The sequence below is a fragment of the Tengunoibacter tsumagoiensis genome (assembly GCF_003967535.1).
Lineage (GTDB): Bacteria > Chloroflexota > Ktedonobacteria > Ktedonobacterales > Ktedonobacteraceae > Tengunoibacter > Tengunoibacter tsumagoiensis.
Genome location: NZ_BIFR01000001.1, coordinates 1540344 through 1598014, shown reverse-complemented (window position 1 = coordinate 1598014; position 57671 = coordinate 1540344). Strand labels below are relative to the sequence as shown.

At 50.3% G+C, this 57671-nt stretch carries 38 protein-coding genes (1 of these 38 only partly in view); 21 read left to right on the top strand and 17 right to left on the bottom strand.

All coding sequences use genetic code 11. The features are described from left to right. Nucleotides 1–83: 83 nt before the first annotated feature. Nucleotides 84–1127 carry a lipid II:glycine glycyltransferase FemX gene (locus EL628_RS06260; protein ID WP_126579116.1) on the bottom strand — a complete coding sequence of 348 codons (1044 nt, stop codon included), beginning with the start codon at nt 1125–1127 and terminating at the stop codon, nt 84–86. Nucleotides 1128–1281: 154 nt separating this feature from the next. On the opposite strand from EL628_RS06260, the gene EL628_RS06255 reads away from it, so the two are divergent. Both EL628_RS06255 and EL628_RS06250 read left to right on the top strand, forming a co-directional pair. After that, nucleotides 1282–1713 (top strand): potassium channel family protein, encoded by a 432-nt coding sequence (locus EL628_RS06255; RefSeq protein WP_126579115.1) that lies wholly within the window; start codon nt 1282–1284, stop codon nt 1711–1713. A gap of 90 nt (nt 1714–1803) precedes the next feature. Next, nucleotides 1804–2463 (top strand): potassium channel family protein, encoded by a 660-nt coding sequence (locus EL628_RS06250; RefSeq protein WP_126579114.1) that lies wholly within the window; start codon nt 1804–1806, stop codon nt 2461–2463. 295 nt (nt 2464–2758) lie between these two features. Here EL628_RS06250 and EL628_RS06245 read toward each other — a convergent pair whose 3' ends face one another. Continuing rightward, nucleotides 2759–4027, bottom strand: coding sequence for an AI-2E family transporter (locus EL628_RS06245; protein WP_126579113.1), 1269 nt, complete (start codon nt 4025–4027; stop codon nt 2759–2761). 474 nt (nt 4028–4501) lie between these two features. On the opposite strand from EL628_RS06245, the gene EL628_RS06240 reads away from it, so the two are divergent. Beyond that, the gene (locus tag EL628_RS06240) at nt 4502–4756 is read left to right on the top strand and encodes a hypothetical protein (protein ID WP_126579112.1); all 255 of its coding nucleotides are present in this window, start codon (nt 4502–4504) and stop codon (nt 4754–4756) included. Nucleotides 4757–4853: 97 nt separating this feature from the next. On the opposite strand, the gene EL628_RS06235 is transcribed toward EL628_RS06240, so the two are convergent. Both EL628_RS06235 and EL628_RS06230 read right to left on the bottom strand, forming a co-directional pair. After that, nucleotides 4854–5663: a hypothetical protein gene (locus tag EL628_RS06235; RefSeq protein WP_126579111.1), complete on the bottom strand. Its 810-nt coding sequence runs from the start codon at nt 5661–5663 to the stop codon at nt 4854–4856. A 994-nt stretch (nt 5664–6657) separates the two neighbouring features. Continuing rightward, the gene (locus EL628_RS06230) at nt 6658–8685 is read right to left on the bottom strand and encodes a DUF790 family protein (RefSeq protein ID WP_126579110.1); all 2028 of its coding nucleotides are present in this window, start codon (nt 8683–8685) and stop codon (nt 6658–6660) included. 309 nt (nt 8686–8994) lie between these two features. Here EL628_RS06230 and EL628_RS06225 point away from each other — a divergent pair, with 309 nt between their 5' ends. Beyond that, nucleotides 8995–11667, top strand: coding sequence for a serine/threonine-protein kinase (locus EL628_RS06225; RefSeq protein WP_161975305.1), 2673 nt, complete (start codon nt 8995–8997; stop codon nt 11665–11667). 132 nt (nt 11668–11799) lie between these two features. On the opposite strand, the gene EL628_RS06220 is transcribed toward EL628_RS06225, so the two are convergent. The 4 genes from EL628_RS06220 to EL628_RS06205 form a co-directional block, all read right to left on the bottom strand. Then, nucleotides 11800–12753 (bottom strand): universal stress protein, encoded by a 954-nt coding sequence (locus EL628_RS06220; protein WP_126579108.1) that lies wholly within the window; start codon nt 12751–12753, stop codon nt 11800–11802. 112 nt (nt 12754–12865) lie between these two features. Then, nucleotides 12866–13876 carry an endonuclease/exonuclease/phosphatase family protein gene (locus tag EL628_RS06215; RefSeq protein ID WP_126579107.1) on the bottom strand — a complete coding sequence of 337 codons (1011 nt, stop codon included), beginning with the start codon at nt 13874–13876 and terminating at the stop codon, nt 12866–12868. Between the two features lie 245 nt (nt 13877–14121). Further along, complete coding sequence (locus EL628_RS06210) at nt 14122–15489, bottom strand: glycine--tRNA ligase (protein ID WP_126579106.1); 1368 nt, start codon at nt 15487–15489, stop codon at nt 14122–14124. A 538-nt stretch (nt 15490–16027) separates the two neighbouring features. After that, on the bottom strand, nt 16028–16465 hold the full coding sequence (locus tag EL628_RS06205; RefSeq protein ID WP_126579105.1) for a hypothetical protein: 438 nt from the start codon (nt 16463–16465) through the stop codon (nt 16028–16030). A gap of 350 nt (nt 16466–16815) precedes the next feature. On the opposite strand from EL628_RS06205, the gene EL628_RS06200 reads away from it, so the two are divergent. The 10 genes from EL628_RS06200 to EL628_RS06155 all read left to right on the top strand — a co-directional run bounded on the left by EL628_RS06200 (nt 16816) and on the right by EL628_RS06155 (nt 34103). After that, complete coding sequence (locus EL628_RS06200) at nt 16816–17340, top strand: RNA polymerase sigma factor (protein ID WP_126579104.1); 525 nt, start codon at nt 16816–16818, stop codon at nt 17338–17340. Further along, nucleotides 17337–18956 (top strand): TolB-like translocation protein, encoded by a 1620-nt coding sequence (locus tag EL628_RS06195; RefSeq protein WP_126579103.1) that lies wholly within the window; start codon nt 17337–17339, stop codon nt 18954–18956. Before EL628_RS06200 ends, EL628_RS06195 begins: the two co-directional genes overlap by 4 nt. 192 nt (nt 18957–19148) lie before the next feature. After that, complete coding sequence (locus EL628_RS06190) at nt 19149–20135, top strand: threonine ammonia-lyase (protein WP_218028877.1); 987 nt, start codon at nt 19149–19151, stop codon at nt 20133–20135. A gap of 385 nt (nt 20136–20520) precedes the next feature. Further along, nucleotides 20521–23217 (top strand): DEAD/DEAH box helicase, encoded by a 2697-nt coding sequence (locus EL628_RS06185; RefSeq protein ID WP_126579102.1) that lies wholly within the window; start codon nt 20521–20523, stop codon nt 23215–23217. A gap of 353 nt (nt 23218–23570) precedes the next feature. Continuing rightward, nucleotides 23571–25892 (top strand): serine/threonine protein kinase, encoded by a 2322-nt coding sequence (locus tag EL628_RS06180; protein WP_126579101.1) that lies wholly within the window; start codon nt 23571–23573, stop codon nt 25890–25892. Nucleotides 25893–25914: 22 nt separating this feature from the next. Continuing rightward, entirely contained in the window at nt 25915–28869 is a 2955-nt protein-coding gene (locus EL628_RS06175; protein WP_126579100.1) for a serine/threonine protein kinase, read from the top strand. 149 nt (nt 28870–29018) lie between these two features. Beyond that, nucleotides 29019–30662, top strand: a complete 1644-nt coding sequence (locus EL628_RS06170; protein ID WP_126579099.1) for a hypothetical protein — start codon at nt 29019–29021, stop codon at nt 30660–30662. Nucleotides 30663–30738: 76 nt separating this feature from the next. After that, the gene (locus tag EL628_RS06165) at nt 30739–31197 is read left to right on the top strand and encodes a hypothetical protein (RefSeq protein ID WP_126579098.1); all 459 of its coding nucleotides are present in this window, start codon (nt 30739–30741) and stop codon (nt 31195–31197) included. 344 nt (nt 31198–31541) lie between these two features. Next, complete coding sequence (locus tag EL628_RS06160; protein WP_126579097.1) at nt 31542–32390, top strand: ABC transporter ATP-binding protein; 849 nt, start codon at nt 31542–31544, stop codon at nt 32388–32390. 12 nt (nt 32391–32402) lie between these two features. Beyond that, a complete protein-coding gene (locus EL628_RS06155) occupies nt 32403–34103 on the top strand; it encodes a hypothetical protein (RefSeq protein ID WP_126579096.1) in 1701 nt (566 codons plus the stop codon). 66 nt (nt 34104–34169) lie between these two features. On the opposite strand, the gene EL628_RS06150 is transcribed toward EL628_RS06155, so the two are convergent. From EL628_RS06150 to EL628_RS06140, 3 genes are all read right to left on the bottom strand, one after another. Then, on the bottom strand, nt 34170–35354 hold the full coding sequence (locus EL628_RS06150; protein WP_126579095.1) for a YncE family protein: 1185 nt from the start codon (nt 35352–35354) through the stop codon (nt 34170–34172). Between the two features lie 11 nt (nt 35355–35365). Further along, the gene (locus EL628_RS06145; RefSeq protein WP_126579094.1) at nt 35366–36436 is read right to left on the bottom strand and encodes a WD40/YVTN/BNR-like repeat-containing protein; all 1071 of its coding nucleotides are present in this window, start codon (nt 36434–36436) and stop codon (nt 35366–35368) included. Nucleotides 36437–36561: 125 nt separating this feature from the next. After that, nucleotides 36562–38481 carry a copper resistance protein CopC gene (locus tag EL628_RS06140; RefSeq protein ID WP_126579093.1) on the bottom strand — a complete coding sequence of 640 codons (1920 nt, stop codon included), beginning with the start codon at nt 38479–38481 and terminating at the stop codon, nt 36562–36564. Nucleotides 38482–38667: 186 nt separating this feature from the next. On the opposite strand from EL628_RS06140, the gene rnc reads away from it, so the two are divergent. The 7 genes from rnc (at nt 38668) to EL628_RS06105 (ending at nt 47476) form a co-directional block, all read left to right on the top strand. Next, nucleotides 38668–39435 carry a ribonuclease III gene (gene rnc / locus EL628_RS06135; protein WP_126579092.1) on the top strand — a complete coding sequence of 256 codons (768 nt, stop codon included), beginning with the start codon at nt 38668–38670 and terminating at the stop codon, nt 39433–39435. 7 nt (nt 39436–39442) lie between these two features. Next, on the top strand, nt 39443–41188 hold the full coding sequence (locus EL628_RS06130; RefSeq protein WP_126579091.1) for an Eco57I restriction-modification methylase domain-containing protein: 1746 nt from the start codon (nt 39443–39445) through the stop codon (nt 41186–41188). Further along, the gene (locus EL628_RS06125) at nt 41181–41627 is read left to right on the top strand and encodes a cobalamin B12-binding domain-containing protein (RefSeq protein WP_126579090.1); all 447 of its coding nucleotides are present in this window, start codon (nt 41181–41183) and stop codon (nt 41625–41627) included. Before EL628_RS06130 ends, EL628_RS06125 begins: the two co-directional genes overlap by 8 nt. 56 nt (nt 41628–41683) lie before the next feature. Next, nucleotides 41684–42658: a methylmalonyl Co-A mutase-associated GTPase MeaB gene (gene meaB, locus EL628_RS06120; RefSeq protein ID WP_126579089.1), complete on the top strand. Its 975-nt coding sequence runs from the start codon at nt 41684–41686 to the stop codon at nt 42656–42658. A gap of 331 nt (nt 42659–42989) precedes the next feature. Next, nucleotides 42990–45041 carry a RecQ family ATP-dependent DNA helicase gene (locus EL628_RS06115; protein WP_161975304.1) on the top strand — a complete coding sequence of 684 codons (2052 nt, stop codon included), beginning with the start codon at nt 42990–42992 and terminating at the stop codon, nt 45039–45041. A 13-nt stretch (nt 45042–45054) separates the two neighbouring features. Next, nucleotides 45055–46044, top strand: coding sequence for a DNA-processing protein DprA (locus EL628_RS06110; RefSeq protein WP_126579087.1), 990 nt, complete (start codon nt 45055–45057; stop codon nt 46042–46044). 7 nt (nt 46045–46051) lie between these two features. After that, nucleotides 46052–47476, top strand: coding sequence for a DEAD/DEAH box helicase (locus tag EL628_RS06105; protein ID WP_245994001.1), 1425 nt, complete (start codon nt 46052–46054; stop codon nt 47474–47476). Between the two features lie 40 nt (nt 47477–47516). Here the strand turns inward: EL628_RS06105 and EL628_RS06100 are convergent, their stop codons facing one another. The 6 genes from EL628_RS06100 to hrcA form a co-directional block, all read right to left on the bottom strand. Further along, nucleotides 47517–49211 (bottom strand): serine/threonine protein kinase, encoded by a 1695-nt coding sequence (locus tag EL628_RS06100; protein WP_126579086.1) that lies wholly within the window; start codon nt 49209–49211, stop codon nt 47517–47519. Between the two features lie 20 nt (nt 49212–49231). Next, on the bottom strand, nt 49232–51562 hold the full coding sequence (locus tag EL628_RS06095) for a serine/threonine-protein kinase (RefSeq protein WP_126579085.1): 2331 nt from the start codon (nt 51560–51562) through the stop codon (nt 49232–49234). Nucleotides 51563–51648: 86 nt separating this feature from the next. Next, nucleotides 51649–52878, bottom strand: a complete 1230-nt coding sequence (locus EL628_RS06090) for a hypothetical protein (protein WP_126579084.1) — start codon at nt 52876–52878, stop codon at nt 51649–51651. 318 nt (nt 52879–53196) lie between these two features. Beyond that, the gene (gene dnaJ, locus EL628_RS06085; RefSeq protein ID WP_126579083.1) at nt 53197–54342 is read right to left on the bottom strand and encodes a molecular chaperone DnaJ; all 1146 of its coding nucleotides are present in this window, start codon (nt 54340–54342) and stop codon (nt 53197–53199) included. Nucleotides 54343–54672: 330 nt separating this feature from the next. After that, nucleotides 54673–56574 carry a molecular chaperone DnaK gene (gene dnaK / locus EL628_RS06080; protein ID WP_126579082.1) on the bottom strand — a complete coding sequence of 634 codons (1902 nt, stop codon included), beginning with the start codon at nt 56572–56574 and terminating at the stop codon, nt 54673–54675. Nucleotides 56575–56953: 379 nt separating this feature from the next. Then, a protein-coding gene (gene hrcA / locus EL628_RS06075; protein WP_126579081.1) for a heat-inducible transcriptional repressor HrcA crosses the window boundary here: on the bottom strand, nt 56954–57671 show its 3' portion. The gene runs 383 nt beyond the window's last position; only the last 718 of its 1101 coding nucleotides appear in the window; the start codon falls outside the window, past its right edge; it ends in the stop codon at nt 56954–56956.

The window sequence follows — 57671 nt, the reverse complement described above, 5'->3', positions numbered from 1 at the left end:
AGCGAGCAGATATGCAACATTTTTTATTGTTCTATATATATTACGGTCGAGACTAAAAAGAGTTGCACAGTGTTGTTCTTCTCTTACAAGTAACGGTGCGCAAATTTCATCAGGAAAGGGTTGTACACATATTCATAGCCGCCAACAAACTGGACGACACGCCCACCCCAACCACGCTTAAAACGATAGACGCCTGCCATTGCCTCTTCTTCTCCCTCAGTCTCGGGAATGCCCCAGAAGTCATATTCGTGCGCGCCTTGCTCTCGAGCCCAGCGAATGGCCTCCCACTGCAAGAGGTAGTTGGGCATCAGTTGACGTTGCTCATTGCTCGATGCTCCATACATATAGATCGCTTGCCGGGCAAACAGGCTCACAAAGATCCCTGCCAGCAACTGACCCTCTCGCTCAGCCAGTAGCAGACGGAGCGCGCCCTGAGGAGCGAACAGTTGCCACGCACGCTGATAATATTCCAGTGTGTGAATGCCAAATTGATCTCGCTCGCCTGTGGTCTGCATCAAGGTATACCAGGACTGAATATCTTCTAACGACGTTGCTACGCGGATCGTCACTCCTTTTCGGCCAGCCAGACGCACATTATAGCGCCATTTCTCTTTCATCTGTGCCAGAAGCGTCTCTTCAGACGGCGTGATATTCAGGAGAATCGTTCGCAATGGCTGAACCGAACGGGTAGGGTGAAAAGAGAGCTCGGTAAGGCGTCTGATAACCAGTTCTCCCTGCTCGCTCTCGTGGTCAATTTCTGGCTCCATCCGCAGGGCAAGGGCACCTTGCTTGCGTAGATAGCGATGCATCTGCGCAAAAAAGATGGAACAGAGCTCTGGCTGCTCCCAGGCAAGTACTGGCCCCTTCGGTAGATACGCCAGATGCCCTAACCGCAGAGGAACCCGTGGGGCAGATTTGCGTAAGATCTGTGCACCAGCAATGAGACGGTGACCATCCCACAGACCTAAGCGCAGGGGAAACCAGCCAGCCGTAGCTTTTAGCTCGCCCCAATACCAACTTTGTAAGAGATGCCCACCTGGCTGGCTGGCAACAAATTGATCCCACTGCCCCTGCTCCCTCACCTCTTGTAAGCGATAGCCCGTTGTTTTCGCCGTCATTATCGACATAAAGTGCCATTTCTTTCCATACTAACAAACACATTGTTGGGCTCTACCCATTGACAGCTATGATACTCTCATGTCCGGTGAGAGATCTCACTACATGCTATAATGTCTTGGTTACATTTACAATCCTATCTCTTTGACCAACAGGAGGCTATCAGTGAAAGTTATCATTATTGGCTGTGGACGCGTCGGGGCAACACTAGCCACGCAATTAGACCGCGCCGGACATACCGTCTCCGTGGTCGATAACAACAGCGATGCATTTCAACGCCTTGACCCAAAGTTTCGAGGGGACAAGATCATAGGTAGCGGTGTTGATGAGGAGATTCTGCGACGCGCTGGTGCAGAGGGTGCCGATGCTTTTGCAGCGGTAACCAATGGCGATAATCGGAATATTATGGCCAGCCAGATCGCAAAAGAGATCTTCCATATCCAGAAGGTCGTCTGCCGCATTTATGATCCTCTACGTGAGAGCACGTTTAATGAGCTTGGGTTGGAGACAATCTGCCCGACTACTATTGTCTCTGATATGCTGCTGGATGTCCTCAATGGACGTGGTACAAAAGCTTTGCCTCGCAGCGGCTCCTAAATCCTTCTCCACTCCATGATGCCTGGAAAAGTATCCCCTCAACTATGACCATTCGTTTCTATTCAACTGGAAGAGAGTAGAGGAACCTATATGTATATTATTGTTGGTGGCGGCGGAGACGTTGGCTACTACCTGACGCGCAACCTGCTCAATCAAGGCCATGAAGTACTATTGCTCGAGAAACATACCTCTCGCTATCAATCTCTTAGCGAAGAGCTTGGGCAGTCGGTTCTTAAGGGTGATGCATGTGAAGCTCGAACAATGGAAGAGGCAGGCGCTCGACGAGCTGACGCAGTGATTGCTGTTACTGGCGAGGATGAGGATAATCTAGTCATCTGCCAGGTTGCCAAAAAACGCTTTAATGTTGCACGCACTATCGCTCGGTTAAATAACCCAAAACATGAGGAGCTCTTTAAGAAGTTAGGCATTGATGTCAGTGTGAGCCCAACGAAGGCTATCCTTTCATTGATTGAGTCGGAGCTCCCTGGTCAGCGCTTTGTACTGTTGATGACGCTTAAACGAGCCGGGCTGGAGATTCTGGAGATCACGATTCCACCGCTTTCTCCTGTTATTGGCAAACAGCTCAGTCAGATTAACCTTCCCCGCCGCTGTAACCTCACTCTGATTATTCGTGGCAGCGAACCCATCTTTCCTTCTGGTGAAACGGTTCTAGAGGCCAATGACGAGGTCTATGCCGTGGTCAACCATGATGCAGAAGAGGAGATTCGCAAGACCTTTGGTGCTGTCTAATTCCCCACTGACTCCCGTTTCTATTCTATAAGGCCATTGTTACTGGTGGTCTTTCTTGTGTGATAAGGAGTCCATGGAAGGAGGATTTCGGTGCTTCGGGTGAACCTTCCACCCGATTCCCCGAGGAATTCTCATAGCTATTCTTGCATATTTTCAGGTAAGAGCTCCCCATTGTGGCCATATGGGCACAATGGGCTCTCAGCTATCATAACAGCGGACCCTCCACCATTTGCGCTATAGCATAAATAGTGAAGGGCCCGCTGTTATGACGATCGCTCTATGCCGGGCATCATCTCTATGACATCTCATGCGAATAATCTGTTTTAGAAGCGTTCGAGGCGTCTTCTGTGGAGGGTTCGGATTCAGACGGCTCGGAGCTCGGATCAATGTTACTGCTTTCGCCTTCCTCATCTGATAGCTGCCCACGCCCACGCCCAAAGCGCTCGACGGGCCTGCGGATCTGCCAGGGAGCTCGTTTGCGTGCTAACATCTGATCGGCTGACTCTCCACGAGCCGAACGATAGATACTGGCAACGACGACCCAGGCCGCAGCAACAATTGGAGTTGCCAGCAGGGCTCCAAAGACGCCAAAGAGCTGTGCGCCCACCAGCAACGACAGAATGGCTGCAACTGGATGTAACCCAACGGCATGACCAACAATACGCGGACCCAAAACATTGCTTTCAACCATCTGTAACGCGACAAATAGACCGATCAGGATTAATGTTCGCGGATAAGGGTCTTTGAGCAGAAGTGAGAGTAAGATTGGCGTAATCGATGCCAGGCCAGGACCGACCATCGGAATAGTCTCAAACATAAAAGCTAACGCACCACAAATCAGTGCATAGTTCCCTAAACCGGTAAAGACACAGAAAAGGCCTGTACAGACTCCCACGATGACGGCTAAAGTAAGTTGACCGCGAATATAATTGCCCACAACCCGATTCAATGCATCCTCAAAAAGTAAGACATTGGGCAATGATCGCTTCGGCGCAATACTCACAAGGCTATCGCGAATACGCTTTCCATCCAGCGTAAAGTAGAAGCTCAACACCGCAACCAGCAGGATCTGAACAAACACATTGGTTATCAACAAAATGATGTTCGGAGCATTTGTAGCCATACTCGTCGCAAAATCAAGGAGTGGACTCTGAACGCGCTGAATCGTTGTATCCACTGTCGTAGCTGGAATATGGGCATTGTTCTCTAAAAAGTCGATAAAACTCTTTAAACGATCTGGGACGCTTCCCGCGAAACTGGTAATGGTTGATGAAAAGGCCCCAACCTGCTGTACCAGCGAAGCGATCAATGCATATGCCACCCAGCCCAACAAGCTAAAAACTGCTAGATAGACCAGCAACGCTGCCAATAGGCGCGGAGCCCCAAATCTCACCAGGAAGTTGACGGCAGGAGTGATGAGAAAAGCAACTGCCATTGATAATAATAAGATTACAATTGCTTCAACAAATTGACCTAAAATGGACCAGGAGGCCCAGAAGATAATTCCAACACAGATGACACAGATCAGAATATCACGCGTGCGCGGCCAGTTAATACGATCCATGTTCTCCTCATCCTTTGATGTGTATAGATTAGATATCTAGTACACGCTTTTTTGCCTATTGTGACAGGTTTCAATAAAAAGAACAAGCCTTCCTTGTTCTCTATCTGGAAAGGACAAACACTATCTAGCAGTTATCAAGTACTCTCTTCTTATTTTTCTGGCTTTTACTGGCACTTTTTTCGCCTTGCTGATACCCTGCATATAGTATACGTTTGGTATACGTTTTGCTTGACCTTTCGGATTAGCTCTACTTTTAACGCATACATCCGAGTATTTATACGTTCTAAGCACAGCTTACGAAGCTATACATGCTGAAACGTTATTGGTCTCTATGACGTCTACTCTGTAGGGTCTCCGTACGGTAAGACCCGACAGTTAGTACTACAAGTTCTGTTAATTTACGATATTTTCTCCGTCTGTTACAATACAGTAATGTAATGCTGCTGCTAAAGTGGCCTGAGAGAGGACGTACCTGTGGAAATACCAACTGCGCTCTCACAAGCGATTGTTGTTAGCACTCTTAGTGTTTTTCTTCTTGCCTGGATGATTACATTTACATGGTTAGCTGTTCGCAAAGAACCAGAGTCCCGCCGACAAAGAGACGATGCATTTGCAGCTCCGTTAGCGCTGGCACCAATTACAGCTAAACGACCAGCAGTGGTGATCGTTCAGTCTCATCGCACCAAATCGCCTGCACCAGAAATGGTTCTGGAACAGTCTATAAGATAGAAAGCTGATGCTCTTAAAAAGAAAAGAAGACCAGACCATTCTCTCTACGGGAAGGTCTGGTCTTCTTTGTGATAAGGCGGTAGGGCTGGACTGGAAGCTAGAGTTGGAGATGTTCATCCACTCTGGGAGCGCGAAACTGTCCATTATCATTCAGAAATGGGAAACGGCTATCCTGAATACAGACAACCATATCGAGTTTTCCATCCCCATTGAGATCTTTGAATAGCAATGTGGCGGGCGCAAGATCCTGACCCTGACCCGTTAGTACTGGTAGGGTGTAAAGTTTTACTTTGCTCGAGTCGCCACCGGGAAACTCAATTACCTGTACATGCCGGTTTAAGTTGACGACAATGAAATGACTGGGATTATTGGCTGAATCGTTATGTCCTACGATCTGATCTGTCTGATAAGTGCGTGGTCGCCCATAATGCCAATCATCTACCGTTATCTGCCACCAGTTAGCAACTGTGCTCAGTAACCCCCAACCAACAATCATGAGCAGGAGAAACAATCCCAGATAGGTTAGCCAGTGCAGGTTTCTCCCCTGGACCGGACGAGATGAAGCCTGGATCAGGGCTTTATCAGGCCGCCAGACAATCTCATCGGTATCAATCGGACCCGTCAATTGTAAGATTGGCTGTTCAACTGGACGATGTGGCCGGGAGGTTGACGGCGCAGCTGTGCGTCGAGCCGGGATTTTGTTGGCGCGGCTATAGACGCTCTGGGTCTCTGGTTGTACATCAGCTATTGCTCGCCCCACTTCCATCTTTACATCGCTCTGGTAACGCCGCACACTACTTGGCATTCGCGCTGGCCACACCTCATCCGCAATATCATCCCTCTGCGCTTTCCTGATAACCTGTCGCTCTGCTGTCTTACGAGCGCGTTGCAAAGAAGTTTGTTCCACTATTCCTACCGTCCTCTCTACTGTTTTTAGCTATATCAGAACCTTTGTTCTAATACACAGCAATAGTACACGAAGTACCATTGGCATGTCAACAGTTCCTGGAACATATTTACTAGATTTTAAGGCGATTCTATAAATTCATGCATACTTATAAGCTGTTTCAGCAATGTATGGATACCAGACTTACACTAGAACATACTTTCATCATACACTCAGGCCGATAGCATTCAATTTCACGTTGCACTATGCCAGCCCCTCCATGATCCAACCCTCAATTGAGCAATGGAGGGGCTCACACAGCTGAGGGGAACCGAGGAAAGAGACAAGCGACTTTCCCTACTTGACATTCATAATGTGTTTTTACGTTCACAAAATAACAAAAGCAGTAGGGAAGGTCGCTTGTCTCCTTCCAAATCGTGAAGCTCCGCTCTGCCAGCCCCTCCATAACATCCTTTCCCATTAGCTATGGAGGGGCTCACACAGCGAAGGGGGAACCGAGGAAAGAGACAAGCTACTTTCCCTACTTAACATTCATAATGTGTTTTTACATTCATAGCACAACAAAAGTAGTAGGGAAGGTCGCTTGTCTCCTTCCAAATCGTGAAGCTCCGCTCTGCCAGCCCCTCCATAACATCCTTTCCCATTGAGCAATGGAGGGGCTCACACAGCGGAGGGGGACGAGAGGAAAGAGACAAGCTACTTTCCCTACTTAACATTCATAATGTGTTTTTACGTTCACAACATAACAAAAGCAGTAGGGAAGGTCGCTTGTCTCCTTCCAAAATGTGAAGCTCCGCTCTGCCAGCCCCTCCATAACATCCTTTCCCATTGAGCTATGGAGGGGCTCACACAGCGAAGGGGGACGAGAGGAAAGAGACAAGCGACTTTCCCTACTTGACATGGTATTATATATTTTTCGATATTTATATAACAAAATTTTATTTTAAGGTATTTTATGATTTAAAACAGGTAGATCAGACGGCGCTCATGTTGGCTACCAGAGATTCTCCTGGATGGTCTCAGGCTCTGCTCTGGGCCGCTTTTTACTGGGAGCGCGTTTCTGACGGGTACTTTTTTTCATATCGCCAGCAATCGGAGCCTCTTCTGTTGTGAGAGCATCCTGCTCAGCTGTCTCCTGGAGAGGTTTAGCGAGATGAACCAGTTCAACGCGGGCTTCAAAGATAGAGTCACGTTGGATGCGTATCTCCGACCAGAGTCCAATCAGGGTCTCAATACTTGTCTCTTCACTGCTCTGTAAGCCGGGTTGTTGGATCTGTAGCTCGCGGATGGCGTCGGCTAAGCTACAGGATTGTATCTGCTGCATCCAGTCCGTAAAGCTCTGGAGGGCCTGATGCATCCAGGTCTGGGTAAAGAGCCCTAGACCGCTGACAAACAGGATCTCGCCACCAGTATTATCACAGACGCGCTCAACCGCTTTCAATAGCTCTGACCGCCGATAACACTGCAATAGCTCCATACTGGTCCGCTCTGAACAGAGACCCATCTCCCAGACCTGAGCCTGCACAGCCTCAAGATCAACTTGCGCAAGCCTCTCAGCAAAATCATCATAATGGCTACGAAGCACCTGCAATACCTCTGCTAGGGAGAGCTGATTGGTGTAATAAACAATGGGAAAATCGTTCGCGATGGGCGTAAAGACCTCTTTTGCCTCCTCAGGAATTGCCAGCAACAGATCCTGACGGCCTCGCAACTGTTGCAGCTTCTGAATCTTGCGCTCACGATAGGCTGGCGTCCAGAAGCCTAGAATCTCTCCATAAATACGCCTTGTGCCACGGCTAAAGGCAAAATCAGGGATAAAGATACTTCGATCCAACAGCAAGGGCTCAGGTTCTCGCTCCAGATGCCAGCCATCAACACCCTGGCTGGCAGATGCGCCCAGAAAAGCTTCAGCAAAAGCCTGCTCAATGCTGCTATCAAAGAGGACATTGCTCTCTTCGCCTTCACGTTCGGTGCCTGGAGGAACAGATGGAAGAAGCTGCAAGAGATTGGCGTCCATGGCAAACATATACGTTCGCTGAAGAAAATGCACACGCGCACTGGCGGCCACAACTGCCTTGCCCAAAGAGGCTCGCCCCTGTCCTCCATGAGTTCGATATCCCAACAGGAAGCGGCAGAGACGCGCCAGCCGCAGACCATATTGTTGTGGAAGCCCCGTGACTTCCTGGGGACCATAAAGAGTCAGATTGAGCAGAAGAGGCTTGTTCTGCTGTAAAGGTCTATCAAGTGCAAGATCCGTTTCATTGCCTTCATAGGCCAGATCATAATAGACCCCCATCCGGCGTGCCAGATAGCAAAGCCGCTTAATAGCAGCCCCGGCACCCAGTCCAACGCTCCCCTGACCTTTCAACCAGGAGCTCTCAGCACCTGAAGTTGCAACACTGGCATCTGAGAGGACAAAGGCGTTACAGTCAATTACGAGCCTCACCTCAGAAGCAGTGAAAAGGGCAGCCTCAAAAGCCCATTGATTGTAGAGGATAGCGACTTCAGAGGCGGTAGGAGCTCGCTCGCCCGTACGGATCAGCCGCGCCTCCTCCTCGCTATCGTTATGCAGCAATACCTCAAGCGAAGCGCTACTTATTCCCAGCTCCTGGGCAAACGTTTGCAGTGCCTGCGGACGCTGCTGCTCACTTAGAAAGCCATTGTAATGGGCATTTACATACATATACAGTGCAAGGCGCAACTGAATGGGTGAGCTAAGAGCTGGCTGCTGAGCATCTGCACCAAGCTCCTTCACAACGGAGACCCAATCCCGCGTCTGCCAGCTATACCAGGCGCTAAGCGTCGCTATCAAGCAATGGGCCAGACGATAATCACCTATATAGGCCCGAGCCTCATCAACAGAGAACTGGCTCTGTGGCTGACCAAGCAGGCCCTCAAAATAAGCGATCAGACGCTCAATCTCTACCTGTAAGATTCCAGGGCGCAGAAAATATAAGGAAACTGCAAGCACTCCACCCCGTCTTTGAATCGATTTCCGAACATCTTGTAAACTGAAACGCACATGATACCTCTTTCTCTTTTTTCTGCTCCAGCCCTGATTGCCTTGCCTCTTAAGTATAGCAAATATCTATTCCAGATAGGGTTGAGATTTCCGACATGGGCGCATCCAGAGAGAATAAGAGAATAGCAGGCAACTAGGATATCTGTCCTAAATATTTGATCGTTTGCCATACCTCTGCTATGGTAACAAGGGATACTGTGACAGGTTAAACAGCTCGCTTTATTTCTTGACTCAATTTTTTTCATTTTCCACAATTTATGGCAATCCGGACTGGACCATTTGAGGTCTATCGGCATGCAGGAGGATGCAATGAGCACAGCTCCACGCCGCCTGGGTAAATACGAGTTACAGCAATCATTGGGACGAGGCCAAGTAGGTGAGGTATGGAAAGCTCGTGATGTCTCCATTCACCAAGAGGTCGCTCTCAAAATAATTCATAGCGATTTACAATCTGATCCACACTTTATGAAGCGCTTTACTGATGAGGGTCAGGTCATTTCGCTTATACGGCATACGAATCTTGTTCCAGTGCGGGAATATTTGATTACACGCACCCCTCAGACAAACGAGACGATCGCTTGTATTGTGATGGAGTATGTTGAGGGTCAGACGCTTGCCCACTATCTTCAAGGAACCTCACACCGCGGCTATATTCCTGCCCCAGCAGCGATTGTCTACCTTACTTCGGCTCTCGCGTCTGGGATAGATATGCTCCACGGTCGCGGAATTATTCATGGCAATATTAAACCCGCGAATGTTCTGCTCAATCTGCTTCAGGTCGCCCATTTTGACGCTGGCGAACCCCAGCTCACCGATGCTGGTATCTCACAGATTGTCAATAATACCAGCATGACCACCACGCCTGCCTATGTTTCGCCTGAACAGGCCGCCGGTGATCCGGTCAACCAGCGCAGCGATATCTATGCACTGGGCGTAATGCTGTATGAGATCTGTACAGGCATGGTTCCCTTCCGTGGGGATAGCTCTGTTGCCATTATGATGCAGCACATCAACGCGTTACCAACTCCGCCTATTCTCATTAATTCAAGCATTCCTGCCGCCCTCTCCGAGGTGATCTTACGAGCACTGGCAAAAAATCCTGCAACGCGCTTTTCATCGGCTGCTCACCTCGCCGCAGCAGTGGCTGAGGCTTGCTCTCTACAGACGACGTTCCATATCAATCGACCACAAACCTTTGAGAATGAGCCGCATACACAGAACTCTACGGTTCCAAACTCGATTCTTGGTGTCTCACAGCCATTGCCTCCTCTCTATCCAATGAGACCAATAGTCCCTCAGAATCCATTGTCGCAGATCTCTCGACCACTGCCTGCAGTCTCTAAACAGCTCTCACAGCCCCTGCCCGCGGTCAATTACCAGGCATCTCAACCTGTATCTGATCCTCAAGCACCCGCATCAATACCAGCACCAGCACTACCAGCGCCAGCGCCGCAAACGCCTCCTGTTGAAAAGGCTGAAGCAAAACCAGTCAACGAACGAGAAAAAGAACAGTCTGCCAACAAGGATCAGTGGCTGACCGGCCAGCTAGGTACTTCAGGCTTTTCATCTTCAACAAAGCCATCATCCAATCGCTTCAATCTGCCATCCCAGCATGGCCTCACTGGTGGTCGCTCACAGCAACCTTCCATTCCACCTGTGCCGCCACAACGGCAGGCGCCCGAGCAACAGCCGCAGCAATCTTCCAGCCCTTATTATCCCGCTGTACCACCAATGCAGCCTGCACCACAAAATGCTCAGCAGTATCCTCCAAATCCTGCTGGTCCATCCTATGGGAGTATGCCGTCGCTGGCCCCTATTCCAACGCTCCCACCAGCTCAACCAGCGCAAGGCATGCCGCATCGGCCTGCTCCTCCGCGGAAGAAGAGTGGCTTTTTGCGGTTTGCTGATTCACCAATCTATCTTGTGATTGGTGTACTTGTCATTGTGCTGCTTGTACTCTTCAGTGCCCTGGGCGCTAATCTCTTACTCGACAAACAGACGGCCAACCAACAACCAACGCCAGTGCCACCACTACGCCAGGTCTTTTTTCAGGATAGCGCCTTAGGTCACAGTGATCAACTACACATCAGTATAAATACTGTGGCCGCACCACCAGATGGCAAGACGTATTTTGCCTGGCTACAAGAATCAAGCGATCAGGTAATACCACTGGGGGCGATGGATGTGCAGAAGGGTAGCATCGACTATACGTATGCAGGCGATGATAAACACACAAATCTCCTGGCAATTACGAAAGGGATCTTTATTACGCTGGAAGAGGGCCAGGGCACGCCCACAAAGCCTGCCAATCAAAAAGTCTTTCAGGCGCTCCTCAATCCAGCATCTCTGCCTATTCTGAAAAAACTGCTCTATGCAGATGGCGATCTGCCCACAAATCCTGCTGTTATCAATGGCCTGTTTGATTCTATTAAAAATATGAATGATAAAGCAGTGAGTATTGTGGATTCGCTACAGAACTCTCACGATACGGGTCTGGCACGTCGACAGGCCACCCGCATTATTGAAGCAGTCGATGGCTCTGCCTATGCTCGCAGTAGTGGAGATCTACCTGCTAGCTTTCCCAGTCAGATTTCAGTACCTATCGGCTTGCTCTCTTCAACAACTCAGGCTGGCTATATTGATACACTGGATAAAGAGCTGGATAATCTTAAACAGGTTCCCGGCAATAGCGCTGCCACGCTCCAACATATTCAGAATATCAAAAATGCTATCACGGATCTACGGACCTGGATACAAAAAATTCGAGATTATGATGTTAAAATTTTGAAAGCTACCGATCTGACTGATCCAGACATTATTCAAACAGCTCTCCAGCAGAAGCAGACAGTAGCTGACTCTTATACAGGCCATACGATTCCACCCAATGAGGGACCACTCCCCATTCTGGGTTCTGCTGGCGCCAATCAAGCCTATACTGAAGGACATTATCTGGCGACAATCGACCTGCAAGCGGTATCCTGATGATAGCCTTTAGTCTCTGGTGAGGAAAGTACTATCATCTGGTTGCTACACATCAGGGCGTGCCCCCTGCGGAACTGACCGCAGGGGGCACGCCCTTTATCTATGGTATGGCGCTATCGCTGTCAGTAGCTTTTAGCTCTGTACAGGTGGTGGCACAACAAAGAGAGGAACTGTGGCATCGTGCAGAATACGCTCCGCCACGCTTCCTAAAATATGCCGATCCAGCCCCTGACGCCCTACTGTTGTCAAAGCAATCAGATCATAGGCTTCAGCATAAACGCCTGGCTCGCTGGTCTCTTCACCCAACATTGCCAATTTTATGAGGTCTTTCGCTACGCTAATGCTCTCTTGCACTGCCCAGGTTACCTGCAACTCTGGATGGTTTTCCGCTACACGTTTGCTGACCGCTCTAAGATACTCCTCTGCTTCCGACCAGGCTTGCCGACGCACGCTAATTCCTATCTGTAAATTGGCGGCCTCTTCACGCTCAGTGGGCTTGAGTACCATGCGGATGAGATGAAACTCTTTTTGTGTAGAAAGTGCGAGATTACGTAATAGATAGGCTGCTGGCTCAAGGACCGTCTCAGCCAGTTCAGAACCATCCAGACAGACCAATGCGCGTGGCGGCTTTGCATCGGGCTCAAGCTCTTTCCCTTTTTCACGCAAAATCAGCATGGGAATAGTACTATTACGCACCAGTTCCTGAGCCACACTGCCAAAAATCCAGCGCTTCAGCTCTGGTTCCTCAAAAGCGATCAGGACGACAAGAGCACTCTGCTGCTCATTGATGTATTTCAACAGGGTACTACCTGGCTGCCCAAACAGAACCTTATGCTCAACCTCAACAGCGGTCAAAGGATGACGCTCAATAACTCCGGTTAGATAGTCATTGGCTTTCTGTAACTCTTCTTCGTGCCGCTGCTGTTGTTTTTTTGCCCCCAACAGCAGTTTCTGTTCGGGGGATACGGTGACTACATGCACAAGTTTAAGCCGCCCCAATGAGGCCAGAGCGATCCTTGCAGCCAGCGGAACTGCCTGCTCAGCCGCTAATGAACCATCCAACGGAACAATGATCTGCTTGAACATTCTAGCCCCCTTTATCTGTCTGCCTCTAACCCGACCACATACTGGACAGTACCCTGTTCAGATAACGTCGTGGAAGCTGGCTAAGTAGACAAGGGGTATGCCACTAGACTGGCTAGATTTTGATGGTGTCATCTTCTTCAGCAACTGGCTCAGGAATGACCTTCACCCCATATTCAGCGGTCAATGGAAAATGATCGCTAGCGAGGAAGCCTGGCAGGTCGCCATCACCTCTGGTGAGCACGTCACAGGAGCTCAAACGGTCGATAAGTGTAGGGCTGGAGAAGATGTAGTCGATTCTGCCTGCTGGTGCTGCGGCGGGACAGGTAAATCCCCGCTCATGTGGATGGGTTCTGCGGTAGCTATCGATATAACCGGCCTCCAGTAAGAGTTTGATACAGCCACGAGGTACATAAAAGGTTGCTACCAGGTCAAACAGGGCTCCTAACGTTGGATGAACTGCAATGAGCTGAAGTACGGGATTCAGGAAACGCAGGCGAGGTGGCACAACGGCATTGAGATTCGGATTGCCATCGCTCAGGTCTGCCTGCTGCTTTGTTGTATCGATGCCAACAACATAGCGTATCAGGTTGCTTCCTTTGAATGGCTCTCGGGGCGCTAATGAGTTAAAATCTCCCATTAATAGATGTGGTTGACCAGAGGCACGTGCCTCTGCCATGATATCAAGTACTTCGCGGACCTCGCGCATCCGTACTCCACCACCACCACGTCCTCGATTAAAGGCCGCTGCAAGATGCGTGACAAAGACTGTCAGAGGTTGACCATTCTCATCTTCAACGCAGACTTCAATCACCGGGCGCAAAATTCTCCCCGGGCGCTCATGGATCTTTGTCGACAGGATCGGAAGACGCGTCAGGAGTGCTAAACGATAATCTCTTACCCTTGGAGCTGGCCCACCTTCAACCAGTTGCATCCCTAATCCCTCGGCAAGCTCATCTATAACCCGTGGACCATCCTTCATTGCTGGATGAATCGCTTCCAAAAGGCCCACAATATCTGGTTGGACAGGACGAATCATCTGGAGAAGCTGTTCTGTCCGCTTGATGTTATTATTTAAAAGGTCGTATCCGCCAGCTAAAATGTTATATGAAACAATACGTGTCATTCTGCTATCCTTTTTTCTACCACCCCGCCAGATCCACTTCACCTGACGGCACTCTCAGCAATGATCATTCCCAACAAAAAGGACTCTCTTTATCTCATGAACGAAGTTCCCGTCCATGTTCAGAGAGCCCTCTTTGGCTTCCTTCTTCTATGTTTATCGTCATGAGATAGTTGTGCTTTTAGTTCTACTATATCAGACGAAAAAGGAAGAAGAAAAGGTACAGCCTGTGACTTGCTGGTATATGCCTACTTCCAGGTGACGCGCTCCAGCAGGTACATTGTTAGTTCGCTGATAGCGATGCGCTGCTGGGTCATGCCATCGCGCTCACGAATGGTGACGGTCTGATCTTCTAAGGTCTGGAAGTCAACGGTGACGCAGAAAGGAGTTCCAATCTCGTCCTGACGACGATAGCGACGACCGATCGCGGCTACGTCATCATACTGTGAGACCATATACCGTTGCAGATCCTTGTGAATCGCTTTGGCGGTCGAGACCAGTTCCTCTTTGTTTTTCTGCAATGGGAAGACGGCTACTTTGACAGGAGCCAGCCAGGGATGCAGGCGCAAAACTGTTCGAGGATCTTTTCCGGTTGGATCTGGCTCTTCCTCGTAGGCATCCAGCAGCAGATTTAAGAAGGTGCGATCGACGCCTCCCGAGGTCTCAACAATCCAGGGAATATATTTCTCTTTGGTAAGTGGATCCACATAACTGAGATCCTGACCGCTATACTGTGAGTGGCGAGAGAGATCCCAGTCCTGCCGCCAGTGGATGCCTTCCCACTCCTGCCAGCCGAGAATGGTGCGATATTCAATATCAAATGCCTGTTTAGCGTAGTGAGCCAGTTCATCCTTTCCATGTGCATGGAAACGCAGGCGATCCTTATGGTTGAGAATGGTCTGATACCACTTGAAGCGATACTCTTTCCAGTACTCAAACCACTTCTCCATCTCGGTGGGATGAACAAAGAATTGGAGATCCCACTGCTCAAATTCTCGCTGTCGGAACAGGAAGTTGCCGGGGGTGACTTCGTTTCGATAGGCTTTCCCAATCTGACAGATGCCAAAGGGGATCTGCATGCGCGAAGATTTCAGCACGTTATCGTAGTCAAGGTAGATGTTCTGGCAGGCCTCACCACGCAGGTAGGTCTTCATGCGATCGCCCTCAACGACGCCCAGATAGGTCTCCATCAGCAGGTTGAAGACGCGGGGCTCGCTGGTCAGTTCACCACCACAGACGGGACATTTGTGCTGCTCTAAATTCACGGGATCTAGATGGTCAGTGCGGAAGCGACGTTTGCACTTCTTACAATCTACCAGCTTATCAACAAAGTTCTCGACGTGACCGCTGGCCTCCCAGACGCGTGGATGAGTGATGGTCGCCCCTTCGATCCCAACGACATTATCGTGGGTCTGGACCATTGACCACCACCAGAAACGACGGATATTGTTGCGCAGTTCCACACCCAATGGCCCGAAATCATAGATACCAGCGACACCGCCATAGATCTCAGAGTTGGGATAGACAAAACCACGGCGTTTACACAGGGATACAATCTTCTCGATCGGCACCAGAGGCGTGCCTGTAATCTCTTCTTTTTCTTCGGTCTGAGTCATGAGTGGTCTTCTCCTTGGCAAAAAAATCCCCCAGGCGCACGAATACGCCCAGGGACGAATGCTCCTGCGTAGGCCTGGGGCAGCTACGTCTTACGGCTTATGCATCCGCGGTCCCACCCTGTTTCTCCACTTTCAGCAGTGAAGCCACTCATTCTTGTCTCGTCCAGCTCCGAAGCGCCCTTCACCTATCTTTAATAACTGATCTCGCACCATCTATCAGCTCGCTGCTATCATCAACAGGCTACTCTTCTTCATCACTGCTGGCATAGCATATCTGCTTGTCCAACGCTTTTCAGTATAACGAAGAACCCCTCAACTTGCAAGAGGGAACATCCGTTATTCACAAGGTCGCATCTATAGTTTTATGGCTATATGTTATGGAAAACCTCAGCTCAGCGTCACCACCATGACCATCGCGCGAAATCCTCCACGGCAACGGTCTCGGCGGCCTTCACTCCCTGTATTCTTCCCGCATGCAACACATGATAGGCTTTTCACCCGGAGGAAGAGAGGCCGCTTATTTCTAGCCGGTTACTGTTTAATTGCGGCTAAATTTCTGTTCTTGCTGCTGCTGTTGCTCGTTAATAACGCTGGCAGCACAATGAGCCAGATAGGCTCCAGCCACGGCAGCCATTTTGACGGCGGGATCAGGGATAGATTGGGCCGCCACAATAGCTGCATCTCGTGCTCGTAGCAGGGCCAGAGCAGAGGGCGATGACTGTGGTATAAGTGAACTCAACTGGCTTTGATCCAATGTCTGTCCATTCTGTAACCTCGGCTGATTCAACTTCTCTCCATCTCTAGCATGTATGCCAGAATGCTGACCTTCATGGGAGTGCAAAACATAGCCATGCTGACCCATCGCTACTTCGACCGCGTGCAGAATCTCCTGTCGTTGCGCCGACGGAAACTGTATTCTCAGCCGCTCTTCCAGATGTTCTCGAACCTCAAGCTGCGATTGCATATGCGTTGACATATTTCCTCTTCCTCTCTCCTTCACTTCACTTCACAAACCACGAATAGACAATAATTGATGAAGTGCCACCACACTATTCATGGTAACCTCTCTACATCTCTGTATCGACCGCTTGAGGTGAGGCAAGAGAGAAATACTTCTCAAAAGAGACAGAAAGAAAACAGGATTGGTCGTTGAGCTCCTTTCTCTCTGTAAATAACGGGCTGTTCCCATGCAACGTTTTCGCTCATGAGAACGATTACTGTACAGAACATAATCAACTTCTAAGACTAATCACTGAATTACCTGCCAATCATTGATTGAATTTATTCTATACGTCCGCTTTTTATTGAGGAAGTAGTTTGCTAGCAATGAGTGATGCTTTTCTTGAGGACCCGGCTCATCTATATGCTCGCTATGCGAGCATAACCTTCGCCTATCTTCGTCAGCATACTGCCAGCCCAGAAGATGCCGAAGATATTCTGTATGACATTTTTCTTAATGTTCTCGAACGAGGAGGACTCCCAGAGCTCGATGAACATCGCCAACGAGCCTGGTTCCTCCGCGTCGCCCACAATAAGGTTGTGGATCGCTATCGCCGAGCTCAACGTCGCCAGCTTATTGCGCTCGATCTTATGACTGAACGGCTCTTTGCCGATGAAGGGCTGGCACCAGAGCAACAGGCGCTTCAACGAGAAGAATACCTTCAGTTGCAAACAGCAATCCGGCTCTTACCAGAAGTTCAACAGGAGGTGCTGACACTCCATTTCTCACATGGGCTACGCTGTACCGAGATCGCCGCCTTACTGGGAAAACGAGCCGGTACGATCCGCTCACAACTGGCCCGAGCCTTAAATACCTTACGAGCTTATTATCAGGAGGAAGCACACGTATGAAGGACGCCGAATTTCAGCCTGAGAGCGTTGAAGATGCTCTGGACCAGCAACTCTCAGAGCAGTCTACGTCGGCCTCTCCAGCCCCTACACAACGGATGGTCCAGCAGCTCAGTCATCTCTATTCCGCAAGCGCAGCCAGAGAACAGGCCTCGCTCGACCGCGTCCGCCAGCGGCTGCAACAATCTGGCCACTTTCAGCCTATCCAATCACCCAATCAACCATTTCAAGCCAACACATCTAGCACTAAAATAACACACATGATGGATTATCCAGGTAGGAGGCCTCAATCTATGACATCTCTATCCAGAAGACGGCTCTTGGAGACCCTCGTTGCACTGCTTATGGTCGGTATCCTGGTTGGAAGCTTTATCACCGTTTTCACTGTGCTGCACAACTCATCTCTAGCAGGTAAGCCTACGCCTACTACGCATGCAACACCTGGACAAACAGCAACTCAGACGACACCAGGGGCCACCCAGACAACAACCAATCAGACCTTCGAGACGACCTGCCCGGCGGCTTCGACCTCTCGTGCAGCAATCATGCCAGCCATCACTGCCAGCGCACAGAATAAGTTGATCTATCTGACGGTTGGGAGCGCCCAATCGACGACTGTCTCTCTCAATGCCTACAATACAGCAACCAGACAATCAACAACACTGTTTAGTGATCCCCGGAACTCGGTGATCAATGCTCATCTCTCGCCCGATGGAAAATGGATTCTGATGGTTGTGCATGCCGTCTCTGCAACGGATACGCAAGACGCTATTGAGCTCATTAGCTCCAATGGACAGGATCGGCAGACGCTCTATTGTAACACTGATACCATCCTTGATGCCTGGATGTCACCAGACCAGCAAACGGTCGTATTCTCTTTACCACCCTCTAATGACGGCGGACTACAAGCATTCTCGCTGAACGCGGCTGGACAAGTCCATAGAATTACGGCGATGGGACGTGTGACCTTTAATGCCTGGCTGGACAATACACACTTTGTGGTGAGCGCACATCCCCAGACCATTTCAGGCAGCTCGCCAACCTTTCTGATAGATGCGACAAAGCAATATACGGCTGCTTCTGACATGACGATCATCCATCAGACGCAAAATTCATGCACTAAGATGACAGGTTCAGCCAATCCAAACGTTCTCTATATCAGCGAATGTTCGATCTCACCTACCTTGACCTTTCAGGGTCCAACTGTGATTCGCAGTATCCCTGTGACAGGAGATCTTCCCGCTAACTGGCCTGCATCTCTCTGGGTTGATCAATCGGGAGGCTGGGTGACCTCGCTCCAGCAGGTTGATGACAAGACGCTCATCTTCACGATGGATGGCAATCACGGGGGCATCTGGTCTGTCTCAACGGATGGTAAACGTACGGCAAAGCAGTTGTATACGATTGCTGCGGGCTCAAAGGAGCTGGCACTACTAGGTGATACTCCCTATTCCTCTGGCAACGTCTCATACGATGGGAGCCTCTATAGTGTTCTGCTGAATAATGGAGATGCGCAAAGCTTGAATATTGGCTCTCTCCAGGGAGGGGATCTTACGCAGATCATCCAGAGCGATAATAGCCAGCACATTTCATTTGCCATTGTGGGCTGGAGCAGATAAAGGATTGCTTATAACAGCGATCAATCATCAGGTGGACATTCAAGCGAAGCCAGAGATCCCATACCTCACCAATTGGTATGGGATCTTTGCGTAGCATTGGCTGTTGACATGCCTGCTCTATAACAGGTAAGACTATAGGTATAAACAGGTATTTGAAGATCGCTCTAGGACCGAGAGAAGGAGACGCAGACCATGTCACAATCTATGCATGTCCCCACATTGTTCGATATCTTACAGGCCCAGCGCCGTATCAGACCGTACCTTGCCCCAACCCCTCTTTATAGCTATCCAGCACTCAACAATCTCCTGGGAACGAGTATCTATCTCAAACACGAGAATCATCTCCCCGTTGGGGCCTTCAAAGTCCGTGGAGGCGTTAATCTCATTGCACAGCTCTCCCCCGAAGAGCGCACACTGGGCGTTATTGCAGCTTCAACGGGAAATCATGGGCAATCAGTCTCTTATGCCGCTCGCCTCTTTGGGGTAAGCTCGCGGATTGTGGTTCCACTTCAGGCCAATCCAGGAAAAGTCGCAGCCATGCAGGGAATGGGGTCTGAGGTGATCTTTCATGGCGAAAAATTTGATGATGCAAAACACTATTGTGAAGAGTTAGCACAGGAGCATGGCTATCGCTATATCCATTCAGGCAATGAACCTGATCTGATTGCTGGCGTGGCTACAGCATATCTAGAGATGCTGGCGGACGAGCCTGAGCTCAAGACGATAATTGTACCAATTGGCGGAGGGAGTGGAGCTGCTGCCGCCTGCATCGCTGCCAAAGCTCTCAATCCGACTATCAAGGTTATCGGTGTGCAATCGGAGGCCTCGCCAGCCGCTTATGAGAGCTGGCGACAACATCGTCTGATACATGCCCCCAATCAGACTATCGCCGAAGGATTGGCAACTGGAACAGCATTCGAGCTGCCTCAACGTATTCTCTGGGAGACGTTAGACGACTTTCTGCTCGTCTCCGATCAAGAGATCCTGCAAGCGATGGTCTGGCTACTGGAGCATGCCCATACTCTGGCTGAGGCCGCAGGTGCCTCCGCACTGGCCGCTGCCTATCGTCTACGTACAGAACTGGCTGGTCAGAAGGTAGGCGTGATCTGCTCTGGCGGCAATACCTCTCTCGTACAGTTAAAGCAGGCGCTTGCACTCACGAATGAAAGCAAACAATAAGTCCGCTTCAGTCGGATGAGGCAGGAAAAAAAGAAGAGTTTCCCTGGTGGAGGTACTCTCACTCCACCAACGTTACTTGTGATCTTTACCAGCCCAGAATTTACGGATGAGAAGAGACACCAACATGTAAAAGGCGATAATTGGAAAGGCAATAAGGATAAAAACCACTAAAAGTATCATAAGTTCGGGAGTATGTGGGATCATTTTTCACCTTCTCTTTCGTATCTGCTTCTATTTAATAGAAGCATGAAATTGATAATTATAGGGTTCATTACTGTATATACGGTATAATCTCACATTTTTAGGAGGCCAGTACGATGACACTCCTGGCCTCCTGAAACACCTTGCTCGTCCATGGAATAGGTGCTACAATATTCCGGAAACATTGAGTGATATTAAAGTAGAGAAAACGGACGAACACGTGGTAACTGGTCCCAATATGAATGCTCAACAGCACCAACCAGAGATAGCGGATTTTGCTGCCCGCTACTCTTTCCCTCTTGATGGCTTTCAGGTCGAAGCCATGCAACATCTGGCCGCCGGGCAATCTGTAATGGTGGCCGCGCCAACAGGCACCGGGAAAACAATGGTGGCCGAATACGCCGTCTGGCTGGCCCAACAGCGCAATCAACGCGTCATTTATACTACACCCTTAAAGGCTCTCTCTAACCAGAAATACCGCGATATGCGTGCCCTATACGGTAACGAAGCAGTTGGATTGGTTACTGGCGATATCGTTGAACATAGCCGCGCCTCGATCGTGATTATGACCACTGAGGTCTATCGCAATATGCTGCTGGAAGATGGCGGCGAGTATATTACCCCCGAAGAGAACTTAACGCCTTCCTCGCTTCAGGATGTCGGCTTTGTCGTTTTTGATGAGCTCCATTATCTCAGCGATATTGGACGTGGCCCAGTCTGGGAAGAAGCGATTATCTGCTCTCCTCCTCATGTGCAGTTGGTGGGCCTCTCGGCTACAGTCAGCAATGCTGAGGATCTGGCAAGCTGGATTACCCGCGTCCATCGTCCGATCGAGCTGGTCTTTCACGAAGAACGAGCCGTCCCACTGGAGCACTATTACTTCCTGGATGGAAAGCTTCATCTGGTGCAGGATGCCAATGGCAATCGCGTGGAGCGCTTTCCAGGCATCGGTGGCGAGGCAAAACTGGCTCGAGCCGGTGGACGTGGTCGCTCATTTCGCTTTGAGGATGAGCTAACTGAGGAGGAGGAGGAAGAGGAGGTACAGGCAATCGAACCTCCTAGAGGAAAGCTCCCTCGTCCTCGCGATTTCAGGCTACCGAAAAATCAGCGCCATGCTCAGTCTCGTCGCCCGCAAAAGGCATCCGAGATTATTACCGAAACGGCAACCAGTTCTGCACCTGAGGCTCGCCCGGATGCACCAGCCCAGGAGAACACGAAGCCCCGACGAGCCCCTTTGCGCAAAGCTCCTGAGCCCGGCGAGATGCTGACCGCTCTGCGCGAGGCTGATAAACTGCCCTGCCTCTATTTCTTACCTGGTCGTCGCGCCGTTGAAGAGGCCGCTATGAGCGCCTCGCTTCACAACTTCACCAGTCCAGAAGAGGAAGAGCTGATTCGCCAGGAGGTGACGATCTGGCTGGAGAATCTGCCGAAAGAAGATCGTAATCTCCAGCAGGTGCATTCACTCCTAAAACTGTTGCCACGAGGCCTGGCCTTCCACCATGCGGGCCTGTTGCCTGGACTCAAAGTGCTGGTAGAGACGCTCTTTGCTCGTGGACACCTGCGGGCCGTCTTTGCCACTGATACGCTTGCCCTTGGCGTCAATATGCCCGCTCGTAGCGTGGTTGTCGGCAGCCTGAGCAAGTTTGATGGTCAGGAGATGCGCCTCCAGACACCCAATGAGTATCGCCAGTTAACTGGACGAGCTGGACGCCGTGGCATGGATACACGGGGAGCTGCGATCATCCCTTATTCCCCCTGGGAGCCCTTTGAGCCCTCATTCCAACGCATCACGGGCGAACTGCTGCCAGTCACCAGTTCGTTTGTTATTCGCTATAATTCTGTGCTCAATCTCTGGCGCCCCGGCGATATCCAGCATCTGCGCCGCATCTGTGCCTCCAGCCTGCGCGAATTCCAGCGCTATCTGCTCTGGGAGATTAGCGAGCTCCAACGTCTGGAGAAGCGCTATGAGAAGGCCAAAAAGTCTGGCAAAAAGAAGAAAGGGGCAGCCTCTGTAGAGGCGGAAAAGGCACTGGAGAAGCGCCGCGAACGCATTGGGGCCTTTCCGCTCAGTCGTGCCGGGGCCGCAGAGCTCGATGGGACCATCTTTTCTCTCCGCGCCCTGGGCTATATTGGTCAGGACGATCAATTAACGCTCAAAGGACGGCTGTTGAGAAACATCTTCCATCCCGCAGGCGTCATGATTATCGAACTGATGACGCAGGGGATGCTCGATGAGATCTCCCCCAACGAACTGGCCGAGATCTGTAGCTGGTTTACCTATGATAATGATCGACGGCTCAATAATCGCCACGTCTTACCACAGAAGCTGCTTGAGGTCCGCCGCGATCTCTGGCGTATCACCCAACACGTTCGAGGCATTGAAGAACGTGCAGGCGTCAATTTTACTCCGGGTATCATCCCCGAGTTCCATGGCCTGGCCCTCTCATGGTCTCGCAATACCTCACTGAGCGGACTGCTCCGGCGGATCGATCTGGCTGAGGGCGATATCTTAATGCATCTAAACCAGACTATCGATCTCATTCAACAGGTGCAGGCTGCGGTGGGACAACTGCTGGATACTCCAGCTGCCTGGGTAGATGATGCCCCCACAATGTTTGAGGCCACAAACAATGAGCGCAACATCTCAGTAAATCAACAGCAACGCTCACAACGTCTCCAGACTCAGCGCGATCGCCTGGAACGCCTTCGTCCCCTGCTCTCACAGGCGGCAGCCTCCCTCTTACATGGCATTATCATTCAAAGCCGAACCGTTCCATCGATGGTTGCCCGGGTCAAAGAAGAAGACGTCCCTCTCGATGCTGAAGAAGATCGCGACGCACTGGAGCCATCCGATCAAGAGACCTTTATCGGCGACGTATAATAATCTAAGACCAGCATCCAATCGACAGAAAGACCTTTGCCAGAAGTGTATAAGGAAGAGATCCAGACCAGTACAGAGATCGAATGCTGGTCTGAATCTCTAACAACTCCACTAGCGCTCCTGCGCCTTCTTCAGTCAGAACTACCGATTTTCAGCCAGAGTGGCAGGAAAATATACCCTGAAACATTACTTTGGTCATACCAAAGGGTCTATTTTATTGTCAGAAGCGTGCAAATTGACTACTATGTACAAAGTACAAGTATGTCTCCACGAGACGGGCGCGTTGTATTGTTCTGTGATTGTAGTGCCTGGCGAAGCAAACCGTCAGCAGTAAAAGAGGGGTAGAGTTTTTGATGAATGCAGAAGCTTTGATCGGCACCGTATTGGGAAGCTGTACACTGCAAAAGTTGGTGGGTCAGGGCGGCATGGGTGCAGTGTATCTCGCCCAACAGTCCCGGCCTCGACGCCAGGTCGCAGTCAAAGTGCTCTTGCCCATGACGCCGCTTAGCCCTCATCAATTGGCTGCGTTTCTGGAGCGCTTCCGCCGCGAGACTGATGCGGCTGCATCGCTTGAGCATCCCCATATTATGCCAGTCTATGAATACGGCGAGAACGATGGTCTGGCTTATCTGGTGATGCCCTATATTAGCGGCGGGACGCTGCGTGATGAGCTTGAACGCGAGGGGCAGTTGCCCCTTCAGAAAACGGTCAATTACCTTGAACAGATTGCAGCAGCCCTCGATTTCGCCCATGAGCATGGGGTTATCCACCGCGATATTAAGCCCGCCAATATTATGGTCACACCTGATGGCCGCCTGCTCTTAACTGACTTCGGCCTGGTTAAAATCGTGGCTGAAGGACAGGTTCCACAAGCACGCTTAACCGGCGCGGGGGCTCCCGTAGGCACTCCCGATTATATGTCACCAGAACAGGTAATTGGTGAAGAGGTTGATACACGCGCCGATCTCTATTCCCTGGGTGTTATCCTCTATCAGATGGTAACAGGGACGACGCCTTTCCAGGGCGAGACGCCGATGCAGATTGCAGCGCAACACCTACAGATTCCACCTCCATCTCCTCAGATGATGCGCCGGGACCTTCCAATTGCGGCGGAACAGGTGATCTTACGCGCTCTCGCCAAACGGCCCACTGACCGCTATATGCGTGCAGATGATCTGGCTCATGCCTTTCGACAGGCTCTGGTACATGCAGGTATACGCCTGGAAGATAATTATACGCGGACCGGGATGCTGATGACCGCCTCTCGTATACCAGTTCCAACACCACCCCGGCCTCAATTTGGCTTACTCAGGCCGACAGGGGCCATGCCCAAAGTCCCAACAACTGAACAGCCAGGCAACCTCGGGCTCTTACAGCAGGATGGGATGCCAACGGCCACACGGCCCTATCCGGCAGCCTCGGCCAATATGCCTGCTACAGGTGAGATACCCCGCACCGGGGGGCTCCTCTCGCGCACAGGTAAATTCCCGATGACCGGGACAGGTGCCACAGGGACACTCTCGCCCCTGCAATCTTCTGCACCATCACCCGCCGAGATGGAGATACCTCGCACCGGGGGGCTCCTCTCGCGCACAGGTAAATTCCCGATGATGGGCACTGGTGCAACTGGAACTCTACCTATCACCAATACAACTGCCATGCCATCCGCTGAATCAAATACAGCCACGATCCCATCACCCTGGACATCACGCCAGGCGACGGGGACATTAGGCTTTGATGGCACTCAGAATAGTAATCAAAACACCAATAATCTGGTGAAACTGACAGGACCGGTCAAAGTCTTGAAGGTACCAGTGGCAGGCCAACCAGGACAATTTGTGACAGGCCTGTTACCAGTTTCACAAGAGGCTTCTTCGTCCGCTCCAGCCACAAAAACGCTATTGAGCAGACCTTTTATGAAGCTGCTTCTTGTCGCAGCCACAATTTTAATCCTGCTTGGAGGTGTCGGAGGGCTCTTCTTTACCTTAAACCATAAGAACACTCCGCCAGCACCACAACCCAGGAAGACGCTGACAAAACAACAGGCTACTCAGGCTACAGCCACAGCCGTCGTTCAGGCCAACACACTGCTAGCAGATGCGCTGGATCAAAATAGGAATAATTGGCCCGTAGCCCCCGGCGATATCTACAGCTTTAAAGCTGGAGCCTATCATATTGCCAATAATCAGGATAAAGCACAGGCTGCTCTCTTAGGTACAAAGTCGTTTCCCAATCAGATGAGCTATCAAATGACTATGCAGGAGGTAAATGGTGATGATGCATCACCAGAAAATGCCTTTGGGATGATCTTTCGCTGCAATCAGCGGAAGGTAGGGAATAAGACTATTACCACTTTTTATACGTTTGAGGTGCTCAATACCAGGCAGGGTGGGGAATACGAGTTCTGGAAATTTGATGAGGCCAATACGGATACCCCCTGGTCCATGATCAACGATGGCAAATTAGCCTTTGGCAATGAGTTTCATCAGGGCAAGGATCAAGGGAATACGATCAAAATAGCGATGAATGGCGATAAATTCACTATTATAGTCAATGGTACCACTCTCTCGAAAACATTCCAGGACGGCTCGTATACTGGAGGAACAATTGGGATGATCGTTCATCACAAAGGAACTGAAGTGGCCTTTAAGGATTTACTTTTAAGTAAAAGTTAATTGCGGTATAAGGGAGAGGTTTATGCAAGCAGAACAGCTGGTTGGAAAAACTCTAGGCACCTGTACCCTCCAGTCATTGATTGGCCGTGGAGGGATGGGAGCTGTCTTTCTTGCCCAGCAATCGCGCCCACGTCGTCAAGTAGCCGTAAAAGTACTGCTACCAATGACCACACTTCTCCCACACCAGAAGGCTGCCTTTCTGGAGCGCTTCCGACGTGAAAGTGATGCCGCAGCGTCGCTTGAACATCCCCATATTGTTCATGTACATGAATACGGCGAACAAAATGGTCTGGCCTACCTGGTGATGCCTTATATTAGCGGTGGGACACTACGCGATGAATTAGAAACGTTAGGGCAGCTCCCTTTTGAAAACTGCTGCGATTATCTAGAGCAGATGGCTTCAGCCCTCGATTGTGCTCATGAGCGCGGCGTAGTCCATCGCGATATTAAACCCGCCAATATCTTAATGACTCCTGATAAACGGTTACTGTTAACAGACTTCGGTCTGGTTAAGGTGCTTATTGAGGGGCAATCACAACAACAACTGTCAGAGGCTGGCATGCCAATGGGAACGCCAGATTATATGGCTCCTGAACAGGTGATTGGCGGCGAGATCACTCATCGCGCCGATATCTATGCCCTGGGGGTTATTCTCTATCACATGCTGACGGGGACGGTCCCTTTTAAGGGCGAGATGCCGATGCGCGTGGCTATGGATCATGTACACACACCACCACCATCTCCACGCAGCTATCGCTCAGATCTCCCCGCTGCTGCTGAACAGGTGCTACTACGCGCACTCTCAAAACAAGCTGCCGATCGTTATCCCACTGCTGGTGACTTCTCCCGAGCCTTTCGCTCTGCTTTAACGGCTACTTCCATATCACGAAAGGCTGCTGTAGATGTTCCAACAACCCCTGCACCTGCTCGACGGGGTATCTTCGATCCAGCCTGGCTCAAAAAGCCAGAGGTGGCACAGCCCGCTGCACCCAGGAAGGATATTATTGGCAAAAATAGTATCACTTTGCCATCATTCTCAGGTATTCTGACCCAGGCACATCTGCCCGCGGTCGTGAAACCTGCTCATAATCATAAAGAACCAGATCTTATTATCACCAGGGCATCAACGCCTGATAAGTTTACGCCACTGCCACCAACGCCTGCTTTGAGCAATGAACCTCTGATGGCTACTCAGTCTAAGAATACTCCATTGCCTCCTACAAGCTTACGTTTGGGACACCGAACCAGCCTACGCGGCCTTCAACAGGGACCAGCTCTCTCTGCTCAACCTGTCGCAAATAATAAACAAGCAACAGATGAAGCAGAATCTGACTCGTCAGTGGCATCATCACCTAATGAACAATCTGGAGGAACCATGAACCAGCGTGACCCATCCTCACAGTCCCCACAGGCACAGGAGACAACCACTCAGGGGCCTCGGCCACTGTTTGGTCCAAAACCAGCCTTTCAGAAGATGCCACAATCAGCTCCCTTGCCTTCGGCACCATTACCTGCTGAAGGTCCCGCAACACGCCCCTTTGCTCCACCCCTGCCTTTTGCAGCAAATACACGAAAATTAGAACCTTTTTCCCAGGAAGCAACTGGTACGTTTCCCAATCAGAACTTCCAGCCCAACTCTACTGGTACGTTTCCCAATCAGAACTTCCAGCCCAACTCTACTGGTACATTCCCTAATCAGAACTTTCAGCCCAGTTCTACTGGTACATTCCCTAATCAGAACTTTCAGCCCAATTCTACTGGTACATTCCCTAATCAGAACTTCCAGCCCAATTCTACTGGTACGCTTCCTAATCAGAATTTTCAGCCCGGCTCTACTGGTACGTTCCAGCAGGCTGGATTTCAAAGGACACCTACGGGCGCGCTACCCTATCCTGGTACAGGTGTAACTGGTAGCTTACCAGGACCTGGCTCAACGGGACTCTTACCAGCTCCGGCACCTGGAACAACTGGTGCTTTACGCATGGCACAGGGCGATTACAATGGTGAGACAGGCATGTTGAAACTGGCTCAACCGGTACGGGTAGTGAAAGTTCCAGTAGCTGGACAACCAGGGCAATATATGACAGGCATCTTACCAATGTTGCCCCCTGAGCCTGAACCAGCTTCTCTCCCTTTGAAGGAGCGCGTGGCTGCTCTACCTGGCACTGTCAAACGAAATCCTAAAAAATCCTTGCTGCTTATAGCTGCCCTGATAATTCTGGTAGGTTCATTTGGTTTCTTGTTGACTCGCATTCCTTCAGGAAGTTCCCAGGCCAGCACTTCCGGCAGCAGCAAGAGTAACAACAAAATGAATGCGGCGTCCACTGCTACTATTGGAGCTCAAGCTACAGCAGATGCCAGCCTGATTATGGCTGATGCCATGTCCTCAAATATTCATAGCTGGAATATAACATCGAAAAATAACCATACCTATGAATTTAAGGATGGGACATATCATATTGGTGACTTTGATAAAGAAAATATCGCCTTCTCCACGCTACCAGATGATGATATTCCTGCCAATCTGACATACAAAATCTCTATGTATGAGGTCAAAGGCGATGATACCAACACATTTAATTCCTTTGGCTTGATGATTCGCTTCAATGAGCAGCAGCAAGATGGCAAGAGTCATGTGACCTTTTACGCATTTAAGGTCTTCAACACCACCAGCAAAACAAAGGGGACCAAAGTCTATAAGTTCCTGAAATTTGATAGCAATGGCAAAACTGTCGATGATCAATGGAACGAGCTCTGGAAGGGCGATATCGGCGACGAATATCATATGGGCCAGGGAACAGATAATACGAATACACTCAAAATCGTGGCCAATGCCGATAAGTTCACGTTCTTTGTGAACGATAAAAATGTAGGCTCTGCCCAGGATGGCGCTTATCCCAATGGTCGTATTGGGATGGAGGTCGATAATAATGGTACTGAGGTGGCCTTTAAGGATCTACTTCTAACCAGGAACTAAGATGAGAGCCAGATGAGCTGGGAGATCTCTCAGCTCATCTGGCTCATTTCGCATCAGGAACTAGTTGTTGAGTTACCTCTCAGTGTGTCGCTACATGATCTGAGATGTGGTAGTACTATCAACCCTGGAGCATGCTTTTGGAGGGAATCATGAAACCGCGAGACTCATCTTCGCAATTTCAGCAAGATGAACCAGTTCAAGAGCCACAATCCATTTTTTGGCCCTTTGGACCTGCTGCTCAACAACCAGCCCGAACGCCTGCCGGGCCCGCCACACACCCCTTTGCTCCCCCTCTCCCTTTCACCCAGGGAGGGCGCTCGCCACAACAAAATCATGTTCAGACTACAACCCCTCCATTCTCAACGCACCAGACTGTCCCTACTATACCTGGTTCTTTCCAGCAGCCTGGCTTCGCTCCTGCATCCCAACCGCAGGCGAAGCAGATACAACCTATGCCCGGTACTCAACCACGCTCTACTCAGAATCTGCCTACCCCTCAGTTCCCAGCTCGCTCCACTCAGAATCTACCTACTCCTCAGTTCCCAGCTCGCTCCACTCAGAATCTACCTACTCCTCAGTTCCCAGCTCGCTCCACTCAGAATTTACCTACCCCTCAGTTTCAACCACGCTCTACTCAGAGTCTACCTGTAGCTATGCCTATGCCTGGTACTCAGCCGCGCATTACTCAGACTCTTTCCGCGCCTCAGTTCCCAGCTCGCTCCACTCAGAATCTGCCTATACCTATGCCTGGCACTCAACCGCGCATTACTCAGAATCTACCCAGTATAACCGGATCATTACAGACACCTCAAGGTACATATAATGATGAGACTGGAAAGCTCAAGCTAACACAATCGGTACGTGTGGTAAAGGTTGCGGTTCCAGGCCAACCAGGTCGCTATATGACAGGGCTCTTACCTGCTTTCACACCCGACGTTTCTCCTGCCAACGCTGCTACCAGTACAGTAAATAAGAAGGCTCCTCTATCTAAGGGTCAAAAGTTCACCCGTATCGCACTCATTACTATCTCTCTTCTACTTCTCCTGAGTACGGGCGGCTTTGCCCTGACACATATACCTGCAGGATCGAAACAAATTGCGGTAACTCCACCCAGACCAGTAAATCATCTGCTCGATAGTACGGCAACAGCGGCCAGTATGGCTCAAGCAACGATCTTCGCTAACCATCTCCTTACCGACGATCTATCCAGTAACATTCATAACTGGAACACGCGCTCGCAAAATGGTCTTACTTATGAATTTAAAGATAACGCCTATCATATTAGCAATGCCAGTAGCAATCAGTATATCGCTTATTCGACGCTTCCTGATGATACCGTTCCAGCCAATAGCGCCTATTCCCTTTCTATGTATGAGGTCAAGGGACAGGACGACAGCTATAATAATTCCTTTGGCTTGATGCTTCGCTTCAAAGAGACCGTTCAAAATAACCAACCCATTGCGACTTTTTATTGCTTTAAGGTCTTTCATACGACGATAAAGGGCTCAAAACGCTACATATTCGGGAAATTTGATGGCAACCAACCAGAAAATAAACGCTGGAATGAGCTCTGGAAGCAGGATGTTGGCGATGAGTATCATTTTGGGCAGGGACCAGATAATACCAATACGCTGAAAGTAAGCACCAATGGTGATAAATTTACCTTTTTTGTAAATGGGAAAGAGGTTGGTTCTGCTCAGGATGGATCTTATGCTGATGGACGAATTGGCATGGAAGTCGATAATAATGGTACAGAAGTAGCCTTTAAAAATCTCCTATTGACGGCCAATTAAAAAGACAGTATCGTTATTTATAGTCTCCTGCCCGAAGACAATTTGCAGGAAGACTTAGAACGGGTGGAGGTCTCGGTTGACTACTTTCTCAACAGTTATGGGTTCCTTTTCAGTTGTCCTGGTTCAGGCCCTGACCAGCTCACAGCAGACAATGGTCGCGCTGATGCTCTGGATCACTGGCTTTCTGTGCTTACTCAATATTTTTCTAGCCTTTTTGTATCGAGGTCGCAAACGGGGCGAAGTAGTCTCTTACTATGCTGCGTTCGCCGTCGAATTGGTCATCTTTGTCTTAGCACTTCTCTTACAACTTCATATTACATCAATCCTCTTTCATCTTCCTCCTGGCTTACCTATCAGCCAGGCAGAAATTGGTGCGGCTCTGGCTATCGGTATCGGCCTCTTTCCTGCCGCTTACTGGCATCGCGTCAATCTCTCCGAGCTCCCCAGGCGCATTGCTGAGGATGGTCAAAATCTGAAGAAGGGCGAAGGGGCTGTAAAGGTTCGCAATACTACACCAGGAGAGTGGATGAACTAATTCACAGGTACTCCCTCACGGAAAAAGTTTCCATTCAATAATCGAAAAGCGCTAATACTCTGGGATAATACCAGCGTGTTGGTGCTTTTTCTTCAACTGCAATTCTTTTGTCTTGTATATCTTCGGCGAAACCCTCTTGCTATTGAAGATTTTCTATTCTTTTGCGTCTTTCTAAATAGGCTCTCAATTGCTCCAGGCGAAAACTCACCTCTGCCAGGCTTTTAGCCTGAGGAATTTATCGCTGGCTGAAAGCTTGACAATAAAATAACGTAGTGTTATATTTTTTATAACTAATCGCAATAGATATTACAATCAGACAGAGTGCGTAAAGGATTGAAGGAAAGATGAGCACGTTCCCTGAATATAATCCAGATGCCCAATCATTATCCATACCAACAGCTTCTTCTGTACAGCCTGAACACCAGGCGGTAGTTACACGCGATCTCGTACGTACGTTTGGTCAGAAGTTGGCAGTTAATCATCTCAATCTCAGTGTACGCTCGGGCGAGTTCTTTGGCTTTCTGGGACCCAATGGGGCTGGCAAATCGACAACTATCAAAATGCTGGTTGGCTTGCTTCGACCCAGTGGGGGTGAGGTATGGGTCGATGGCATCAATGTCTGGCAGGAGCCCCTACGCGCACGAGCAATTATGGGAGTCTTACCCGAATATCTCAATCTCTACGAGCGCTTAAGCGGACGCGAATTTATCACGTTCTCCGGCCATATGTATGGAGTCAGCCCCGCCGATATCGAACGTCGCCGCGAAGAGCTTCTACAAGTCCTCGATCTCTCAAATGATGCCGATAAAATGATCGTAGACTACTCGGTTGGTATGCGTAAAAAGGTGGCTCTGGCTGCGGCTATTATTCATCGGCCTCGCGTGCTCTTTCTAGATGAGCCTTTCGAAGGGATTGATCCCGTGAGCTCGCGGACCGTTCGCGATATTCTCCAGGATCTCACGCATCGTGGCACTACTATCTTCTTCTCTTCCCATATCATGGAAGTGGTGGAGCGGCTCTGCACGCGCGTTGGCATCATTAATCAAGGCACTCTGGTAGCTGAGGGCTCGCTTCAGGAGTTACGAGATCGTGCTCAAGGCAATCATGAAGGAAAAGATGCTACGCTTGAGGATATCTTCCTGAACGTTGTTGGAGCTCGTAACGAGAATCATAATCTCAGTTGGCTTGAGTAAAAAAGGGAGACGATGATGGTTATCAATGGCGATAAGCTTCGCTGGCTGCTCTGGTTGCGCTGGCGGATGCTTATTCGGAATTTTACCCACGGTGGCGTGGCACAGATTATTGGCGGTGTGTTGCAGATTCTTTTTAGTGTTCTGTTTATGGGAGGAATCGCCGCAGTAACGTTATTTCTCTTTCGCTTTTTCGACGCTACCGCACGAACCGAACTACTTTTTCTGGAGCTCACGGGTCTGTTTGTGATGTGGGTGATCCTCCCGCTCTTTGATATGACGCGCAACGAAGGGCTCGATCTTTCTAAGTTAGTTCAATTCCCTCTCACAAAGTGGGAGTTGATTCTTAGCCTGCTTCTCTCAACTCTGCTGGATATTCCTATGTTCGGGCTCTTTCTGATTCTATTAGGGGCTGTGATTGGCTGGGCTTTCTCGCTCCCTCTGGCCCTTTTTACGCTGGTGACTCTATTCTTCTTCGCGATCCAATTGGTAGGGGTTGGACAATTCATTGTCTCTCTCTTTCAAGGGGTATTGCACAATCGACGCTTTCGCGATCTCAGTATCATTCTGACTGTCTTCCTTTTTGCTCTGATCTACCTGGCTCAATTTGGTTTTCGCGCCCTCGCAACCAGTGGCATTAGCAATGGCTTTCAATCGGGCTCGTTCTCTACATATCTCCAGTGGACACCACCTGGTGTGGCGGCCCGCGCTATTCAATTGGCCTCGATCAATAACTGGGGAGGGGCTCTCCTCTGGCTGGTTGCCCTTATTGTGATTGATGCTGCCTTTCTCTTTCTCTGGCTGGTCTTTACACAACGCAGTCTACTTGCTGCTGAAGAAGGTGATTCTGCACCAGTGGGGGGGACAGTAAAGAAGGTACGCTCACGCTCAACGAGCATTGGAGTACAGGCCCAGGTGGGCACTCAGAGGCGCGGCTTCCTGCCAGTGCAGGTCAGAGAAATTATGCTGAAGGATCTCAAGTATATTCGTCGTGATCCTCAGATTACACGTATGTTTCTCCAATCATTGATTATCGTTGTCTTCTATGTCTTCTACTTTGGCTTTACCAATTTTACTGGCGGAAGTCGTGGAGATACGATGAAGACCATTGGTCCCTGGGCGGTTCTGGTCTCACCTGCGCTGATTCTTCTCTCTCTCTTTATTCTGACCTACAATATTCTGGGCTTTGAGCGCCAGAGTCTGACGACGCTCTTTCTCTTTCCAATCCATCCAAAATATATCCTCTGGGGCAAGAATCTCCTGGCCTTCCTGATTGGATTGGCAGAGATGCTGATTATCATCCTGGTCGCAGCGGCCTTTACGGGTGGCTGGAACTTCTTCATACCGGCTCTTACTATGGGGATCGCTGGGATGGGTGTCATGATTGGAATTGGTAATTTCACCTCATCCTTTCTACCACAACGCATGAAATTTGGGGCTCGTGGCATACGTGCAATGGCTAATATGACTGCCGAGGGAGGCTGTCTACGCGGTGCACTATCTGGCCTCTCGGTCTATGGGACGATGATCCTGCTGATCCCCGTGGCACTTGCTGTGATTCTGCCTCTGGCCTTCTCTATGCAATGGATCTGGGTGATCTCGATCCCCCTATCGCTGCTATACGGCGCTGGCTTTTATTATGGCCTGACGCGGCTCTCATGGCCACGCCTCCTCAATAAAGCCCCTGAGATTCTCAATATTGTTGCGAAAGAATAGTAGACACAGACAGAAGCCTGGGCTCGAAACTTCGGGTCCAGGCTTCTGTCTATGTCTACTATTCTTTTATTCCTTCGTTTTTACTTCGTCCCGCCTGACATTTCCTGGCCGCGCTTTCGCATAACGCCTGAACAAGATAAAAGGCACAATAAAGAGCGCTGCTACCAGCACATAGGCTGCAATAGTGCGTGCATTATCCAGTAAAGAGGCCTGACTGGGATTTACTACGATTGATGGAGGATACAGACCTGTGATGATAAAACGAGGGTCGCCCCCTACTTTATAGCTGGCAGCTACCTGCTCGTGATTCGGGATATCTAACATGTCCACCTGGCCATCCGCCAGGGCCACAAAACCAAGCTGACCATCGCTGGTAATTGCTACTGAAGCAGGCCTGGCCGGTAGCGTCACGGTGCGGCTAGGCTCTTTGGGCGGCTGAAATCCACTATTGACTGGAGCCAGGACTGCTAACTGTTTGTTCTTCTGATCCGGCACATAGATCTCTCCTGTCCCCTCATTAAAATCCATTGGCCCATATTCACCACCAGTAATTAAGGTAGTGATGGTATGTGAATTTAAATCTACAGCTACGACGCTCCCCTGGTTCGTGGTCGCATAGACGGTCGCCCCTGGTGGAATCGAGAGATAACGCGGCCCCTCCGCCAGATGCACCTGGCTCAGCTGCTTCCCAGAGACATCATCAAAGATCGTTAGCGAATCGCTATCTGAGACCCACAACTGATCACCACCCGCTCCATTACTGGAGAGGGCTGAGCCGACCATAGCAACCGCCAATCCATACACAGGGCCGCCCACATGGAGCGTTCGCTTAATACTACAGTTTGTAGAGTCGATAATGGTTACACTGGAATCGCCCTGACCCGCAGCATAGATTGAGCTATTGTTAGGATCAATAACGAGCCGATTTGGATGCCCCGGCACCCTGGCAGTGCAGAAAATCTCTCCGGTCTTGGCAATGATAAGGGCAACACGATCCTGGTCTTCCTGGGCAGCATAAAGAAAACGGCCATCCAGGCTCAATGAGATCACTGAAGGCTTGCCCGCTGCGGAGATTGTTCCACTTACTTTCTGCTGCATGACATCGATCCGGCTAATCCCTCCATCACTTCCGGCCACATAGGCCAGATTAGGAGCCCCTCCATCAGCCTTTGCTACTGATGGAATGCCACATAATAGCAACCAGCTGCACAGAAAAATGAGAAGGAGCCAGCGATAGCTTTGTTTGCTCATGACAATCCTTTTCAAGGCTTTGGTGTAAGTGAAGTCCAGGCTGAACTCTGGGCATTGTAATGATAGACTTCAGTAGGATAATTAGCCGCTAGATAGACCTGATCTGCATTACCAGGATCGGCAACCACGCTCTCGAGGCTTTTTTTCAATTGTGGTAAAGGCTGCCAGCTCTGACCACCATCGGTACTTCGATAGACGCCCGATCCCAGTTTTCCATAGATCGTCTGTGGCTGGGTTGCCGGTACGCTGAGTGAATTATAGGAAGATTGGCTATACACCTGGTTAAAGGTCTTGCCTCCATCGGTCGAGCGGGTAATCCCTGCATCGCCTGAGGCATAGATCGGCTGACCAGGACCGGCTGAGGCTACGCTAAAGACAGCACCACTTACACCCGCAACGGTCTCCCAATGCTGGCCTCCATCACTACTGCGTGCAATACCATCATTTCCATAAATCAAGAGCTGCCCTGGCGCTCCGGGCAAGGCATACAGCCCCTGAAGATTCCCCAATGGTAACGTCCCCACAGTGCTAAAATGCTGCCCTCCATCCTTGCTAACCTTGAGCGCATCAGGGCCACGATGCGTTAAATAAACATAGACTTCATCTGGCGACTCATTCCCTGCTGCGGCAAAATACATATCGCCTAGCTCACTGGTTGTAAGAGCCAGTCTCCAACTCTGGCCCTGATCAGTGCTGGTATACAGGCCCAATGTCCCCTTTGGATTGTTATACACGCGCTGCGTAAGCACATAGATCCGTTGGGGATTCAGTGTACTGGCCGTTAAGGAGAAGGTCATCAGGTCTTCCATCGGCTGATGAGGACCGGCTGCTACCATCTGCCAGCTCTTTCCCTCATTTGTTGAGTGGAACAGACCAAAGTGGGTTGCTAATACCAGGCTTCCGCTTGAGAATGCCAATAACGCATGACTGTGATTAGCAGCAGTGCCAAACCCATTAACGCGCTCAGGCGTTGGAGTGGCATCAGGTGCATTGGCTGAGCTATCGCAGGCCGACAAGAATAGAAGAGCACAACAAATCAGCCCACAGAGACCTGACCACCGAAATAAGTACGACTTCTTCATCTAGCTTCCTCCCCTTTCAGGGACTTTTCTCTTCACAACGAGCGTGAGTACTTTTACCTATTTTTCTTTGATCATATCATGGCTTTCAAATGACAACTGCCATCTCTGACGGCACATGCTCTGGCTTAGAGTGGAGTAACCATATGAACCTGGACCTCATGCAACGTATTCTCAGGGGTCCGAATCTGCACACGTAGCTCCCAATTTCCACCCATATTGAGATCCCCCGGCGCACTAAAGTATCCCTTGCCATCTGGTTGCAGGTTAATCGTATCTGTTCCCATATCCATATCCAGCATAATGGTATAGATCGAAACACCCACATTGGTATCTGGCTTCCCATTACTGTCAAATACGCTCACTGTAAAGACATTGGTGCCAAAATGATTGGGGGAGACCGTTAGCTTAATGGAGAAGGCTTTATCCGTCGTGATAGCATTCGTCGCAAAAGCCGTTGCCTTAGGGACTGTCGTTGTAGTTGCAGGCTGCAAAGTGCCAGCAAACACACTCATCAGACCAACACAGATGAGGACGGCAACGCCAAGCACTGGCTCCCAGATCAACATACGTGTCAATCGATGAGTTTTCTGCGTGATCTGCTGCTCTAAAAGCTTGCTCTCTGGTGTCTCCAGCGGGCGAACAGCGTTCTCTTGAGGATCAGTAGCTTCTACAGATGCATCGCCCTCTCTCAGGCCATTGTACTCTGCAATAGCTTTAGACAGTGCTGGCCTCCAGAGAAAAACGTGAATAGCACTCGTAACCAGCATCGCTACGACAAGCACTATCTTGACAGATAACGCTCGCCCATAGGCGGTATTGATTAACTGCTCAAAAGAGCTCATATGGAATGTCGCATTCAGCGGTCCAGACAGAGCCATCAGTACCACGCCGCTGATCGCCAGAGGAGAGAAACGCTGGAGCGTCGTTAATAAGAGCTGAGGGGAGGCATGACTATTCTTCCAGGCGGGCAGATATATACGCGCTAGATAGAGCATGCCACCCACCCAGAGCGCCGCAGCCAGAAGATGGAGCCAATCTCCAAGCACAGCATAGACAACATTATTGCTGACCGCTGCTGCATGGCTCGAGAAGGTAACTGCAATTAACAGAGCCAGACCCAGAAGCAGGTTGAGCCAGGAGAGAAGCGCCACCACACGGGGCCCAGGCGCGCGTAGCCGGAAGCGATACAGAGCAATGCCCAGTGCCACCAATAGCACGATCTCACGCATGCTCCAGTAGAGACCAAAGTGACCACTTGAGATAAGGTTCCACAGCAAAGAGGGGGCCAGTGCCTGACCCAGATTCCCTCCTGTAAGTTGTAAGCCCTGTCCAATTAAGACCCCAAGATTCGTCAACAGGGTAAGTACCAGCGCTGGGATCGCAAACCGGCGGGCAAAACGCTGCTGTGCTTGCCGCTCTAATGCGGATTGCTCCTCATTCGCCGTATCCTCAGTTGAGGGCGAGACAAAACTCTGCCAGAGCTGGGCCCCCACCCAGAAAACGGTTCCCAATTCGACCAGCGTAATCATCAAAAAACTGAAAAAGGTCTGGTTATCAAGCTGACCACTATTGGCATTATCAACTGTCCCACCCAGTTCATCCAGACCAGGTTGAGCGCCATTCAAGCTAGGGATCGAACCATCTGCCCCCTCTATGCTAAAACGAAATGAGCCACGCAAGACATGTCCATCGCTGGCTGACTGCGTGCGCCAGACCACCACATACACAGCAGATGGAAGATCAGAAGGAAGCGACAGATCGATCTCCCTTGGATCAGAGGTGCTTACACGAGCATCATTCTTATCAATACGCTGATTTGCTCGATTGACTACCACCGCAGAGCTAAAGGTCGGATTGAGATCCTCGCTAAACCACATCTGAACCTGTGTTGGAGCCGTTGTGAGGACAGCATCTTTAGCTGGTGTGGAGCGTAACAAAATAGCATGCGCCTGCACAGCCGTTGGAAATAAAAAAAGTGCAGCCCACGTCAATGAGAGCGCAAGCAGGCATAAACGCACAGGGCGTTTAGAAATAAGCAACTGCATCAGATCTAACCTTACTTTGTCTAGTGAGCAAGAGTAAAAAACATCCCTTTACTTATGTATTATAAAACCCAATAACCATAGTATAACGCACCTGAGGGCACGCGCGACCTCTCATTTTGCACAAAGTTTTTTTCCAATGCTCCCGCTTTCAAATTGGCAATCACACCAATCTCTATAGCAAGGAGCTTGCCATTCTCAACAAATCCAGACGTGCTACGTGCTATAATAAACGATATGGAAGAAACGGAACCATTTGACAACCTGACAGCGCTAGAAGAGCTTCTACAGATTCACTTTCACGACCGCGCACTGTTGCAACGGGCGGTGACCCACCATTCTTGCTGCCCAGAGACGGCTGTGCAGGATTCTTATGACACCCTGGAGTTTCTAGGTGATGCTATCATCAGTGCTCATGTGGTTGAACATATCTACCGTTCCTTTCCCGAAGCCTCCGAGGGGGAGATGACAGCCCTCAAATCAGAGGTTGTCAGCCGCCGCATTCTGGCTAGAGTCGGCCAGCAACTCGGACTTTTTCCGTTTATTCGCATCAATCTCTCTATTCTACGCACGTTCAATGAACGCTCACGCGATTCTCTCTGTACCGATGTCCTTGAGGCATTGGTTGGCGCAATTCATATCGATCAGGGCACAGCAGCGGCTCAGGAGTTTGTGACACGTACGATCCTTCCAATGGTAGAACACATCAATAGTCAGACTTTAGAGACCAATCCAAAAGGACATTTGCAGAAGATCGTTTTACAACGCTCCAGGAGCCTACCACGCTATCGTGTGCTCGAACAGAGCGGCAGCCAGAACGACCGCATCTTTCTGGTTGGAGTGTTTGAGCACGAGACCCTTTTAGGGCTAGGGAAGGCATCAAGTATCAAAGAAGCTGGACGGATCGCTGCTCGACAGGCTCTCGAACAGCTTCCCAAAAAAAAGGATCTATCGTAACCGGTTCATGCGACCAGATGAGCTCTTATGTTGGTATGAAGCACATCTGCCTGCGAGAGAACGTAAGCTGCGCGGTCATTTCTCGACTCCGCAGTTGCTGATTGAACAGATATTGGATGCCTGTGGCTATACGCCCGATCAGGATCTCTCTCGTCTTCGAGTGCTCGATCCCGCCTGTGGCAGCGGCAATTTCCTCAGCGGTGCTTTGCATCGCTTACTCGCATTTGGACAAAAACAACACTTGAGCTCTCTTGCACTGAAACGGCTCATCCAACGCTCTCTCTGGGGCTTCGATCCCGATCCCATAGCCTGCTTCCTGGCTGAAATACAGCTACAAACGACTCTGGATGAGAGGCTCAAAAAACCTTTGTCTTCTGACGCACAAACAATCCGTCCCATGCCTGGAAAGGCCCACAAAGGGATACATCTCCACATTCATCAGGCCGATGGCCTGGCTTTCCCCTGGGATCAGACGCACAATGTGGATCTCTTTTTGGCCAATCCACCGTACCTTGCATCGAAGAATACCGATTTAAGTGGTTATCGATCGGCGCATGGACAATCCGATAGCTATCTCCTCTTTCTCGATCTGGCCCTGCGCATTGTGCGGCCCGGTGGATGGATCTGTCTGGTTCTCCCGGATGCCTTTTTAGCGCGCACAAATGCGGCCTCTGAACGACAACGCCTTCTCAGTGAGACAACCATCCACCATCTCTGGCACCTTGCAGACGTCTTTGAGGCCCATGTTGGAGCGGTAGTGGTTATCGCTCAGAAGGTGCCTCCCTGTCCGCTTCATCAGATCCACTGGCGCCGCGAACGCTGGCTTGATTATTCTCTGCTGCGCTCTACCGAACAGACTCTCACCTTACAAGGTGGCTCCCTGTCTTCCTCTCTAGCTCACCAGACGATCCCACAAAGTCTGCTGCGACAACAGCCACATTCAGAACTTCGCTACCTGCTCGGACAACTCCAGGGGACCGTCGTTGAACGCCTCCATACTCACCTGACGACGCGGCCCATCACACCGACATCTTCGATCACGTATCTCAAGCACCTGGTAATAATCCGGCGGGGTGAGGAGATTGGCAAAGATAGCGCTCTTCTGAGCTCGATCCCTCCAGCCATCAATGAGAAGTGCTCTCCCGTCCTGCGCGGCGGGATCGACATTCACCCCTATGCTCTCCCCAGAGCAGCGCGGTGGATCTCACATCATCACATCAATAAACAGCTTGACCGCTATCTTGCTCCCAAGCTGCTCGTTGTGAAAAGCATGAGCCGTCTACAAGCCACTCTTGATCTCCAGGGACATGTGATCCTTCAGACTCTCTATCTGCTGCAACTTCACCAGAGCCTGGTCTCTGACCATCTCCTGATGGCAGGGCAAGAGGAAGACGAGCTCTTTTTTCTGCTTGCTCTTCTTAACTCAAGACTCTTACAGGACTACATCTACTATCTTCATACTGCCTATAAATGGGTCCAACCTCAGATTGAACAATATGTGCTGGCTCACCTCCCTATCCCTCTGGCCGTCTCCTCTCCTGAAAAAAAGGCCATTATTCAACGCGCCAGAACATTGCTCTCTACTTGCAGTCAGACCTCTACCGATGTAGAATTACAACTATCAGACAGGATGATCTATGAAGAACAAGAACGGGCCATCGCCCACATGTATGAACTGGCCCTGACCAGCAGATATCTGTCACTAACGTCGTCGCAAGCAGATCTGGACAAGGGAGCTCCACTTTATGGCTGATCTACCTACCAATCTATTAACACAACGTCCAATCCGCGTCCTGGTAGCCAAACCTGGCCTTGATGGCCACGATCGCGGTGCCAAGGTCATTGCCCGCGCCCTCCGTGACGCTGGAATGGAAGTGATCTATACTGGCATCCGCCAGACTCCTGAGATGATTGTTGAGGCGGCTATCCAGGAAGATGTCGATGCTATTCTCCTCAGTATTCTCTCTGGTGCTCACATGGCCCTCTTCCCAAAAGTTATGGAGCTGCTGCAACAGAATGCAGTTGATGATATCCTTGTTGCCGCTGGCGGCATCCTCCCTGATGAGGACATTCCTGCCATTCAAGCTCTTGGCATCAAAGGCTGCTTTGGACCTGGCACCTCTACAGAAGAGATCATCCGCTTTGTACGCGAGCATGTCTATCCCCAGCGTCTGGCCTCTGAAGTATCGTGAACAATAAGTAACTGTTTATCACAGGTAGAGATACTACTAGAAAGTCTGGTTCGTGCGTGCAAAACATTGTTGAACGCCTTCTCCAGGGAGATCGGCGGGCACTGGCTCGCATGGTTACATTGATCGAGAGTGAGTCGCCGCAGGCCAAACACTATCTATCAGCGCTCCATGCCCATTCAGGACAGGCTCATATCATTGGGGTCACCGGGGCACCAGGGGCAGGCAAAAGTACGCTTGTAACCAGAATTGTCCGTGAGTTTCGCCAGCGTGAGCATAAAGTTGGCGTTGTGGCCGTTGATCCCAGTAGCCCCTTTACTGGAGGTGCTATCCTGGGTGATCGTATCCGCATGATGGAGCTGGCAGGCGATCCACAGATTTTTATCCGCAGCATGGCCAGTCGCGGTCATCTCGGTGGACTGGCGAGTTCCACGCGTGATGTCGTCCGCGCTATGGATGCGGCTGGCTATAATCCCATCATCATTGAGACGGTGGGGACCGGTCAGGCCGAAGTGGAGATCATGCGTACCGCCCAGAGTGTCCTGGTCGTTCTGGCTCCAGGTATGGGCGATGAGATTCAGGCAATCAAGGCTGGAATTCTAGAGATCGCTGACCTCTTTGTTGTCAGCAAGGCCGATAAAGCCGGGGCAGACCAGACGGCAGCCGAGCTTTCTATGCTTCTCAGCCTGAATTCCCAACAACGCAAGGCCGCCTGGCGCATCCCGATCCTCAAGACCTCTTCGCTTAAAGAGCAGGGCATCTCTGCTCTGGTGGATGCGATTGAGCAACACTACCACTATCTTGTTCAGAGCGAGACACTTCAACAACGCACTCAACGTCAGGTACGCAGCGAGATCCAGACCCTTATCCTCCAGGCGATCCTCTCGACCCTTCAACATGCTGTGAGTGAAACCGAATGGCAACAGCTCAGTAACGAGATCGCCACCCATACCCGCGACCCCTATAGTGTCGCTCAAGAGCTCCAACAACGCCTCTTCTCTCATCAGGAGAGACTCTCAGAAGAACATCAGTAAGTCAACGCGTCATGAGCATGGGAACGTCAGTTGCGTTCCCATGCTCATGCTCTCTAGCTATCCAGCTATCTATAATATAATGCCCAATAATGCTCAATCAATGAGCACCCCCGAACCACCTTCTTCTCTACAGGCTTCTTCTCTTACCTGGAAGGCGTGTGGCCCAATATATACACCATACTACTCATTTTTAACTAAATTACCGCTTACCATCCCGTAAAGATTGACAAATATCAAAATCTCAATTAAGCTCTTACTACAACATAAGCAACAATCGATTTTAGGCTCTGATTCGACAATTCACATGGTATGGGCTGGGAGGGTTTGCAGGATGTCCACACTCATTACATGGCAGAGTTACACGGTTGAACAATTGCTTGTAGAGCGCTTCCATATTCAAACTGGCTTTCATCCAACCCAAAGAATGATTATTGAGCAGATCGTCCATGGTCGGCGCGTCCTGGCGATTCAACGGACTGGCTGGGGCAAATCCCTCTGTTACCAGATAGCCAGCCTGTATTTTCCTCATCTTACGCTGGTCTTCTCTCCACTTAAGGCGTTGATGCGTGATCAATGGCGAGCTTGCGTTGAGCGTTACCAGATCCCTGCCGCAATGATCTGCTCTGATTTTACAGAAGAGGCCAATCAGGAGATTTTTGAGCGCTCCTGTCAGGGAGAATTTAAGTTGCTTTATATTACGCCTGAGCGTCTCAGCAATCGGCTCTGGCAACAGTACCTCCCTCATCTGCGCATTAGCCTGCTGGTCATCGACGAGGCCCATTGTATCTCAACCTGGGGCCATGACTTCCGACCAGACTATCGGCGCATTGCGCAGCTCTTTAAAGTGGTCCCCGTACAGACTCCTGTCCTGGCCCTGACGGCCAGTGCTAATCTGCAAGTTGAACGCGATATCCTCCAACAGATGGGAGGAAAGGTTCAGGTCGTTCGCGGCACGATGCAGCGTCAGAATCTGGCGCTGGCTGTTATTCCACTCAAGGGAGATTATGAGAAGCTCTGCTATTTAGGTGAGACGCTTCGCCATAATCCTGGCACTGGCTTAATCTATACAGCCACACAAAAAGATGCAGAGATGGTGGCCTCTTTTCTTCAGTTACAGGGAATGCAGGCGGAATATTACCATGCCGGAAGGGATAGCGATATACGGCAGGATGTTGAACAAAAACTGATGTCGAACCAGTATAAAGTGGTCTGCTCTACCAATGCCCTGGGCATGGGGATTGATAAAAACGATCTCCGCTTTATTATCCACTATCAGATCCCGGCCTCTCCTATTCACTATTACCAGGAGATGGGCCGCGCTGGTCGCGATGAGCAGCTCGCCTGGTGTATCCTTCTCTATGATTCCAGCGATCTTTCGATTCAAGAGCATTTTATCCGCGATGCTCGCCCAGCCGGGAACTGTTATAAAATGGTGTTTACGCTCCTGCTCTCTCATCCACGCGGCCTGAATCAGGAAGAGATCAGGCACCAGACTGGCCTCTCCAAACAGTCTGTCCGCATTATCCTCAGCGATCTGGAGGACCAGCACATCATTACCCGGCAGATGCACACAAGAAACTATCGTGCCCTCCCGGGCATGAAACAATTCGATCCCTCTCCCTACGATGATTTTCAAAGGGTAAAACTACGCTCTTTACATCATATGCGCAATTACGCTCAATCTACCGGGTGCTATATGCAGTATCTCACCTATTATCTGGGTGAGCAACGGGAGTACCAGTGCGGCATCTGCGGACGCTGCCAACCTGATCAGTTTCCGGCTATCAAACCCTCTGAAAGAATGCAAAAGATGGTGACGCTCTTCCTGGAAGAGGAGAACCTGCCTCGAATCGAGCGCCGCAGTGAGAAGCAAGTTGTGCTGCATGAGGCTGGCTGGGCGCTCTCCTTTCATGGCACGAGCTCCATTGGCAGGCTGGTACGAGCTAGCAAATATGAGGGGGCTGGCCCTTTTGCACTTTCGCTGGTTAAACGCTCGGTCGAGGTGCTCAGTACGCGCTATCGGCTGGAGAAGATCCAGGGGATTACAAGTGTTCCATCCACTGTCAGCGGGCTGCTGGTTGAAGATTTCGCTCGTCAGGTGGCTGAACAGCTTCAGCTCCCATTTTTAGCAGTGCTGGAGAAGGCTCGTACGACGCAGCAACAGAAGACACTTCGCAACGCTCTACAGAAAGCCGAGAATGTGAAGGGCTCAATTAAACTGCTCCACTCTCACCTGGTTCGTGATAAGACTCTTTTGCTGATTGATGATATCTATGATTCCGGCCAGATGCTGCGTGAGGTGAGCCGCTGTCTGATCCAGGCCGGGGCAATGGCAATCTACCCCTTTACAATTACACGTACAATGCATTCAGACGATCATTAAGGAGAGAGCATTTATGCAGACAGATCCACAAGAACAAGCTGCCTGGCTGCTTCTAACTTTTGAAAGCGGGCTTACGACAAGAGCGGTCAACGATATCCTGGTCATCTGGTGCAAACAGCTTGGGCGAACAGTTTGCTCTTTTTGGGCTGCCAGCGCAGCCGAATGGGAGGAGACATGCCAACTCTCTCCAGTTATTATTCATCGTCTGGAGGAGGCCCGCGCCAGATCGAGGACGCAAAGTCAGTTGCTCGCACAATTACAACAACAGGGCATTCAGCAGCTCACAGTGCTGGATGAGGACTACCCCAAACAACTAAAAACGTCGCTGACACGCAGCCATACTCCACCTATGCTCTTCTATCTAGGCGATCTCTCCATTCTACAGCAGCAAACGATTGCTATTATCGGCTCGCGCAATGCATGTGAAGAGAGCATTACCTTTACCCACCTGGTCTCTCAATATCTCTCAACGCATGGTGTCAATGTCATCAGCGGCTATGCTCGCGGAGTGGATCGAGCCGCCTTTGATGGGGCATCACAGGTCCATGGTAGAACGACTCTTATTCTGCCTCATGGTCTATGCAAGCTGAGCAAAGCTCAGGTGCAACATCTGCAAGAAGGGATTAAGGCTGGCGAGATCCTGGTCATCAGTCAGTTTGCGCCCGCTGCCCCCTGGGTGGTCAGCCGGGCTATGGAACGCAACTATCTTGTCTCTGCCCTCGCGCAAACGATGATTGTGGCAGAGGCTGAGACGAAAGGAGGTACCTGGGATGGTGCAAATACGGCGCTACGCCTGAAACGACCACTCTATGTCCGAGAATTGGCTGAGTCGGGCAATGCCATCCTGATCAACAAAGGCGGCATTCCGCTCGCCTGGCCTACAGATGATCTGGCTACGTTGCTCTCGCCTGTTCTTACAGAAAGTCTGCAAATCCAATCTCAACAGAATGAGCAAGTGATTCGCCCCAATCAACTTTCGCTCTTAGCCACCCCCCACGAGTAATAAATATATGACAAACACTATCACTACTATCAACCTGCGCGGTCGCGATCTCATTATTACGCCACCCTCAGAGTGGCAGCATCTCTCACAGCGAGAGCTTATGCAAATGCTCTTTGGTCAGTATCTGCCCGGACCTATGCAAGATCAACTGAAATATGATCACCGCTCGAACAATCCCTTTCTGCGCAGTAAACCAGTACACTTTACATCGCTCAAGCAGGCGTTACGCCAGCAACAGGTCCCTTTTACAGTCACCTTTGAGGAGCTCCCAACCTTACCAGTCCGTCCTCAGCTGACAATGCAGCCACGTCCTTATCAGGCAGAAGCCATCGCAGCCTGGCTAAAACACAAACAGGCTGGAGTTGTGGTCCTGCCAACAGGCGCAGGAAAGACCTTTGTGGCTGCCATGGCGATTGCAGAGACGCAGCTCTGGACCCTGGCCGTCGTTCCAACCATCGACCTTCTTCAACAATGGCAGACGGCTCTGGCCTCAGCCCTTTCGCTACCAATTGATGAGATCGGGACTTTCGGCGGGGGCGAAAAAGAGCTCAAACCAATTACAATCATTACGTATGATTCGGCTGCTCTCTATCCACGCGAGCTGGCACGCTTTGGCCTGCTGATCTTTGATGAGTGCCACCATCTCCCGGCTCCAACCTACAGACTCATCGCTGAAAGCTCGTTTACTCCCTATCGGCTTGGCTTAAGCGCTACGCCAGAGCGCGGAGATATGGCTCATCTTGCCCTGGATGAATTGATTGGTCCAGAGCTCTACCGACGTTCGCCCGCTGAACTCATGGCTGGAAATTTTCTAGCGGATTACCAGGAGCATCAGGTTGATATTGCACTCTCACCCGCTGATGAAAAACGCTACGCCGAGCAGCGCCGTATCTATCGTTCGTTCTTACAGCGCAACAACATTGTAATTCGCAGCCCGGAAGATTTTCAGCAGAAACTGATCTATCTCACTGCACGCAATCCCGAGGCACGCGCAGCTATGCTGGCCTGGCGCGAGGCACGCAATATTGCCATGAATGCACCCGCCAAATACCATGAGATCGAACGCTTACTTCAATTGCATGCTAACGATCAGGTAATCCTGTTCTCCGAATACAATCAGGTTGTTGACGAGATCAGCCGCCGCTTCTGCCTGCCCAGCATCACCTATAAAACGCCTGCAGAAGAACGACGTACCATTCTCGATCGTTTCCGTAGCGGAACCTATACAAAACTGGTCACCGGACGCGTCCTCAATGAAGGCGTTGACGTGCCCGATTGCCGCGTCGCCATTATTGTCAGCGGCAATAGCACTAAACGTGAGTATATTCAACGCCTGGGCCGTATCCTGCGCCCCAAAGTCGGGCAGGCCCAGCTCTATGAACTGATCACCAGCAAAACGACGGAAGAGGAGATCGCTAAACGCCGCCGCTAATAACACTGGAGCAAGACTTTTTGACGGCCTTTTCAACCTGCTACCCCTGGCAAACATTATGGGTGCCAGCAGGAACACTCGTAGGGCAGCGTAGAATCTGATACGTATGTGGTCCGTTTACAGTAATCGATGCGTAATACAGGCGAGCACTCAGATCAAGATCGGGAATCACTGGTGGTAACTGCCCATCTTGCTCTTTCGTAATCAAAAAAAGGCTCTGCATCATCACTAACATCGAAAGTTGGGGGGATGTAAGCTTCCCTGTATGATAGGCTCCTTGCTTCCCTGGTAAAAGCCAGTGAGGCGGCTCGTCTTCAATACTCACTGATTCTACCCAGGCGTAATAGTGCATGCCTGCTGGAAGCGCGGGCAATTGTGGAATGTCTATCTGTATTGCTGCCTGATTACTCTGCCCTACGAGATCGGTGACTGTAAGCTGCCCAACGGGCCCGGTCTTTGTGGCCGAACGTGTCACATATTGATAGCCAATCAGGCCAATTCCGCCGCCTATGAGAAATACAAACAGGGTCAGCAGGAGAACCAGTCCTCTCCTCGCAAGGCCAGATCCTGATATGGATAGCATAGAAGGAACGAGCGGCATTCTTTTAGTTGGTGAAATAGTGGGTGGAAATATTTCGTGCGGCTTGAACGTATGTGGCGTGCGCTCAATGATCGTTGGTGTCTCCCTCTCATCCTGTTTTTTAGTTTTGATCTCATCCTGTTTTTTTGAAGGAGGGGCAAGGACTTCAATCTGTCCACTTTTCTGCGTCATAAGGAGTGGAGAAACCTGTAGCTGGGTTTCATCTGGCAGTATAGGTGACCAGGTAGCGGGAAGTGAGGGGCGCCGCAAACCTTCTGGTGCTGGAACCTGTAATGCTTCTGCGGCTGCCAGCACCAGTTCAGCAGCGCTATTAAACCGCGCATCGGGCTCTTTCGCGATACTTTTAAGTATGACAGCGGAAAGCGCCGCTGGAATATTAGGATTAATGAGTGCAGGTGGTAAAGGCATATTCTGCACATGTTGAACGACAATCGCAATCGCGCTCTCACCACGAAAAGGAACAACGCCTGTCGTCATCTCATAGAGAATAATACCCAGCGAATAGAGATCACTGCGCTTGTCGTCATATCTCCCCATCGCCTGCTCTGGCGATATATACAGTGGCGTTCCGGTAATGCCACCAGCGGCTGTCCCTGCACTGATTCCTTGTTGACGAGCAATCCCAAAATCGGTAAGGATCGGTTCTCCCATTGGGCGACCAGTACTTCGACGCTGATCAAGCAGAATATTGGCTGGCTTAATATCTCTGTGAATAACATAATATTTGTGCGCATAATCCAGAGCAAGAGCCACTTTAGTGAAGATATAGATAAGATCAGCAGGCTCTGGAAAGAGACCTTTCCGCGAGGTCTGACGAATATACTTCGCAAGCGTCTGACCCTCAACATAATCCATCACCATATACGCGGTTGGGCTCGGCGATTCAGGTGGATAAGAGACCTGAAAATCATGAATCTGCACAATGTTCGGATGGCGCAATGCAGCAATGAGCTGAGCTTCTCGTCGAAAACGAACCCCAAAATCCCGATCGTTCTGATATTCAGGATGCAGGAGCTTAATCGCAACTTCACGCTGCAACTCTGGATCTCGAGCTCGCCAGACGGAGCCCATTCCACCTTGATCCAGATGTTCAAGCAAAAGATATTTTCCCAGGTATTGTGGCTGTTGAGTCATGAGCTCTCCTCCTTGCACACTTAGAGACTGGCTGGCATGCTTGTACTTATCTCCAGAGTGGCCAGTTGCTGGATAGCATAAAAGGCCTGCATTACGCCTGGCTGCACCTGATTTGTGGCCGGGTCAAGTTTTCCAATATAAGCATAGGTTGCTTTCGTAACCAGATCATCAAGGAGCAATCTAGCTGTAGTGGGCTCAAATCTGGCTGGCTCAACGGCCATCCGGAACAATTGATTCACATCTGCCCGCACGTCGGTTAGCCAGCTCTCAGAGGCCGTCAAGGCTTGCTGACTGAGCCTAGCCTGCTTCACCATATCAGAGGTAACATCGGGCGATTTCAGAATCTGATTGAGATGCGCGAGCACATGGTTAACATAACCTGAAGGTGATTGATGATTCGGGTTAATCGTCAACAATGGAATACGCGTAGACGTCGGATCAGTCAACAGCGGCGTCCCATCCGGTAGATCCAGATACACATTCGCGCTCCCATCCACATAATCCAGGATACGGATAAATTGATTTTTCATGAGATCCGTTAAGGCTGGTTGATCATTTTTCCAGTCGTCACGAGCACTTACCGACCACTCTAAGATTTTTTCGGTATTGCGAAAGAGCCAGATATTCAGCCCTCCCTGCAAACCCAGCTCATTGATATTAGCTTCACTATAGAGCAGATGGCGCAGATGTAGCAGAATATTCGTTGAGCTACCTGCCACCGAGAAATTGGTCTGAGGGAGAGCGGCAAAATAGCGCCAACGACTTCGATCATTCGTAGGTACCTCAGGCGTCTTGCCAGCATCTTCTTCGGTAATCAGCAAACGGCTCACCTGCGCTAAAAGGTTATGGTGCGCTCCGTCCCCCTGATAGAGGAGATGAGCCTGCCCATTTGTAATCGTCAGAGTATCAGGCAGCAGAAGTGGAAGATGGAAGAAATTCGCACCTACAAGATCGCCGGTTCCCAAAGAATGAGCGTCACCAAGGAGCCAGACATAATAACGCTTTCCAGCATGAGGAGAGGGAACATTCTGTAACTCAATCTGTAGCTCATCTGCAATACCCTGAGCACTATCCATACTAATCTGCCCACTACTCAGATAAAAAACCCTGCCACTAAATGGTAGCGAAGAGGCCGGGTGAAATACAAACAGCCCGATTCCTCCTCCTCCCAGCAGGAGCACCAGTACAATAGAAATCAGAACCGGCCAGACCCTGGCGGGGCGAGAGCGAACTACAGGCGATGATGGCGGTTGTGGCTGCATAAGTTGCGTGGGAATTCGCGAGGCTGGAGTCTTAGAAACATGTGCGACCATTGTATCGGGCATGACAACTTTTTCTGTCTTCACCCTAACAAGATCTGGAGGTGAGACCAGCACAGTTTCCGCTTCTAGCTGAGAGCGTGCAGCATTGAGCGTTGGCCTCTCATCATTGTTCAGGGGATAAGGAACTGGCCCCAGAACGTCAGGAGCTGGCAACTGAAGAGCTTCCGCAATCGCGCTGGTCAGTGCTGCTGCGCTCGAAAAACGAGCTCCAGGATCGCGGGACAGACTTTTCAGAATCACTACAGACAGAGCTGGAGATATCTGCGCATTATGGGTAATGGGCGAAACCGGATCAGCATGAAACTGCTGAAGGCCCATCTCAAGTGGAGTCTCACCACGAAAAGGAAGTGAGCCCGTGACCATCTCATACAGGATAACTCCCAGTGCATAGAGATCACTTTGCTCATTGCCTGGATATCCCTGCAATTGTTCGGGAGCCAGATAAAAAGGAGTCCCGATCTGAGAGTTCGTCTGTGTACTCGTCGTAGAATTCATCATCCGGGCGATCCCAAAATCGGTTAAGATTGGCTCACCCATCAGATTCCGTTCAGTATAATGACTGTCCAGCATAATATTGGCAGGTTTGATATCCCGATGAATAACGCCATGACTATGTGCATAATCAATTGCAAGGCCTAACGAGGTAAATAGATTTACAAGCTCAATTGGAGTTGGGAGCTGCCCACTGGCAATTGAAGCTTGCATATATGTCCCCAATGATTGCCCTTCAATATAATCCATCACCATATAGGCAAATGTACGTGGAGATAACGTGTCTTCTCCAGACCGGGTGATGCGAAACTCATGAACCGAAACAATATTGGGGTGCCGTAAAGCCGCCACCAGACGCGCCTCTCGCTGAAAACGCTCAATAAAATGTTCGTCTTCCTGGAGATCTGGATGCAGAATTTTGATCGCCACAAAACGCTCTAGCTGCGTATCCAGTGCCTTCCAGACCTCGGCAGCTCCCCCACGTCCCAACCGCTCCAGTAGCTGATATTTATCCAGATATGGCGGCAATACGCTCATGCATTTCCCCTCTTTTCACACCGGGATTAACGACAATGAACTGATACAAGCAGAACAATAGCACTGATTACTATTTCAGCAAGATCTTAGAGACAGCTCCCAGTCCCTCTGCAAGCCTGTACAGACATTGTAGCCAGACTCTGCACGAGATAGTGAATCTGCGCGACACCACCAGTCGCTTGATTTGTAGTAGGATCTATATTCCCCACCAATGCAGCATTGGCCTCTGTAAAAATGGTATTGAGGAGTGCACTGGTTCCTGCATCGGCCAGCTGCTCTGGTGCAAGATGCAAAATAGTATGAATCTTCTCGTACACTGCCAGAAAATGCTCTCGTGCTGTCTTGACAGCTGTCTGGATCTCTTTTGCCAGTTGTCTTTGCTGATCAGTGGCGCTAGGAGAACTGGTGAGCTCCAATAAATGATTTAAGATATGATCAAGGTAGGCGGGAGGCGAGGCATTCGGCTGGACAGACAGGATACCAACGCGCGATCCGGGCGCATTAGCCAGTAATGAACTAAGTGTCGCGGAAAGGTTTTCCTCGGGCAGAAATTTCTGCCCCATCAGATACGCCTGAATACGGGCTAATTGCCGTTGCATCAGCCCGACATCATGCCCCTGATAGGCATCACGAGCACTGCCAGACCACTCTAAGATCTTCAGTGTATTACGGTATAACCAGATATCCAGACCACCAGTCAATCCCAAATTCTGCAGCTTGGGATCTTGCGCCAGTAGATGCCGCAGATGAGCCAGCAGGCTATAGTGATTGATGGTATCTGCCGGGTTAGGAACGGCTGAGAGCTCACTGGCATAACGCCAGACGGTTTTGTCAGTGGACAGATGAGTTGGAACTGGCGAGACCACATCTTCAGTAATCACCAGTTTACTATAGATTGCCAGGAGATCCTGATGCTGAGCATTCCCTTTATACGTCAGACTGGCCCGCCCATCGCTCGTCTGTAAAGCATCTAATAGAAGAGCATTACTACCTTTATCATCCAGCAGCCAGGCATAATAACGATGGCCCGTAGCAGGTGGGGGAATCTGTTGCAAACGTATCTGTAGCTGATCCATAATTCCCTGATCACTACCTGTATCCAACAAGCCACTACTGATAAAAAAAGCATTCCCCACAATTTCTGGCTGATGATCTCCGCTCAAGGATGTGGGCCAGAGCAGGATTAGCAAACTTGCAGCCACCAGCAAGATTGCCAATGTCCATAAAAGGGCTGCAAACAATGAACGGAGTGAAGGCTTGCCCTTCAAGGACCACTGAAATATATCGTATCCAGACCAGGGCTGTTCTCTAGTCATAATCTTTCCATCTTTGATCGCAAAGACCACCAGTAAAAGGGAAAAGCTTCAATTGATCATCTTTCTTCTTGTATCGGGTGCATCTCAGGTCATGTGAATGTGGATCTCGTCAACTATCAATACACCTCTTCACACCGTGAATAAGCACCATCTACACTGAGATCACAGAACACAATTCGTCACTATAAGTAACGTTGGAAGAGATCTTTTTTTGAGTAGTCTTAAAAAGAGCACAAAAAACGACCCTCTCGCTAAAGAGGGTCATTTTTTATGCTGTAAGCCTCTATCATCTATTGAGAGGCTATCGTGGTACCAGACTTATTGAAAGACATCCTTGATCTTCTCAAAAGAATCGCGGAACGGGTTTTTGCCATTGTGCTCATTCTGTTCATTCTCGAGACGGGCAAACTCTTCCAGTAAGCGCTTCTGCTCAGCAGACAGGCTGGTGGGGGTCACCACTTTAACCACAACGTGCTGATCGCCACGAGCGCTACTATGGACGACAGGCACACCCATGCCTTTGAGGCGGAATGAACGGCTGCTCTGAGTACCAGCAGGAATCTTCAACATCGTAGACTTGCCATCTACCGTTGGAACTTCTACCTCATCACCTAAAGCTGCTTGTGTAAAGCTAATGGGCAGTTCATAGAGGATATCATTGCCCTGACGTTTAAAGTACTGATGAGGCTTCACAGTCAGAACAACATAGAGGTTACCTGGAGTGCCACCACGGGCGCTCACCTCGCCCTCACCGGTCACACGTACGTTAATTCCATCGTCAACGCCAGCTGGAATATTCACCACCACGCGACGGTTGTTACGTACCCGACCCTGACCACGACACTTTTCGCAAGGCGTGGTAATGACACGGCCTTCGCCGCGACAGCGCTCACACATCGTCACATTGACAAACTGACCAAAGATGGACTGCTGCACCTTGCGAATCTCGCCTGTTCCCTGACAGGAGGTACAGCGAGCAGTAGAAGTACCGGGCTGTGCACCATTACCTCGACAGTTTGCACAGGTCTCCCAGCGTGGCAGCTCAATCTCTTTCTGGCACCCAAAAACGGCTTCCTCAAAGGTAATCGTCAGCTCATAACGCAGATCGGCACCTCGCTGAGGACCAGAGCGACGCTGAGTTCCAGACGAGCCTGCAAAAAAGGTCTCAAAGAGGTCATTGATACTGCTAAAATTTCCAAAGTCGGTCCCAAAGCCAGCACCACCTCCGGCACCAGCCCCAACCCCGGCATGCCCATAACGGTCATAAGCCGCGCGCTTCTGCGGATCGCTTAAGACCTCATACGCTTCATTAATTTCGATAAAGCGGGCTTCCGCTCCCTGCTCTTTATTTGTATCTGGATGAAATTTTTTCGCAAGCTGACGGAAGGTCTTTTTTACTTCATCATCGGTAGCATTGCGGGAGACACCCAGCACTTCATAATAATCTCTTTTGTTTGCGGCCATTCGCTGGTCCTTTACCATCAGAAACAGGGCGCGAACTAATCCGCGCTACTGGACAAAAAACAGTGTATGCGTGATCTTTGCCACGCCCCCCTCAGACCCAATGTAAGCATTTTCCAACATTAAGCAATTCCAACCGGGGGATAAAGCATTTTACGCCATTATGAGTTAAGATTACATCAAAATACTTGAGATACGCAATATGCATAGCCCACTCGGGGGCCTGGCAGAAAGCGTTAACAAAACGGATGCCAGGATCGTTTGTTTCTGGCACCCGTATCTGGGAGAGGCCTCCCGAGCAGCGCGCTGCCATTGGAAAGCCTCTCTCAGCAACTACATCTCTTTATACTCGCCCTCAATGGGATCATCACCAGTTGGAGCCTGCTGGCCGCCTTCTGGCTGTCCACCAAAGTCAGCGCCAGCAGCACCAGGATTCTGGCGATACATAGCTTCGCTGATCTTGTAGAAGGACTGCTCCAGAGCCTCGCGAGCCGATTTGATGCGTGGCACATCGTCCGTCGACAGAGCAGTGCGTACATCAGCAATCTTGCTTTCAAGCTCGCTCTTCTGCTCAGGCGAGATCTTATCACCAATCTCGGCCAGACTCTTCTCTGAACGATAGGCGGCGCTATCAGCCAGATTGCGCTCCTCGACCTCTTCTTTACGGCGCTTGTCGTCGGAAGCATGGGCCTCTGCATCATGTACCATCTTGTCGATCTGATCTTTCGACAGACCGCTGGCAGGCACGATGGAGATCTTCTGCTCACGACCAGTCCCCTTGTCACGGGCCGAGACGTTCACCAGACCATTGGCATCGATATCGAAGGTAACTTCGATCTGCGGAATACCGCGTGGGGCAGGTGGAATACCATCCAGAATAAAGCTACCCAGCGAACGGTTGTCCTTAGCAAACTCGCGCTCACCCTGCAGGACATTAATCTCTACGCTTGGCTGATTATCGCTGGCAGTAGAGAAGACCTGGCTCTTCTGGGTTGGGATCGTCGTGTTGCGCTCAATCAAGCGGGTAAAGATACCACCCATGGTCTCAATACCAAGGGACAATGGAGTCACGTCCAGCAGCAGAACATCTTTCACATCGCCCGTTAAGACACCAGCCTGAATCGCAGCACCGATAGCGACCACTTCGTCAGGGTTCACACCACGGTTTGGCTCGCGATCGAAGATACGGCGAACAAGCGTCTGCACAGCAGGCATGCGGGTCTGTCCACCAACCATCACTACTTCCTGGATATCACCAGGGCGTACGCCAGCATCTGAGAGAGCTTTGGTCACAGGAATGCGCGACTTCTCGACCAGATCCTCAACTAGCTGCTCCAACTTCGAGCGGGTCAGATTCATCGCCAGGTGCTTTGGACCACTGGCATCAGCCGTGATGAAGGGGAGATTAATCTCAGTCTGCATCGAGCTCGAGAGCTCTTTTTTCGCTTTCTCAGCAGCCTCTTTCAGACGCTGAACCGCCATGCGGTCCTGGCGCAGATCAATGCCCTGCTCCTTCTTGAACTCGTCGGCCAGCCATGTGATGATGCGCTGGTCAAAGTCATCTCCACCCAGATGGGTATCACCATTGGTGCTCTTTACCTCAAAAACGCCATCGCCCAGTTCCAGGATCGAGATATCGAAGGTACCACCACCAAGGTCATACACGGCAATACGCTCGTCCTTTTTACGATCCAGACCATACGCCAGCGAAGCCGCAGTTGGCTCGTTGATGATACGCAGTACTTCCAGACCAGCAATCCGACCAGCATCGCGGGTCGCCTGACGCTGAGCATCATTGAAGTACGCTGGTACGGTGATCACAGCCTGGGTCACACGCTCACCCAGATAGGCCTCTGCATCAGCCTTCAACTTCTGCAAAATCATTGCTGATACTTCTGGTGGGCTATAGGTCTTACCCTGCACCTCAACCCAGGCGTCGCCAATATTCGAGCGAACCACTTTGTAGGGCACCAGGCGCTTGTCGCGGTCAACTTCAGGATCATCAAATTTACGACCCATGAAGCGCTTGATCGAATAGACTGTGTTCTCTGGATTTGTAATGGCCTGACGCTTGGCAACCTCACCAACCAGACGCTCACCATTTTTGTTGATTGCCACAATGGATGGTGTTGTACGCGCACCTTCAGCATTTGGAATAACGACAGGTTCTCCACCTTCCATCACAGCAACACATGAGTTTGTAGTTCCTAGATCAATACCGATAACTTTTGGCACAGTTGCCTCCTACTATATTTATAGTGTTACTACTCACTTTATAGCACTACTACTCGCTTTTTTTGAGAGCAGTAGCGCCTGATTTATAGTGTTACTACTCACTTTATAGCTCTACTACTCGCTTTTTTTGAGAGTAGTAGCGCCTGATTTATAGTGTTACTACTCACTTTATAGCACTACTACTCGCTTTTTTTGAGAGTAGTAGCGCCTGATTTACCGTATTACTACTCACTTTATAGCTCTACTACCCGCTTTTTTTGAGAGTAGTAGTGCCTGTTTCTACTACCCTATCTATGTGTACTACTCAGTTATTCTGACTTATCGCTGGCTTGTCTTTGACTTGCCGGGATCTGCTCAATGGAGGTCTCCCTCCAGGGAATTATTCATATCCATACACATCTGCAAGAAGTTCGTTCATGACTTGCGCCATATAACGGACGACAGCCACAGCTCGGCCATATTGCATCCGCGTTGGGCCAACTACTCCCAGCATGCCACCCACTTTGCCTTGTTGTCCATAACGCGCTAGAACCAGACTGACATCTTTCATTTCATCCCACTGGTTCTCACCACCAATGATGACCTGCACACCATCGGTTGCTGCGAGCTGTGTGGCCAGGGCTGGTAAGATGCGTTTCTGCTCCAGATCGTCCATGACCCTTACCACCCGTTTATGCTCTAACTCTTCAATGACCTTTCGGATACGCTCGCCTCGCTCATCCTCATCAATGGGACGGAACGAAGATTGATAACCCGTCTTGTCTAAGAAATTAAAGACATCCTCACTGTAAAAGCTGTCTCCAGACATCTCTGCATGTTGTTCCAGTAAGCGAATCAGGGAGTTGGCCACAATCCTCTCGACTGGACCAGGATCATACGAGATCAGGACATCGTTCATTTCTAGCGCACTTTTTCCCTGAAACAGGGGGTTGAGCCGCGCGGTAACTGCACTAAGCTCTTCTTGCTGTGTTGGATTGTCTAACAGCAGTCTTTGTTGTTGAATCGTGCCATCCATCAATACAACGACCATATGGGCCGAAAGATCGGTGACGGCAAGAACTTCGACATGCTTAAACCTTCCCTCGCTTGAACGCGGA

Bases quoted from the DNA above. Each gene is read 5' to 3' on its own strand.
- dnaJ (WP_126579083.1), bottom strand. From the start codon at position 54,342: ATGGCCGCAAACAAAAGAGATTATTATGAAGTGCTGGGTGTCTCCCGC.
- EL628_RS06155 (WP_126579096.1), top strand. From the start codon at position 32,403: ATGATGGTTATCAATGGCGATAAGCTTCGCTGGCTGCTCTGGTTGCGC.
- EL628_RS06210 (WP_126579106.1), bottom strand. From the start codon at position 15,489: ATGACTCAGACCGAAGAAAAAGAAGAGATTACAGGCACGCCTCTGGTG.
- EL628_RS06195 (WP_126579103.1), top strand. From the start codon at position 17,337: ATGAAGGACGCCGAATTTCAGCCTGAGAGCGTTGAAGATGCTCTGGAC.
- EL628_RS06225 (WP_161975305.1), top strand. From the start codon at position 8,995: ATGAGCACAGCTCCACGCCGCCTGGGTAAATACGAGTTACAGCAATCA.
- EL628_RS06145 (WP_126579094.1), bottom strand. From the start codon at position 36,436: ATGAAGAAGTCGTACTTATTTCGGTGGTCAGGTCTCTGTGGGCTGATT.
- EL628_RS06115 (WP_161975304.1), top strand. From the start codon at position 42,990: ATGTCCACACTCATTACATGGCAGAGTTACACGGTTGAACAATTGCTT.
- EL628_RS06260 (WP_126579116.1), bottom strand. From the start codon at position 1,127: ATGTCGATAATGACGGCGAAAACAACGGGCTATCGCTTACAAGAGGTG.
- EL628_RS06170 (WP_126579099.1), top strand. From the start codon at position 29,019: ATGAAACCGCGAGACTCATCTTCGCAATTTCAGCAAGATGAACCAGTT.
- EL628_RS06180 (WP_126579101.1), top strand. From the start codon at position 23,571: ATGAATGCAGAAGCTTTGATCGGCACCGTATTGGGAAGCTGTACACTG.
- EL628_RS06200 (WP_126579104.1), top strand. From the start codon at position 16,816: ATGAGTGATGCTTTTCTTGAGGACCCGGCTCATCTATATGCTCGCTAT.
- EL628_RS06205 (WP_126579105.1), bottom strand. From the start codon at position 16,465: ATGTCAACGCATATGCAATCGCAGCTTGAGGTTCGAGAACATCTGGAA.
- EL628_RS06215 (WP_126579107.1), bottom strand. From the start codon at position 13,876: ATGACACGTATTGTTTCATATAACATTTTAGCTGGCGGATACGACCTT.
- EL628_RS06095 (WP_126579085.1), bottom strand. From the start codon at position 51,562: ATGAGCGTATTGCCGCCATATCTGGATAAATATCAGCTACTGGAGCGG.
- EL628_RS06100 (WP_126579086.1), bottom strand. From the start codon at position 49,211: ATGACTCAACAGCCACAATACCTGGGAAAATATCTTTTGCTTGAACAT.
- EL628_RS06125 (WP_126579090.1), top strand. From the start codon at position 41,181: ATGGCTGATCTACCTACCAATCTATTAACACAACGTCCAATCCGCGTC.
- EL628_RS06090 (WP_126579084.1), bottom strand. From the start codon at position 52,878: ATGACTAGAGAACAGCCCTGGTCTGGATACGATATATTTCAGTGGTCC.
- EL628_RS06250 (WP_126579114.1), top strand. From the start codon at position 1,804: ATGTATATTATTGTTGGTGGCGGCGGAGACGTTGGCTACTACCTGACG.
- EL628_RS06110 (WP_126579087.1), top strand. From the start codon at position 45,055: ATGCAGACAGATCCACAAGAACAAGCTGCCTGGCTGCTTCTAACTTTT.
- EL628_RS06130 (WP_126579091.1), top strand. From the start codon at position 39,443: ATGCGACCAGATGAGCTCTTATGTTGGTATGAAGCACATCTGCCTGCG.
- EL628_RS06220 (WP_126579108.1), bottom strand. From the start codon at position 12,753: ATGTTCAAGCAGATCATTGTTCCGTTGGATGGTTCATTAGCGGCTGAG.
- EL628_RS06160 (WP_126579097.1), top strand. From the start codon at position 31,542: ATGAGCACGTTCCCTGAATATAATCCAGATGCCCAATCATTATCCATA.
- EL628_RS06140 (WP_126579093.1), bottom strand. From the start codon at position 38,481: ATGCAGTTGCTTATTTCTAAACGCCCTGTGCGTTTATGCCTGCTTGCG.
- EL628_RS06105 (WP_245994001.1), top strand. From the start codon at position 46,052: ATGACAAACACTATCACTACTATCAACCTGCGCGGTCGCGATCTCATT.
- EL628_RS06245 (WP_126579113.1), bottom strand. From the start codon at position 4,027: ATGGATCGTATTAACTGGCCGCGCACGCGTGATATTCTGATCTGTGTC.
- EL628_RS06190 (WP_218028877.1), top strand. From the start codon at position 19,149: ATGTCACAATCTATGCATGTCCCCACATTGTTCGATATCTTACAGGCC.
- EL628_RS06150 (WP_126579095.1), bottom strand. From the start codon at position 35,354: ATGAGCAAACAAAGCTATCGCTGGCTCCTTCTCATTTTTCTGTGCAGC.
- EL628_RS06175 (WP_126579100.1), top strand. From the start codon at position 25,915: ATGCAAGCAGAACAGCTGGTTGGAAAAACTCTAGGCACCTGTACCCTC.